This is a genomic window from Enterocloster alcoholdehydrogenati (assembly GCF_013282095.1).
Classification (GTDB): Bacteria; Bacillota; Clostridia; order Lachnospirales; family Lachnospiraceae; genus Enterocloster; species Enterocloster alcoholdehydrogenati.
Window position 1 is genome coordinate 115,344 of sequence record NZ_BLTJ01000009.1, and the last position, 57,671, is coordinate 173,014.

Here is a 57,671-nt window from a genome sequence, read left to right on the forward strand (position 1 = left end):
CAGCTGAATGACCCTTACTGTATCTCCTTCCGGCTCCAGCTTTAGATCCTGCGTACGGACAGGAGCCATGCGGAACGAATGGAACACGCTCTGAAAGGACTCTCCCCCCAAACCGTCCGCCCCCTTTTTGCAGACAGCCGACGGGATACCCTTGTGGAGTACCCGGCCATTTTCCGCAGCCAGGCGACCATTTTTATAGACCCGTTCTACCCTCATCTCCTCCAGATCCGTAAGCACAGCCAGATCAGCCCTGTACCCCGGAGCCACGGCTCCATTTTCCCGAAGCCCGAAATACCGGGCCGGGTACAGCGTAGCCATCAATACTGCCGTTACCGGATCAGCTCCCAGCAAAACTGCCCTGCGGATGATCCAGTCCATGTGGCCCAGACGCCTTAAATCCCCTGGATGCTTATCGTCTGTGACGAACATACACCGGCTGGCCCATGGGTCTTTGCAGAGGGAGATCAGCGCCTCCAGATTCCTGGCTGCCGTCCCTTCCCTTATCATAATCCACTGGCCGCGCCGCAGCTTTTGGAGCGCCTCCTCCTTTTTACAGCACTCGTGATCGGAAGCCACGCCTGCAGTGCAGTAGGCATTGAGCGCCTTTCCGGAAAGTCCCGGAGCATGGCCGTCCACTCTCTTTTTCATCCTGGCAGCGTCTTCCAGCTTTGAAAGTACCCCATCCTCTGCCGCGATGGTTCCCGGAGCATTCATCAGCTCTGCCAGCCCCAGAACCCGGTCATTGTCATAAAAACGCCGAAGCTCCTCTGCCTGCAGAACTGCCCCCGACTCCTCCATAGCCGCAGCAGGAACGCAGGAAGGAAGCATAACATACACATCCAGCAAAAGTCCTTCCGTTTCCCGGAGCATATACTCGATCCCCTCCGTTCCAGCCACATTGGCAATCTCGTGGGGATCCGTGACCACTGCTGTCGTTCCATGGGGCAGCACTGCCCTCTCAAACTCCTCCGGCCGTACCATGGAGCTTTCCAGATGGATATGGCCGTCAATAAAGCCCGGACAGATAATCCGTCCTGTCAGGTCATGCTCCTCTTCTCCCCTGTAAGCGCCGATTCCCACAATGAAACCGTCCTGCACTGCCACATCTGCCTCTTCAAGCTCTCTGGTGAACACGTTCAGCACCTTTGCGCCTTTCAGTACAAGTCCAGCCCGCTTCACCCCCGAAGCGGCCAGGATCCGCTCTCTCAACGCCTCCTTATACGATGTGTTAAATGTCTTTCTCATGGAGCTTTCATCCCCCTTTCTGATACAGCCCGCACATCATTTCCATTTATTTACACGCTTTGTGCATAAAAAAACACCGCCGTTCCTCTGCTTTCACATACGCTCCCGCTGTGAAACACAATAGACAACTATTTGCGGTAGTTAATAGAGACGCTCAGCCAATGGTAAACCCCTGTGAGTTTCATGTAAAATCAACTTTTTCGTTCAGAATTGTTTTATAATTTAAATCATATCATACAACTTGTGTGTTGTCAATCAAGCAACCAGGCAACTATCAGAATATCCTTTACATTCCACGCAGCATCTCCTTTCGGCGCACAGCAAAAAGCAGAACACCATCGCAAAGATAGTGTCCTGCTGTTATTTTCATCCCATAACGCACGTTTGCTGCAGGATTACCTACAGATAATGCTGATGAAACCTGGCCTTTCCGTCTTCTCCTATTTCCATAATCATATAAGACGGCCGCCTTCCTTCCTGCCGTGGATAAGACAAGCTGCCAGGATTTAAAAGAATCAGTTCCTTCTCACCTTCCTGCCGGTCGATCTCAAAAAACGGCCGGTGCGTATGGCCGAACATAGCGATATCAAAGCCTCTTTCTCTGGCCTCTCTCCTGAGGTACTCCGTACTCAGAGAAACATTATAATAATGGCCATGGGTCAGAAGCGCCCTGTATGTTCCGATCATAAGGTCACGTTCCCGTTCCAGATGGGAAAAAAAGTCGTTATTGCCCAGAACCATTTCCAGTTCGCAGCCAGGTCCTGCCCACCTGGCAATCTCATATTCGCTTCCCTCCGCATCTCCCAGATGGATCAGCATATCAAACGGCTTTGTCTGCTCCATGACCCACTGCAGATTTCCGTCTTTTCTATGGGTATCGCTGACGATCAGTATCTTCATACCCTGTTTCCTTCCTCCATATTATGACTTCCCCCCGCACGGATACCTGTTCCCATATCAGCCAAGCTCCTTCTTCAGCGCCTTTTTCATGGCCTCCAGCGCTTTTCCCCTGTGGCTGATCCGATTCTTCTCCTCCATTGTCAGCTCTGCGGATGTCTTCCCAAACTCAGGCAGATATAAAATAGGATCGTAGCCAAAGCCTCCCTTTCCTGCCGGCTCCTCTGCAATCAGCCCTTCCATATACTCCTCTGTCTGAATAACGCGGCCGTCAGGCAGCACAGCCGTAATATTGCAGGCAAAACGGGCGCTTCGCTCCTTTCCGCTGACCCCCGCAAGACGCTCAATAATACTGCGGTTTTTGATTTCATAGGAGGTATTCTCTCCCATATATCGGGCGGAGTAGACTCCCGGCTCGCCTCCGATATAGTCTACCACCAGTCCGGAATCGTCTGCCAGGACAATGCCGCCGGTGCGCTCCCATACAGCCATTGCCTTGATACGGGCATTTTCCCCGAAGGTGGTTCCATCCTCTGTGATATCCAGCGTAACTCCGGCCTCCTTCATGGACAGAACCGGTATCCCCAGATCCTGTAAAATAGCGCGGATCTCCCGCATCTTGCCTTCATTACCTGTTGCAAAAATGATCGTTTGTTCCATCTCTTTTATCCTTTAATGTTGTGTTTCTCATCCCCCACAGACAAGGACGCCTGCAAAAGCCCTCCTCAGCCTCGGATGGTATATGCCTTCAGACAGAGATTACACTTCTGCGTCTCCTCCACGTGCTCCCAGAGGCTGCCGTCATGGCTTAAATATCCCTCCCCGTCTGTCAGATCCACATCGGCAATCCCGTCCCCCGCATCATACTCGATAGCTGCGGGATGTACCGTTCCCGGTGTTTTTATTTTTACTATTATAGCAAACTTTTCCCCTGTATCCAATAGTATTTTTTCATCAAAAGGAACCGTATAGTAGCCGGAATACATAAGCTTTCCTCTGGCAAGCAGCCTCCTGCTGTTTAAAGCCTGATCCATTCGGCCCCTCTGGCTTTCTTTTCCCGCCCCTGAGATCCCGCTTTCCACCTCCGGCAGATTTCTTGCCAGATATACCTCATATTCCGTATCCGGCCCGGTGGCATAAAATCCCGCTGCAGCCAGTTCTTCCTGCCCTTCCGCCCGATAGGCGTTGGCGGACCAGACCGTGTCCTGCCCATAGCCGATCTGTCCGATCCAGCCGCAGAGATCACTCTGATAAACTGCATCATAATTATCGGCTGGCTCAACCCCTGTATACACTACGTTGTGAACCCCTATGTTGGAGTCGTAATAGGATACATAAAAATACCCCTGATCGCCAAAATCCTCTCCCCAGCTGTTTGTGCAGATAAAGGCTCCGTCTCCCTCCAGATCCATATTGAAGTTTTCCTTCGGGTAGTCATCATCCCACCCGATGATGACAGAATCATGGTTGGGTTCTGCGGTCCCCACATAGCAGTAGGAGTTTGTGTCCCGGTTATAATATACAGATTCGCTGTCGTAATCCTGCATGGAGGTGTAAAGGGAACTCTGAACACCGCCCTTTAGGTACACGGCTCTCTTGATCGCCTCATAATCCTTAGACGGCAGAATCTGGATCTCCTGGACATGAACTCTCGGCTTTAAGCCACTGGGGGAAATACCGTCTCCATAAGGATCCTCCGACTCCCACACCGGCCCCTGCCAGCCCAGAAGATAGGCCATGGACATGGTATACTCTCCTCCTTCATCCTGTCCCAGAGAAAAGTGATTGTGCATGGACATATGATCCACGGAAAATGCAACTCTCTCTTCTGGAAGGAGGGAGGACTCTAATGCGGTCAGGGAAGCAAAGGCCCAGCAGGTGCCAAGAGACCCCTGATTGCCGATCTGGGGCGCACGGCCCACTTTTCTGTAGTCATAGGAGCGGGGAAGGGAGACTTCCTCCTGTATCCCCCGGTTCCAGATACGGGGAAAATGGGATTTTTTCTCCGCATTTAACCGGCTGTGGGACTCACTCTCTGTCCTCGGCTCCAGGCTCTTATCTTCCGCTGCGTCCTCACGGTTTCCGTCTGATGAAACAGCCGAAAAGAAAGAGGAACCATAACCGGCCCTGCCGCCGCATCCCTCTAAAAAAAGGGCCGAAGCCCCAAGGATGAGAGCAACCGCAAAAAACGCCCTCCTCCATTTATTCCTGCTTCTATCCCTGTTTCTCAATTCGATTCTCCTGACTGCGTCTTGGAGGCTTTGGGCCCATGAACTGATAGAAATAGGTTTTCAGCATACCATTATAAATCTTCCGGTTTTTATCCGCCTTCCGCCCAATACATTTTTCCGTATCTTCATAGGAAGTGATCAGATACATGGACCAGGCATCCAGCGCTGCATATCGCTCTCCAATTTCCCTATAAAGAGCAGGAAGGTTCTTTTTCTCCTCGATCCGTTCCCCATATGGCGGATTAGAAATGATAAATCCGTACTTTTTCGGATGGCTCAATGCGCTTACAGGGCGCTGTTGGAAATGGATCATGTGATCCACACCGGCGGACTGGGCGTTTGCCCTGGCGGCCTTTACGATATCTCCGTCAATGTCATATCCCTGGATATCTGCCTGGACATGGTCATCCAAAAGATCATTGGCTTCATCCATAGCCTCATACCAGCACTTGCGCCTGATTATATTTTTCCAGTCCTCTGCCAGAAATGACCGGTTCATGCCGGGAGCCATATTGGCCGCGATCATAGCCGCCTCAATGGGGAATGTACCGCTTCCGCAAAATGGATCTACCAGAATCCTATCCCTGTTCCACGGCGTTAAAAGAATCAGCGCTGCTGCCAGTGTCTCCGTGATCGGCGCCTTGCTTGTCAGGGTTCTATACCCCCTCTTGTGAAGAGAATCCCCGCTGGTATCGATTCCAATGATCACGATATCCTTATACAGGAATACCCGCAATGGAAAGCTGGCTCCGTTTTCAGGGAACCAGGTCACCTTATAGTGGCTTTTCATCCGCTCTACCATGGCTTTTTTCATAATAGACTGTATATCTGACGGACTGAACAGCCTGCTCTTGATAGAAGAGGCTTTGGCTACCCAGAATTTTCCATCTTCAGGAATCAATTCCTCCCAGGCAATCCCGCGGGTGCCCTGAAACAGTTCCTCAAAAGTCTCTGCCTTAAAGCTTCCTGCCTTCAGCAAAATACGCTCCGCCGTCCGCAAAAACACATTTGCCCTGCAGATGGCCTCATCATCTCCAATAAAGGTCACTCTTCCGTCCTCCACGGAAGTAATCTCATATCCCAGATCCAGGATCTCTTTTTTCAATACCGCCTCCAGGCCGAAATGACAGGGGGCGATCAGTTCATAGGTCTGTTTCAAGTGGTGCTCCTCTCTATTCTTACAGTTTCATTTCTCTGACAATCTCACCGTCCAGGGTTTTAATCGTGAATATACCGTTTTCCAAAATGGCATATGTATTGGGGTTTCCTCCCTTGGGTATGGACACGGAACCAGGATTTAAGATGGCAACGGTTCCAAAGTCTGTCTCCATTTTCTCTGCCTTTAACAGGTGGGTATGGCCATGTATCAGGATATCTCCGTCCTGCATGGGCGGAAGGCTGTCCTGATTGAAAACGTGACCATGGGTGGCGTAAAGGGTCTTTCCCTCGATCGAGAGAAGGGCGTAATCTGCCAGGATGGGAAACTGAAGAACCATCTGGTCCACTTCCGTATCACAGTTGCCCCGCACTGCGTAGATCTGGTCTTTTAAGGGATTCAGCATGGAGATCACTTCCCTGGGAGCGTACTCCCTTGGAAGGTCATTGCGGGGGCCGTGATAAAGGATGTCCCCCAGCAGCACCAGACGGGCAGCGCCGGATTTTCTATAAATATCTAACAGCTGTCTGCAAAAGAAGGCAGAGCCGTGGATGTCGGATGCAAATAACATTTTCATATGAAATAATTCCTTTCTTAAAACATTTAAAAGGCATGGACGGCGGTTTTCCTGACCGGCGTTCTGCGGGCTGTATTCCCAGCCGTCCGGAATGGTTATCATTTATTGTAAATCCCACAGCCGCCTTCTGTCAACGTATTTCCCCCGGTAATTCAACATTCCTCCCGCCAGATCCGCCACCTCATATCCCATTCTCCAGAGATCTCTGCACACTGCCAGGCTCTTTGCCCCCCGGTCACAGTAAAACACAGTCATTCCTTCTCTGGGAATCCGGTCTATATTCTGCTCTATTTCCTCATATGGTATATTGACGCTTCCCAGGATGCGGTCATTTTCATACATCCAGGGTTCTCTTACGTCCACCAGGAATCGGATTCGTCCGTCCTCCAGCCACCGGTCAAACTCCCGGTATGAGATCATGGGAAATTCTTTCATTGCTCCACCCCGCCTTTCTCTTTCCCTGAATGGTCTGCGGCGTGTCCTACTATACTATATGCATTTTTGATGGACAGGTGACCCCGGCAGGCTTTTTTGCGGACTTATTCTCCTATGGAGGACTGTTTTCCATTCACAACAGCAAAAATGGCACCTGCGGGCTTTTCCTTCCCACAGATGCCATTCCTGTGCAGCCTGTTGTTTTTCCCGCGCAGCGGGCCGGACAGGCATACCTGAATATTCAGCTCACCATTTCCCAGGCAGCATACAAAACGTGCACTGGGAATTTGGGCTCATTTTCTCAGGCTTTAGTCATTTGAATCGTTCTTTGCGCTGCTTCTCTGGCTGTCCTCGTAGCTATTAGAGGAATTCTTCATGTTATTTTTAGAGCTGTTCTTTGCTCTGCCATTGGATCCGTAATTGGACGCATTATTTGAAGAATCGTTGGACATCTTGTTCTGGCTGTTGTTTCTGCTGCTGTTCTGGCTGTTGCTGTAGCTGTTCATATTGTCGTTTCTGCTTGGCATATCAAATTACCTCCTGATATGATGCTCCGCAGGCATTAAGAATCCATCCCGCCGCCCCGGAACGTTGTCTGATACACCTTCTATTATGACGAAAAATCTCTCTTTTATACAATTTCCGGAAACGGGTTGCTTTTTTGAAGGTTTTGTATTATAAATGAAAGTGAGGTATTGCAGTTTCCCTTAAACTGCAGCCTCATCCTTATTAATTATTTATACTCCCCTTCGAGAAAGGCCAGGATAGCTCCCCTATCCTGGCCCTTCTCTCTATATCCTTTTTTTACCATCCGAAAACAGAGCGCCTGTCTCTGCCTGCAAATGGCATCCTTATCCTTAGACGCAGGATCCCTCCTGCGCCTGGGTTGCCCCCGTCTTTCATCTGCAGGGTCTGCCGAACGGGCAGATCCCTTATCCCATGATGCTCATGATCTTCACCGGATTTCTGTAATTCCAGTTGGAAATAGTAATTCCCGTACGCTCCGTAGAAGCATGAACAATCTTACCATCTCCAATATACATGGCTACATGGTTAATGTTGCTTTTGCTTCCATAGAAAAGAAGATCTCCCGGCTGCATCTGGTCTGCGCTCACCTGCTTTCCCTGAAAGGACTGGCCGGTGGATGAGCGGTTCAGAGAAATACCTGCTCCATTCTGGTACACATATCGGGTGAAGCCGGAGCAGTCCACGCCGGTGCGCGGATCGCTTCCGCCGTATTTATACGGTCCGCCTACAAACTGTAAGGCATAATTTACAAGCTGCTGTCTTTTATATGTATTGGAGGATTCCAGAGCTTCCTTCTGAAGTTTGGCGATCTCGCCCTCCTCAGCCTCTTCAACCACCGCATTTTCAGAAACCGGAAGATAACCTTCTGTATCGTTGACCCGAACCTTCATCCAGCCGTCTCCGCAATCCTCCAGGACCTCGTATGTACTGCCGGCCTTAGCCGTGAGCAGCACTTCTTCGCTGTCCCGGCTCTTGTTGATATTCACACTCTCTGCTGTAACGGTTGCCACATAGGTCCCTGCTGCAAAGCCAGGCCCGATGGCTGCCATGGATGTGAGAGGCGCTGCAAATACCAGCATACCGCATACCATTCCTGTTCCGATCAGTTTCTTCAATAAATAATGCATCTTCTTTGTCATCCTCATTTATTACAAATCACAAGCTAATTATTACATAATTGTTACGTAAATTACAGATTTATTATATCACAGATGCAGTTTTCGTCAACCTTTTTATTTTTATTTAATATTTTTTTATTTATTTGACAGATTTCACAGTTTGTTCACAAATAAAACCGCCCTCAGGACTATATATACAGTCCAAAGGGCGGTCCCCTGAGCAGTTTATTTAATTTCCCTAATGTTTACATGGTAATTTATGCCTGATTACCGGAGTACGCTTACTACCTTCGCAGGCTCCCTGTAATTATATGGTGACAGCTTAATTCCGGTCTCCTCTGTAGAGGCATGGACAACCTGGCTGCCGCCGATATACATGGCCACATGATCGATCCCCTCATTCTCACTGCTGTAGAAAATCAGATCTCCCGGCTGCATATCCTCTACGGAAACCTCAGCGCCGCAGGCAGCCTGTCCCTTTGCGGAATGGGGAATATCAATCGAAGCTGCGTGTTTCATAATATAGCGGGTAAAACCAGAGCAGTCCACCCCTGTGTTCGGGTCAGCGCCGCCATAGACATAGGCTCCCCCCAGAAACTGAAGAGCAAACTCCACCACCTGACGCCGTTCCCTTGCACCGCTGTCCACGGTTCGGCGGTTCTTCTCCACCAGGGTTGCATTCCCCGGCGTAATGATGTAGCCTTCCCTGTTTCCCATACGGATCCGTACCCAGCCATCCTGCCCCTTTGCCAGTACCTCATAGGTCTGGCCCCGGCGCACCTGTCCCAGCTTTCCTGAACTTTTGCTTTTATATGTATACACATCCACCGACGGCGCCTCAATGGTAACCATATACGAGGAACGGGTCTGCACCTCGGTTCTGGCCGCCGCCATACTGTCCTGAGGATGAGTGATGATCAGACCGGTGAAAATAAAAAACACTGCCGCGGCCTTTGCCGTGCATCCGCGAAAAATACCCAGATTCAAAATCAAAGATCTCCTGACATTAGAATTTTCTGATCCAACTGTGATTATTACAGAATTGTTACAAACACTGTAATAAAGTATATTCGTTTTAGCAGGTTTTGTCAACGGAAAATCAATCATTGCCAAAAGATCAAGGGCATCCCATGGAATTTCAGGAGGCTGTTATTCACATTGGCGGATACGTGTCACAAGCTCTGTATAGTCGCTGGCATAAGTGTTATAAACAGGCTGAACGGCTTCGCGGAAACGCGCCAGCTCTGCATTGCTGAGTTCTGTAATCGTGCACTTGCCTGTAAGACGTTTGCGGGCCGCCGTTTCAGCCCTGTTCCACAGCAGCCTTTCATAGACAGCGCTTTCCTGCGCACAGCGACGAATAATTTCCTGATCCTTCTGATCCAGGCAGTCCCAGGTACTCTGGGAGCAAAGCTGTACTTCAGGAATCTTATTATGGGCGTCCAATGTGATATAAGGCGAAACCTCCCAGTGACGTTTTGATTCATATGAAGGCCAGTTATTCTCAGCCCCGTCAATCACTCCCGTCTCAAATGCAGAATACACCCCCTCATACGTCACTGTAACTGGAATAGCGCCAAGCGAGCGGATCGTATCCGCCATGAATCTGCTTTCTGCCACGCGGATCCTCAGACCTTTCAGATCCTCCAGCCGGCTTATAGGACGTACTCTGTTATAGAAATGGCGGGCGCCTGCATCATACCATGACAGTCCCACAACTCCATTTCCATCCAAAGCTGCCAGAAACTCGCTGCCGATTTCCCCGTCAAGAACCTTCCACATATGTTCCTGGCTGCTGTACAGATACGGCAGCTGCAATATATTCAAAATATTCACCTCATCTGCCACTGCCATAACAGATACACGGGCAAAATCAATTCCGCCGTATCGGAGCTGTTCCCAAACTGCAGGTTCGTTTCCCAGTTCAGCATCCGTGTAAACGTTGATCTTGATCCTCCCGTCCGTCTGTTCGTAGACAAGATCCGCAAAATACTGCGCTCCCATTGCGGTAGGATACCCGGATGACTGGTTTTCAGCATATGTAAACACATATTCAGGAACCGGCCGGGCGGAAAGACCGCTCTGCCGGTTATATAATGACCAGATCAATATCCCTGCTGTTATTATGATCGCCGTTGCCAGAAGCCTGCGGCTCTTTATGCGCGATTCGCTCATGGACTTCTCCTGTCACTTTGTTATCACAGGCGTACCTCTGAAAATCATCTTATTTTCCTGGATTGATGATTTCCTGTACTTCAGGTTCATCTACATTTTCACCATCTACCACAATAACGCCTGTATCTACGGTCTTTTCTGAAACCGAGCCTCCGTTTGCAAGTTCCAGAGCTGTCTTAACGCCATCGTATCCCATGTAATACTGACGCTGTACCACAGATGCCACATCGTATTCACCAGAGCGGATCATCGTCTCGATCTCAGAAGAGAAGTCGAATCCGACCATGGTTATATCGGAACGCTTTGCTTCCGTCAAACCGGTTACAAAACCGACCGTGGAACCATTATTCGGGCCAAACATACCCTTGATATCAGGATAAGTAGTCAGAAAATCCTGGCAGAAACCTACTGCCTTGCTGATATCGCCGTCATTTACCTTAATATCATCAGACAGGATAGTCCATGCCTCTGGAGCATTTTTTGCCCAGTATTCCTTAAAGCCATTTACACGGTCCGTAATCGTCTGGGATCCGGTGGAACCGATCTGGATCGCAATCTGAGCCGTCTCGTTTTCTCCAAGCCCGCTTGCACGCAGACGATTGAGCATTTCTTCCGCTGCGGATGCGCCTGCAGATACATTATTTGTCATCAGTGCGGCACTGTAATTGTCGCTCTTGATCAAGGTATCAACCAGAACTACGGGAGTGCCGGAATTGTACGCTTCCGTGATCGGAGCATCAAGGGAAACACTGTCCAGCGGAGCAATTACAATACCATCCGCCTGTGCGGAAACCGCATTCTGCAATAAAGTCAGCTGGCCTTCAATGTCAGACTCCAGTGCAGTTCCAACTACAACAACATTGCAGCCAAGGTCTTTTCCAGCCTGTTCAGCGCCAGCCTGAAGTACGCTCCAGTACTGGTTGCCAAGTACCTTGACAATAACATAAATCGTCTTTTCACCTGCATTCTCAGCAGACGAACCTTCGGCCGCAGAATCCTTTGCGGTTGTAACGGAGGTGCTGGCGCTTGTGCATCCTGTGAGAAGTGACATACCCATGATCCCTGCAAGACCCAGTGCTAATATTTTCTTTAATTTCATCGCATTATTCCCCTTTTCTTATACTTAGTTTTTTTTCTTATTCAAACCCAGAACACGCTTTATGCCATCCAGATTACCGCCTTTATTTGCAGTCTGAGACGCAACCGCAATCAAAAGGATAAATCCAACTACTACCTGCTGCCAGAAAGAATTGACTCCATTAAGATTTAAACCGTTGCGGATCACGCCCATCATCAGAGCGCCGATGATCGTATTAAGAATCGTTCCTTCACCGCCCAGAATCGAAATACCTCCTAAAACAGATGCTGCTATAGCCTCCATCTCGTAGCCGTTTCCGGCTGTCGGCTGTGCACTGGAAAGTCTGGAAGCAACGAGAATACCGCAGATCGCTGCCGACAAACCAGAAATGCAGTACGCAAACATACGCGTTTTTACCGCATTAATACCGGAAAGCTTTGCTGCCTCAAGATTCGATCCGCAGGCATAAATCTGACGTCCGATTCTGGTTTTTGCCAATACTACTCCCAGAATTGCAGCATAGATCAGAGTAATGATAACGCTGTAGGGCAATCCATCCCCGCCGATCCGTCCGCCTCCCAAAATATAAAACTGTTTCTGAACAGCTTCGGACGGAATATTGGTGGTATACACCGGCGCACCGTTTACAAGAACATTTGCCATTCCACGGTATACCCACTGAGTAGCCAAAGTTGCTACAAAGGGAACCACACCCAGGATCTCAATAAAAAATCCGTTCATGATACCTGTCAAAACACCCATGGTAAGGCACAATATAACACAAAGCCAAAGCGGCAGTCCCATGATCAGCAGGTTTACCATGATGATCCCTGACAATGCCATCGAAGCGCCCGCACTCAGATCGTTTCCTCCGCAAACCAGACAGAATGTCAGTCCGCAGCCGATAATCGTATAGGTCACAATCTGCTGCAGGAGATTCTGGAGATTCGTCGGGGCAAGAAACTTTGCCGGTGATATGACGGAAAACGCCGCAAACAGTAAGACCAGGATCCCCATAGAAAAGAGCGCACGTCTGGTCGCCGCATTCAGATTGCTGAATGAACCGCTCTTCCCTCCATTTTTTTGATTGGTTGCCATTTATATATCCCTCCGTTTTTATGATATCTTCTTCTTTAGCCCCTGAGGCTTCGGCAGTGACGGAGCAGGTTTTCCCTCAAGTTTATTGTAACCGGCTGCCAAATACAGGATCTGTTCCTGAGTAGCTTTCTTTGCTTCAAGTTCGCCATTGACCGATCCTTCGTGGATAACCAGAATGCGGTCGCTCATACCCAGGATTTCCGGCAATTCAGAAGATATCATAATGATCGCAACCCCCTGATCACTCAATCGGTTAAACAGCTCGTATACCTCATACTTTGCTCCGACATCAATGCCTCTGGTAGGCTCATCTACGATCAGAACCTTAATATCGTTGCAGAGCCATTTTGCCAGAACCACTTTCTGCTGATTTCCCCCAGAAAGATTTCCGCAGAGCTGATGAATACTGGGCGTCTTCGTCCGCAGCAGGTCTACATATTTCTGTGCATTTTCCGCCCCTTTTTTATCATTCAGGAATCCCCAGCGAGACAGCTGCTGCAGATGCGCCATATTCGTGTTATACTGAATATCCAGTCCCAACGCCAGACCATCTCTTTTTCTGTCCTCTGTCGCATAGCCAATCCCGTGGTTAATGGCCTGGATCACGGAATTAACCTGAACAGGCTTTCCATCCATGTAAAGTTCCATACTGTCCGGACGGTCCGCTCCAAACACACACCGCATCAGTTCCGTCCGTCCCGCTCCTACCAGGCCGGATATACCGAGAATCTCTCCCTTTCTTACATAGAACCCATCTACGTTTACCTTTGACCCTCTATGGATATTGTATCCTTCAAGGGCAATGTCCCCAATAGTGCGGATATGCTTTGGATATTTATCATCCAAAGGACGGCCTACGATCATATTTACCAGTTCATCCATCGTTACCTCCTTAAGACTTACGGTACCGATATACTGGCCGTCACGGATAATAGACGCACGCTCACAGATACGTTCCAATTCTGCCATGCGGTGTGAAATATAAACCATCCCGACGCCTTTATCCTGGAGACGCCTGATAATTTCAAAAAGCTGATCAATCTCACGCTCGGTTAAAGTAGCGGTTGGTTCGTCCAAAACCAGAATTTTAGAATGAAAGCTGATGGCTTTTGCAATTTCAACCATCTGCTGCTTTGCAACACTTAAATCCCCCACTCTTGTGTGCGTATCAAGATCAATTCCCAGATCATCAAGAATTTTCTGTGCCTCCTGATGCATCTTCGCGTCATCGATGAAGATTCCCTTTTTATGGGCGCGCCCTATAAAAATATTGTCTGCAACGCTCAGATGGCCGCACATATTCAATTCCTGCATAATAATTGATATTCCAAGTTCATGCGCTTTTGCAACCGAGTCAATCTTTACCCTCTGACCTTCTATGAATATCTCACCCTCATCAGCATGGTAAACGCCTGACAGTATCTTCATCAGAGTGGATTTGCCTGCACCGTTTTCTCCTACAAGCCCAAGAACTTCTCCCTTATTTACGTCAAGATGCACATGATCCAGCGCCTTTACACCCGGAAAGCTTTTACTGATTCCCTCCATGCGGAACAATTCTTCCGCCATACTCAGTCCTCCTCCCATATTCTTTTTTGTGAACAGTCCGAAAATGCCTTAACATCTTTGTTTTTCACAAGTCTATTATAGAATCTGGGAATAAAAGACGGTATCGTAATTTTTTAGGAAAGCAGGTATAATCTTCGCTTTATTGTGCAGTTAATATTAAAAATGCCTGTTCCGCTGCTGTGGAAGAGGCATTTTTGACAGTATATTTATGTTTCAGGAAGATTCATTCGATATTCTGACGGACTTTTTCCTGTAAAACGCCGGAATACCTTCGCAAAGTAATTTGCATCCGAGTAGCCCACCCTGAGTCCCACATCCTTAATATTTACCATTGGCTGCGCCAGAAGCTCCCTGGCCCGTTCCATGCGGTAGGCAGTGAGATAGGAGGTAAAATTCTGTCCAAACTGCTGCTTGAACAATTTGCAGAAATACTGCTCAGAATAGTTTAACGCACAGGCTGCATCCTGCATCGAAACCTCCTGCTGATAATGCGTCCGCACATAATCTTCCATCTGCCGGGTGATCACGCTGATTTTATCCATACATTTCTCTTCATCACCCGCTTTATCCGTCTGAGCCGAACGGTAATAAACGGGACGGTGGATGGCGTTCTCCACTGATGCCAGAAGTTCATTGTCACTGTACGGTTTCAGTAAATAATCAAGAGCGCGCACATGAATGGCCTGTTTTGCGTATTCAAAGCTGTCATACGCTGTTAAAAATAGAATTCCGCAGTGCGGCGCCTCTCTGCTGATGATTTGTGCCACGTCTATTCCATTCATGACCGGCATCTCAATATCCAATATTGCTACTCCAATAGGATACTGGCGAAATAACTCCACCGCCCGGCGTCCGTTTTCTGCTCCGTGAACCTCATAGCCTTCCCCCAGCGCGTCTCTCAGATTCTTAATAAGAACTGTCCGCTCTATATATTCATCTTCTGCAATCAAGATATGATACATCCCCGTTCCCCCTCCTGTTTTTGCAGCTCCTGTTTCTGCATTCCCAATCTGACTATGATTACAGTTCCCCGTCCAGCCCTGCTGTACGCCCTGACAGAGCTGTATTCATAATACCCCTTAATCCTGCGCCCCAGACTGCATAGTCCGATCCCGCCGCTTCTGTCGCCTTTGGCTATGGCGTTCCGTACCTTAAAGAGCTGCTCTGCACTCATCCCGCATCCGCTGTCCCCCACTGCAATTTTCAGATGCTCCTTTCCCCTTCTGGCACAGATCCAGATTGCTCCCCCGTTTTCTTCCATGGATAAGCCATGTTTGATTGCATTCTCCACCAGCGGCTGAAGAAGAAATACAGGAACAGAGACAGAAACATCGATGGGACAGTCCAGCTCATATGCAATCCGTTCGCCAAACCGCATCTTTTGAATATACAGATAATCCCGAACCACTTTCAGTTCCTGGCTCAGAGGCACAAGCGGATCGTTGGTCCGCAGATTATAGCGAAGCAGATTACTGACTGCCACCGTCATTTGTTCACTGACCGGAGCATCCTCTATCTTGGCCATCCGCGCAACCGTATTCAGGGCATTAAAAAGAAAATGAGGATTTAATTGATTTTTAAGAACCTGAAACTGGGCTGCCGCGAACCGTTTTTCCAGATCCATCCGCTCTATGGCCTCCTGATGCAGCTGTTTCTGCATGGCCAGATTCTCTCCCACCGCGTGTTTCATCCTGTTAAAGGCACAGACAAGTTCCCCCATCTCATCATTACTGTCCCATCTCAGATCAGGCTCTGTAAATATATTTTTCTGGATACTCTGAGAAGCTGACGCCATTTGCCCCAGACATCCAAATATTTTTTCCAAAAAAGACAGCTGACACAGCAAAAGAACGATTTCAAGAAATATTACAAGAGCAAGCCAGTAAGGCGTGCGAAGAAAGCTTCTGATCTCCTGTGTATAAACAGCTGCCCCATTCTGCAGTACGCGGGCTGTCAGTTCGCCGCAGTACTGTTCCAGATATTCCTGCATTGAATACACCTGATACAGAGCTTTTATGTAATCATCCCCCTCTGCAGCCATATCCAATACGCGGTCCCGCTGCCGGCAGTAATTGCCATAGCTGTTAAGGATCGTCCAGGTGATCTCATAACGCCGCTCTCCCATCTCCTCATAGCGAAACGGAAGAGCTTCAATACACCTTTCAACCTCCTGCGCTGCCTGTGCATACAGTTTCTGCGTTTCATCATCCCTGCTGCGCATAAATGTCCGAAACGCCTTTTTTTCTTCAAAGAACATCTGCTGCAGATGATAAACGTCCTGGTTATCCGCCAGAATATCACTCATACTGGTGGTGCTGCGGATCACAAGAAGAATACTGAATCCTCCTAAAAGGAACATGGAAATAATAATGCCGCCGGCCATTGCGTTAAATTTTTCCCGCAATGAAACATTTCGTCCTGCCCTTTTCCACTGTGCTGCTCTCTCATGCATACGGTTCTCCCCCTAAACCCCATTTCTCACAAAGAAACTGTCACAACTGATGGATGATAGAACATCAGGCGTATTGTTTCCTGCCTCATCTACCTCCTTGGCCCCCTAAACATCCATATAATCATGAGAATCACCAAGACCGGCCAGATATGAGCAAGCACAAAGCCTGCCAGGCCCACGATCCCAAAGAAAATGCTCATGAGCAGAAAGATCACAAAGAAAACCACAAGGCCCGCACCCAGGCGCACATACCATTTGTTAAAGTCCAGATAATGGATATGACGGCGATCCTCAAAGGTATCATTCCTCTCTGTCCGTGATCCTCCTGTAAATGCACTGCCAGAAGAGCCGTTTGCCTTTTTGCTGTTCTCCTCTGCGGAACCGTATCCGTCGTAACCATCCGGTCTGTCCTCTGTGTCATAGGCCGCATCCACAATGGTTCTCGCTATGATCTTGGGGCCTCCCAGTGTTTCGATCACCGCCTCCTCTGCGTCCCCCTTTGCAGTTTCCTGCGTAATATATTCATCATAGTATCGTATATTTTCCTGGATAACCGAGTGAGGCACACGGCCTTCCAGCTCAGCATTTAAGCCCTGTAAAAATTCATTTTTGGTCATTTATTGTGCCCTTTCTTTTATTAAGCCTTCCCGGTAAGCAGCCACCAGCTCCTTTAGATCTGAAATTTGCTCCATCAGCTCACGGCCCTTGTCCGTATCCGCCACCATGATTCGGCGCGGCATCTTCTCCACCACAGAAACTCTGGGCGTACTGTCCTTCTTCGGGTCAAACGGCATATGTTCCGCCAAAGCCAGATGATGTGAGTTGTAGATCAGCGTATAGCCCGCAATACCGGTCGTGCTCTGGTATGCCTTTGACAGTCCGCCGTCGATGACAAAAAGCTTTCCGCCTGCCTTTACCGGCTTTTCTCCATCCTTTAGCTTTACCGGAACGTGGCCGTTAATAATATGGGAACCGTCTACCGGAAGTCCAAACTCCTTAAGGATCTGACAGCAGACCTCTTCCTTTTCACTGAGTTTATAGTAGGGATTCATAGTCTCCCTGTGTGCTGTCTTATCTTCTATAAAATAATGTTCAAATGTAGTCATTTTATCTTTGCCGAATACAGGTGATTTGGCACCGCACCAGAGATACCACATCAAATCCACCGCCTCCTGCTTATGCTGCTGGCCATCCGGCATAAAATAGGCATTGTGCACCTGCCGGTTTAAATAGTCCATCAGTTCCTTTCCCTTATATTCCCTTCCTCCAAAAAGCAGCGCCTCAAAGGAACCGTCCTTTTTCATAGGGATACAGCCGTGGTAAAGCAGGTTGGAATTGCAGCACTTGTAAATTTCCCCATGGGAATACAGAAAACGGACATGACGCTGAAGCACCTCGCTGTGCCGGAAGGAGGCGGACAGCACCCTGAGAAGTTCCTTTTCTCCTCTGGTCAGCTCCAGGGGATTTCTGGGATCAATGGTAGGAAAATTCATATCCAGCATGGGATATGTCTTTTCACCAATGGAAACGGTTCCCTTTTCATAGTTCACAGCCGGAAGCAGCAGCCGTTCCTCCATCCCGTATTCGGGATGGCGCATGATCATGGCCCCTTCTACCTTAAACTGTATGATCGCAATGGCCTTGTGCATCCTGGCTGCCAGACCGGGATCCACAGCATCATAGACATTTTCATCCAGTATTTTAGGCATAAAACGTTCACAGGGGTCATCCTGGTACACTCTGGCCGCAAACATGGACAGCGGGCGCAGGTTTATGCCATAGCCGTCCTCCAGCACATCAAAGCTGTTGTAGCTGATGGCAATCCGCAGAACGTTGCAGATACAGGCCAGATTGCCGGCAGCCGCTCCCATCCATGAAATATCATGATTGCCCCACTGGATGTCCACATCGTGAAAGCTCATCAGCTCCTGCATGATGATATCAGCTCTTGGCCCCCTATCGAAAATGTCCCCGATAATGTGGAGATTGTCAATGGTCAGGTTCTGGATCAGGCGGCACAAGGCTGCGATAAACTTGTCCGCAATGCTGTTGTCGATGATGGAATGGATAATTTCATTGTAATAGAGCTTTTTATTCTCGTCGTTTCCGTCCACATGGAGCAGCTCATCAATGGCGTAGGCATACTCCTTCGGCATCTTTTTGCGGACCTTGGACCGGGTATATTTGGATGATACCTCCCGGCAGATCTGCACCAGCCGGTAAATGGTAATGCGCTGCCAGTCCTCCGTACAGCGGCCCTGATTCATCATCCTGGGAAGATGGCGCTCCGGATAGTAGATCAGATTTGCCAGCTGCAGCTGCTCTTCCTCCGGTATCACATATCCGAAGGTTTCCTTTATCTTCTCCCGTATGATACCGGAAGAGGACCGCAGCAAATGGATAAATGCCTCATACTCACCATGAAGATCGCTGAAGAAATATTCCGTTCCCTTGGGAAGGCTGCAGATCGCCATCAGATTTACGATTTCTCCCGTGGCCTCTTTCACCGATGGAAATTCTCTCGCAAGCAGTTTAAGATATGCCACATCTCTCATAATATATTCCCCCGTCTTTTATTGCATTTTGGCTAGGTTTATAGTACCATACTTATGGATTATTTTAAAGTTTTTCCCAGAAAACAACTTTTAAATTTTTATAAAGAAAGTCTCAGAAAGGAACTTGATATGGAAGAATTATATGTATTTGGAACCGGAAACGCTCAGGCAGTCCGCTGCTACAATACCTGCTTTGCCTTAAAGGACAGAGAGGAATTTTTCATGGTGGATGCCGGAGGAGGAAACGGTATTTTAAAGATACTTGAGGATATGAAGGTAGAGCTTTCCCAGATCCATCATATTTTCGTGACGCATGAGCATACGGATCACATTCTGGGGATCGTCTGGATGGTGCGGATGATCGCAACGGCTATGAAAAAAGGAAATTATGAGGGACAGCTTCGGATTTACTGCCACCATGAACTGACCGATACCATTTCTACCCTCTGCCGTCTGACCCTTCAGGGGAAATTTTATAAAATGATCGGCGAACGCATTTTCCTGGTACCGGTGGAGGATGGGGAGACTGTACGGATCCTGGATCATGATGTAACCTTCTTCGACATTCTGTCTACCAAGGCAAAACAGTTCGGCTTTACGTTCGCTCTGAAAGACGGCAGAAAGCTTACCTGCGCCGGAGATGAGCCGCTAAGCGCAGAGTGCGTACCTTATGTAAAGGGAAGTTCCTGGCTTCTCCATGAGGCATTCTGCCTCTATGAGGACAGGGATCGTTTTAAGCCCTATGAAAAGCATCACAGTACCGTGAAAGAGGCCTGTGAACTGGCTGAACGCCTTGATATACCCCATCTTGTGCTGTGGCACACAGAGGATAAACGGCTGGCCGACCGCAAGGCGCTTTATACGGCCGAGGGGAAAGAATACTATCGCGGAGAGCTCCATGTACCGGACGATGGGGAAATCCTTTCTTTATAGCCCGGCAGCCGGCAAACGGCATTATAGCGAAAACAGCGTATATCGTAAAACGATATACGCTGTTTTCATCTCTATGTCTTTTGCACTTGTCTCTCCACTATATCCCGTATGGTCATCCCTTTTGTTCTATTCTCCCAGAGCCATTTCATAAATACGGATCATGTCTGCCTCATCCAGCTCCTTTACCCCTGTCAGCGTCCGTTTTCCGTGGTCGGAGCATTTTTCTGCCATCTCTTTAAAGGAGGACGGAGAAACTCCCAGTTCCTTCAGGGTAACGGGCATATTCAGTTCGCAAAAGAATTTTTCCGTGGCCCTGATACCGGCCAGCGCCGTTTTCTCTGGATGTTCAAAATCCATATCCAGATTCCACACATTGACCGCATACCGGGCAAAGCGGCTTATGTTATGACGGTATACGTATCTCGCCCAGGAAGCCCACAGAGCCGACAGCCCTGCGCCGTGGGCAATCCGGTCATCCATACCGGAAAGCTCATGTTCCAGCTGGTGCACCTGCATAAATACCGTTCGGCCAGCTCCCGTCAGATCATTGTGAGACAGGCTTCCCGCCCACATCAGAGCAGCCCTTGCCTCATAGTCATCCGGTCTCTGATCCGCCGTCCGTCCCGCCTCGATAACGGTCTTTAAAAGTCCCTCTGCGATGCGGTCTGTCAGCGGCGTGTCCTCCCCCTGGCTGAAATACCGCTCCAGAGTGTGCATCATAATATCCACTGTTCCGCAGCCTGTCTGAAACCGGCTTACCGTATAGGTCAGTTCCGGGTTACAGATAGAAAATAAGGGACGATGTGTTACACTGTTAAATCCGCGCTTTAAGCCGTTTTCCTCATTTGTGATCACACAGGAGGCGCTCATCTCACTTCCGGCCGCGGCCAGCGTGAGTATAACGCCTACAGGAAGGGCTTTCCTGGGCACTGCCTCCTTCATATGGAATTTCCATACATCCATATCAGGATTGCCTGCGCCGTCGGCAATACATTTGGACGAATCAATCACACTTCCCCCACCTACAGCCAGAACGAAATCCACATTTTCTTTCCGGCACAGGGCGATTCCCTCTCTGGCCATGGAAAGCACCGGATTCGCCTGAACTCCGCCAAAGAGCACATACGCAATCCCTTCAGCTTTTAACGAAGTCTGAATCTGATCCAGCAGTCCGCTCTTTTTTACGCTTCCCCCTCCAAAATGTACCAGCACCTTCTTAAATCCGTATTCCCGAATCAGTTTTCCCACCTGCAAATGGGTGCCCTTTCCGAAAATCATACGGGTTGGGGCGTAAAATTCAAAATTTTCCATGGAAATTTCCTCCTCCTTCGGCAATCATTTCTCAAGCTAAACTCCATTTTATCACATCCAGACTATTTTCTCAATTTGATCCTGCCATCATATTTTTCCCTTTCCCCCCATAAAATGGTTTCAGAATCTTAATCTCCAAAGAGGAAATTCATATGAACCCTTTCCGGCGTTTTTTCTTCCATTGTTTTCTCATCTTTCAGAAACATTCCCTAAAGCTGATCTGGGCGGAGGCTCTGGTGCTTGCAGTCCTTCTTTTTCCTCTGCTTTCCTGTTTCCCCAGGCAGGGGATGGCGATTTTTACCGGAGTTTCCACCGCCTCCCCATCCGACGCGGCCCGCCATGCGGAAAAAAGCCAGGTGAAATGGGTGGATTTTCATGTAACCAGCGAGGCCATGAACCAGGCCTTTCGGTACGATGTGGATACGCTTCAAAAGGAGGTTCATTTAAACTGGGTGGATCTGCTGGCTCTGCTGGGGGCAAAATACGGAGGAGATTTTTCAGCCTACAAGGCGGAGGAGATGAGCCAGCTGGCAGAAGCGGTGTTAAGCGGAGAAACGACCATGGATATGCTCAGGAAAGAATGGAAAAATTTTGACTATTACCGCGAGGCTTACGGAGCAGTGTTAGATGGGATGGTAGGTGTATTCCAGGCAGAAATTCCGGCAAGCGAGGCTCCTGCAGAATATCAGACAGAAAGCACGGCCTCCCAGTCCCCCCCAGACACGGTCTGGGTGACGAAATACGGCTTAAAAGCCTTCTCCCCTATTGCCAAAGGCTTCCCCTACAATGATTACGACGATTTTGGCGCAGCCAGAAGCTACGGCTTTAAGCGCCAGCATCTGGGCCACGATATGATGGGGCAGGTAGGAACGCCCATAATCGCGGTGGAATCCGGCTATGTAGAAGCAATCGGCTGGAACCCTTACGGCGGCTGGCGGCTGGGAATACGCAGTCTGGACAAAAAACGCTACTATTACTACGCCCACCTTCGGAAAAACTACCCCTATCAGTCAAATCTCTCACAGGGCAGCTATGTTCAGGCAGGGGATGTGATCGGCTATCTGGGCCGTACCGGCTACAGTTCTACGGAAAATACCAACAATATTGACACGCCCCACCTTCATTTTGGTCTGGAACTGATCTTTGACGAGGCCAGAAGGGAGGCTGGAAAAGAGGTTTGGATTGATTGCTATGAGCTGGTTAAATTCTTAGAGAGAAACCGCTGCGAAACGGTAAAAGCAGAGGGAACCAAGGAGTGGAAACGGATATATGGAATGAAAGAAGGCTCTGCCGGATAGCTGTCCAAGGGGGTTCTTTCACTCCATTGCGTCCAGATTACACAGTTCTATGAAAGTCTGTGAATAAACAGACCGCTTCTCAGCTTTGGCTCAAACCAGGTAGATTTAGGAGGCATCAGCCGTCCTGCATCTGCCACGGCCAAAAGTTCTGCGATAGAGGTGGGGTACATGGAAAATGCCACCTGCATATCCCTTTCCACTCTCCGTTCCAGCTCTTTTAATCCACGGATCCCGCCGATAAAATCGATCCGGCGATCTGTTCTCGGATCTCCTATGCCCAGAACCGGCCCCAGCAGCTGATCCTGTAAAACAGACACATCCAGCCCTGCCACCGGGTCCTTGCTTTGATATTCCGGCCGTATTTTCAGCGAATACCAGGTTTTATCCAGATACATCCCAAAGGTTCCCTTCTCCTCTGGCCCGAATGGCCCGGTTCCCAGTTCTGTCACCTCAAATTTCTCTTCAGCGGCCTTTAAAAATCCCGCTTTATCCAGGCCGTTTAAGTCCCTTACCACACGGTTATAAGGCAGGATCATCAGTTCATCATCGGGAAACAGCACAGCTAAGAAGTAATTAAACGGTTCTTCTCCCGTATAGCCCGGCTGCTCCTGCCGTCTTTTAAGCCCTGCCTTCACTGCCGAAGCCGCTCTGTGGTGGCCGTCTGCAATATATGCCGCCGGAATTTTCTCAAAAGCCGCTTCAATCGCCTTTATCTCCTGTGAGAGGCCTATCTTCCATACCCTGTGACGGATCCCATCCTCGGACACAAAATCATAAAGCGCTTCCTGTTCCTTAGCCTTCTCTACCCTATCTTTTAACTCATCCTGTTTTCTGTAAGCCAGAAAAATGGGGCCTGTATGCGCATTAGTGATATCCACATGACGGATGCGGTCCAGTTCCTTTTCCTCTCTGGTATTCTCGTGTTTTCTGATCACACCGTTTATATAATCATCCACCGCACAGCAGGCCACAATTCCTGTCTGGCTGCGGCCGTCCATGGTAAGCTCATACAGATAGTAGGCCTGCTCCGGTTCCGTCACATAGACGCCGTCTGCAATCTGCTGATCCAGAAGTTCTCTGGCCTTTTCATATACCTTGTCGTCATATGTATCCACATCTGCTGGAAACTGCGTCTCCGCCCGGTCAATATTTAAAAAGGAAAGGGGATTTCCCTTCACTGCCTCACAGGCTTCCTCCCGGCTGTATACATCGTAGGGGAGAGCCGCTGTCTGAGAAGCCATATCCTTTGCCGGTCTGATACAGATAAATGGTTTTACAACTGCCATATGTTTTCTCCTTTATATCAGGAGCCTCCGCAGCCCTCCGGCCATGAAGGCTCCCAAATCTCTTTTTGGATTCTGTTTGTCACTTTACCCTGCGTACCCGGAGAACACCCTCGATTGTCTTTAACCGCTCAATCGTCGCCTCTTCCAGACTGTGCTCCAGATCTACCAGCGTATAAGCGAACCTGTCGCGGCTCTTGTTTGTCATGTCGGTGATATTTGCCCCCTGAGCCGCCAGAATAGCAGTAATCTGCCCGATCATGTTGGGAATGTTCTTATGAAGCACAGCCACGCGGCTCTCTGTCTGGCACACCCCCATATCGCAGGACGGATAATTGACCGAATTACGGATATTGCCATTTTCCAGATAATCTGTCAGTTCCTGTACGGCCATAACTGCACAGTTATCCTCCGACTCCTTTGTGGATGCTCCCAGATGGGGCATCAGGATCACACGGTCCATATTTGCCACTTTGGGATTGGGGAAATCACTGACGTATCTTGCTACCCTGCCTGCCGCGACAGCCTCTGCCATATCGTCATCATTTACCAGTATATCTCTGGCAAAGTTTAAGATCACCACACCGTCCTTCATCATATCCAGCTTTTCTTTATCGATCATACCCTTCGTAGATTCTAAAAGCGGCACATGCACGGTGATATAGTCACATTCCCGAAAAATGGTATCTGCGTTGGTAATGTGCTTTACATTTCTTGAAAGCCTCCAGGCTGCATTGACAGAGAGATACGGGTCATAACCGTACACCTCCATGCCCAGGTGAGTAGCTGCATTGGCCACTTCAGCGCCGATGGCTCCCAGACCGATCACGCCCAGTTTCTTTCCCTTGATTTCACAGCCTGCAAAGGCCTTCTTGCTCTTTTCCGTTGTCTTTGCGATCTGAGGATCCGCGGCATTTTCCTTACACCACGCAAGGCCGCCTGCAATGTCCCTGGATGCCAGAAACAGCCCCGCCAGTACAAGTTCCTTTACGCCGTTTGCATTGGCTCCGGGGGTATTGAAAACCACGATCCCCTGCTGTGCGCACTCGTCGAGAGGGATATTGTTGACACCGGCCCCGGCACGTCCCACGGCTAACAGGTTCTCTGGCAGCTCCATCTCATGCATGGAAGCGCTTCTCACCAGGAGAGCATCCGCCTCCGCCGCCTGATCCGTGAAAACGTAATCCTCTGGAAACAGCTTGGTTCCGCACTCTGCAATGGGATTTAAGCAATGGATCTTTTTCATATTCTACCCCCTCTTCTTCTCAAAATCATCCATAAATGCAACCAGTTTCTCCACGCCTTCCATGGGCATGGCATTGTAAATGCTGGCTCTCATACCGCCTACGGTACGGTGCCCTTTTAGATTTTCCAGTCCCGCGGCCTTTGACTCCTTTACAAAGAGGGCGTCCAGAGCCTCATCTCCTGTGATAAAAGGAACATTCATCAGCGAGCGATCCTTCTTCTCTACGGTTCCCTTAAACAGACGGCTCTGATCCAGGAAATCGTAAAGAAGCTTTGCCTTCTTTTCGTTGCGCTTTTTCATTTCTTCCAGACCGCCCATTTCCTTCAGCCACTTAAATACCTTACCGCAGATGTAAATGCCGTAGGTAGGCGGCGTATTGTACAGAGAACCTGCATCTGCATGGGTCTTATACCGCAGCATGGCAGGCGTTCCCTCTAACACATCCTCGCGGATCAGATCCTCTCTGGCAATCACGATGACCGTACCGGCCGGCCCCACGTTTTTTTGTGCTCCGGCGAAGATCAGACCGTATTTTGCTACATCCACCGGTTCGGATAAGAAACAGGAGGACTGATCCGCTACCAGATCCTTTCCCTTCGTATCAGGCAGCGTCCAGAACTTCGTTCCATAAATGGTATTATTTTCACAGATATAAACATAGTCCGCGTTCTCCGATACGGGAAGGTCGGAGCAGTCCGGGATATAGGAAAATGTCCGATCTTCGCTGGAGGCAATGGCATTTGCCTGGCCATACATCCCTGCTTCCTGATATGCCTTCTTTGCCCACTGGCCTGTAATAATATAATCCGCAGCCCGGTTCTTCATCAGATTCATAGGCACCATCGCAAACTGCTGGGACGCGCCGCCCTGCAGGAAAAGCACCCGGTAATTGTCAGGAATATGTAGAAGATCACGCAGGTCTGATTCCGCAGCTTTGATAATGTCATCATAAGCCTTTGAGCGGTGGCTCATCTCCATCACTGACATTCCGGTGCCTCTGTAATCCAGCATCTCTGCTGCAGCTTCCTTCAGTACAGCCTCCGGCAGCACCGCCGGACCTGCTGAAAAATTATAAACTCTGCTCATCCTGTTTCCTCCTTATTCTGGGCGCTCTTTGAGGCTTTGCCCCGCGCACCTGTTTTAAATGCAGCTTTATATATATATGCAGACAGCACCTTACTATGCAGAAGCAGTCTGCCTATATTTGCTTTATCATTTTATTGCGATAATGTGTTGAAGAATACTATACATGGTTTTTAGAGAATTTTCAAGTACAAATATCAGAACATCTCAGACTTTCATTTTAGCAGACAGCGGCCGGAAAGATCATTTCCATGACTTCCCAACCGCCTCTTACACATACGTTATCCAATTTTCAGATCTGTATCATCAAATGCATCTGCAATGGGAGATCCGGGAGATACCATAGGAAATACTTTGTCATCACAGCTGATCTGGCAGTCGATCACAACAGGGATATTCAGTTCCATGGCTTCTCTTAAAACAGGCTCCAGCTCCTCCTTTTTGGTCACCTTATAAGCCCTGGCCCCCATAGCCTCAGCGATTTTTACAAAGTCCACTGCGTCGTTTAACACGGTCTGGGAATAACGCTTTCCGTAAAACAGCGTCTGCCACTGGCGCACCATCCCCAGCACATGGTTGTTAACTACCACCTGGATCACAGGAATGTTGTAGCGGGTAGCAGTGGCAATCTCGTTCATGTTCATGCGGAAACAGCCGTCGCCGGCGATATTGATCACCGTCTTGTCCCTGCAGCCCATCTTTGCGCCAATGGCCGCTCCCAGCCCATAGCCCATGGTTCCCAGGCCGCCGGAGGTCAGAAGAGTTCTGGGATGACGATACTCGTAATACTGGGCGGCCCACATCTGATGCTGGCCTACCTCTGTAACGATAATGGCATCTCCCTTTGTAAGCTCATCAATGGTCTGGACAATAAACGGGCCTGTCAGCACCGATTTGTCATAGCGGAGAGGATACATATCCTTCATGCGCTCAATATGGGCGATCCACTCGTCATGGTTGATGGGATCCAGCCTTGCGTTGAGCCTGCGCAGGATCACCTTGGCATCTCCGATGATGCTGGCGTCTACGGGAATATTTTTATTGATCTCTGCCCGGTCAATATCGATCTGCAGGATCCTTGCATTTTTGGCAAATTTAGACGCGTTTCCCGTTACTCGATCGCTGAAACGCGCGCCTACCACGATCAGCAGATCCGCCTCCGTAATTCCGAAATTAGAGGTCTTTGTGCCGTGCATCCCCACCATGCCGGTATAGAACTCGTCCGTGCCGTCATAAGCCCCTTTTCCCATCAGACTGTCTGCTACAGGTGCCTGAATCTTCTTTGCAAACGCCCGCAGTTCCTCAGAAGCGTCGGAGATCACCGCTCCGCCTCCAACGAAGATAAAGGGTTTCTGAGCCTTACGGATCATCTCGATGGCACGCTCCATATCCTCCTCTGAAATCGTATCACTCTGGCGGACGATCTGGGCAGGAACCTCCTTTTCATACTCGCAGAGAGCCCCTGTCACATCCTTTGTAATATCTACTAAAACAGGGCCGGGACGGCCGGTCTGGGCGATGGTGAAAGCCCGTCGGATGACCTGGGCCAGCTTATTTACGTCTTTAACAATGAAATTGTATTTGGTAATGGGCATGGTAACGCCGGTGATATCGATCTCCTGAAAACTGTCCTTTCCAAGGAGGCTGTTGCCTACATTACAGGTGATTGCTACCACAGGAACCGAATCCATATAGGCCGTGGCAATGCCTGTTACCAGATTGGTTGCTCCGGGGCCGGAGGTAGCCAGGCATACGCCCACCTTTCCCGTAGCCCTGGCGTATCCGTCCGCCGCATGGGCAGCTCCCTGCTCATGGGAGGTGAGAATATGGGTAATCTCATGCTGATGCTGATACAGTGCGTCATATATATTCAGGATAGCGCCGCCTGGATAGCCGAACACGGTATCCACTCCCTGCTCCTTCAAACACTCAATAACGATTTCTGCCCCCGTCAATTTACTCATAGTCCTGATGCTCCTTTTTACGCGGATTTTTGTTGCAGCGCCATTCTTATGGTTTAACCTGTAAAATAGCGCCCTTGTCGGCAGAGGTAACCAGCGAAGCGTATCTCGCCAGATATCCCGCGGTAACTTTCGGCTCTCTTGGCTGCCATTTTTCCCTTCTTGCCGCCAGCTCCTCGTCTGATACGAGAACATTCAGAGAATGATTGTCAATATCAATGGAAATACGATCCCCCTCTTCCACCAGGGCAATGGGTCCGCCTACGGCCGCCTCCGGGGATGCATGGCCGATGGAGGCGCCTCTGGAAGCACCGGAAAACCGCCCGTCCGTAATCAGGGCTACTGTAGAACCAAGCCCCATACCGGCGATGGCAGAGGTGGGATTGAGCATTTCTCTCATGCCAGGTCCGCCCTTGGGCCCCTCATAGCGGATCACAACCACATCTCCGGCTGTGATCTTTCCACCCTTAATCGCAGCAATGGCATCCTCCTCGCAGTCAAAAACCCTGGCAGGGCCTTCGTGCTTTAACATCTCAGGCGCAACGGCCGAGCGCTTTACCACAGCAGAATCCGGGGCCAGATTTCCCTTTAAAATGGCAATGCCTCCGGTCTGGCTGTATGGGTTTTCCACCGGGCGGATCACCTCGGGGTTTAAATTGCTGCAGTTTTTAATATTTTCCCCTACAGTCTTTCCTGTAACGGTCATGCAGTCCAGATGCAGAAGACCTTTTTTGCTGATCTCGTTCATGACCGCATAGATGCCTCCGGCCTCATTTAAGTCCTCCATATAGGTAGGGCCTGCGGGAGCCAGGTGGCACAGATTAGGGGTTTTTGCGCTGATTTCATTTGCAGTATCCACATTTAAGTCCACTCCCGCCTCATGAGCGACAGCCGGAAGGTGGAGCATACTGTTTGTGGAGCAGCCAAGGGCCATATCCATAGTCATGGCATTCATAAACGCCTCTTTTGTCATAATGTCTCTGGGGCGGATATTCCTGCGGTACAGTTCCATTACCTGCATACCCGCGTGCTTTGCCAGCTTAATGCGCTCAGAGTACACAGCCGGAATCGTGCCGTTTCCCTGCAGGCCCATTCCCAGAACCTCTGTCAGGCAGTTCATGCTGTTGGCTGTATACATACCGGAGCAGGAGCCGCAGGTGGGACAGGTCTTTCTCTCATATTCCTTTACGTCCTCCTCGGTAATGGTTCCTGCCGTGTATGCGCCCACTGCCTCAAACATACTGGAAAGACTGGTCTTGTGTCCCTTGACACGGCCTGCCAGCATGGGGCCGCCGCTGACAAATACAGTGGGGACATTGATCCTTGCAGCTGCCATTAAAAGGCCCGGAACATTTTTATCGCAGTTAGGCACCATTACAAGAGCATCAAACTGGTGAGCCATTGCCATACACTCAGTAGAATCAGCAATTAAATCTCTTGTCACCAGGGAGTATTTCATGCCGATATGTCCCATGGCAATACCGTCACAGACTGCAATCGCGGGAAATACCACCGGCGTCCCTCCGGCCATGGCCACTCCCAGCTTTACAGCTTCCACGATCTTATCCAGATTCATATGGCCCGGCACAATCTCATTATAGGAGCTTACGATGCCAACCATGGGCTTTTTCATCTCTTCTTCCGTCATTCCAAGGGCATTGAACAGGGAGCGGTGAGGCGCCTGCTGCATACCTGTCTTTACTGCATCACTTCTCATATGTCTGATCTCCTTTTATGGGGTAATCCCGGTCTTTTTATGTACAGCGTCTTATCTGCCCGAACGGATGCGTTCTGCGATCCGGTCGCCCATTTGCGCAGTTCCGATCCGGATACAGCCTTCGGACATAATATCTCCCGTCCGGTATCCGTCTTTTAACACCTGACGTACCGCCTCCTCCACCGCGTCGGCCTCCTGATCCAGATCAAAGGAAAATCTGAGCAGCATAGCCGCTGAAAGGATGGTGGCAATCGGATTGGCAATGTCCTGGCCCGCAATATCAGGGGCCGAACCATGGCTCGGCTCGTAAAGGCCGAAACGGCTTTCGTTCAGGCTGGCAGAGGACAGCATACCGATGGAGCCGGTGATCATGCTGGCTTCATCGGACAGAATATCGCCAAACATATTTTCCGTCAGGATCACATCAAACTGTCCTGGATTCATCACCAGCTGCATGGCGCAGTTGTCCACCAGCATATGACTCAGCTCCACCTTGGGATAGTCCTCTGCCACCTCTTCCACTACCTTTCTCCAAAGCCTGGATGAATCCAGCACATTGGCCTTGTCCACACTTGTTACCTTTTTGCGGCGTTTCATAGCAATATCAAAGGCTTTGACGGCAATACGGCGAATCTCGTTTTCATTGTATGTCAGAGTGTCAACAGCTGTCATAACTCCGTCTATTGTTTCTGTGCGGCGGGCCCCGAAGTACAGTCCGCCTGTAAGTTCTCTCACGATCACCATATCAAAGCCGTTTCCTATGATTTCCTGTTTCAAGGGACAGGCGTCCGCCAGCTGATCGTAAAGAAAGGCGGGACGGATATTGGCAAACAGGCCCAGTCCCCTGCGGATAGCAAGAAGCCCTGCCTCCGGCCGCTTATCCGGCGCTGCATCATACCAGCGGGAATTTCCTACATTTCCTCCTACAGCTCCCAAAAGAACGGCGTCGCTCTCCCTGGCTGTCTCTAATGCCTCCTGGGTCAGAGGAACTCCATAAGCGTCAATGGAACACCCGCCCATCAGGATTTCTTTATAATGAAAGGTATGGCCGTATATCTGCCCCACCCGATCCATGACTTTTCTCGCTTCTCTTACGATCTCCGGTCCGATCCCATCGCCGGGGATCAATGTTATATTATAATCCATAGCAGCGATCTCCCTTACATTCTATTCTTTTAAGTTATACCTGTCCTTGCAATTATAGTTTCTTTTTATCATATCTCATAAAAGTGTGTATTTCAACTGTTCTGTCTGAACTTTCCTCTTATAAAATATACATTTTTGGAATTGACAGTATAAGTAAAAGTTATGATGTTATCTGTATTCCCGGATCATGCAATACTGTTTTAAGTCAAAATTTTTCTGCACAATGCCAAAGAGTTTAAAGCCGAAATGCTCATACATGGGGACATTGTGGGGATTATGGGTCTCTAAGGAAACCATCAGGTGATGGCTCTGGGCATACGCAATGACCTCTTCCATCAGAAGGGCCGCCAGCCCATGATGCTGCATGGAAGGACGGACAGCCAGATAGATCACATGAAGACGTTCCTCCTGATGGAGCTGGTCTGTCCAGCGGGAATTTAAGTAATCCCTTCCCTTCACGAAATTCCACAGCGTCTTTAAGCTGGGATCCTCTTTGATCAGATACTCGTCCGTGCGCAGGCTGGCCCAGGCCTCCGTGAGATAAAAGATCAGGGGATTATAGGGCTCCGACTCGTCGGATACCACTAAAAGAGCGTTCATGCTGGGGCTTTCCGCGTATATCTCGCAGGTTTCAAAAAACTCTGTAAGATCGCATTGAAACAGTTCCGGCAGCAGCCGTTTTCGCGTTTCCTGATCAGGAATCAGGCTGCAGTATAAGGGGTCGCTGGAAAAACATTCCACCAAAAGATTCTCCAGCCTGGGAAGATCCTCTTTTTTTACTCTGTATAATTTGCTGCTTTCCATAACTAAGTATTTTACACCTCTGTTTGATAACTTGATCTGTTTGGCTGCCTTTTACCATTTTATATCCGGTATGGTCTTTAAACAGTCCTCCATCAGAGCCGTCAGTTTTCCCACGGAGTTCTCCATATACTGAATGTCCTCCCGATAGCACTGTTCCTGGTTCTCTGCAACCTTAAGAAGCGCTCTGCGCTCTCTTTCCAGATCTGCAGTCTGACCGCCGGCCTTTTGGTGTTTTTCCTTCAGGCTGGCCACCAGTTCAAAAAGATTCTCATGGTGAACAATACGGCCTGCTCCCCACTTTAAACGGTCGGCGGGCTGATTTAAGACATACTCGGTAAAATAGCTGAATACCTCCTTATCGAAAAGGAAGGCGTAGCGGTTGTTGTCAATCTCATAGACGGCATTTAATCCGCCTTCCGCATCTCCCTGGCGCAGACACTCCAGCGCCTTGTAAATAGCCTGCAGATTGCTTCCTACTGCCTCCTGCGGAAAAAGCACCTCATCATGCCAGTTAAGCCGCACAAAATAATCCTGCTCCTTGCGGAATAAACCAAGCAGACGGCGGTTCAGTTCCCGGCAGGCAGCCTCCAGTTCCCGGCATCCCCCGCCTGCTGCAGACAGACCTTCTTCATCTGCACTGACACAGCCTGACATACCGGCGCAGGTTCCATTTCTCTGCTCCAGAAGCTCCTCATATCTCTGGTTGATCGTTTGTACCGCTTTATAAAGCGTTTTTGCCAGTTCCCCTGCTTTTTCCAGTCCCTGGAGCAGCCCCTCTTCCTGTGCTCCGGTTTTTCTGCACATCTTTCGGTCTACGCTGTCAGCCACAGCCCCAAAGAGCCGGCCAAAATCCAGAGGCACAGCCGCCGACCGGTCAATGGCAAGCACAAGTTTCCCATAAAATTCGTGGTGAAAGCGGAATACCTCTTCCTGATAAAATTCTTCATTGTCAAACTGTGAATGGTAATGGGTCTCCATAAACTCTCCTGCGCTGAACTCATTTACCATAGAAGGGATTCCTGCAATGGCCATGGAAAAATCGTCGGACCAGGTCTGGATGGGATACAGCACCTCTATTCCCTCCGGATAGGCGGCAGGAATATTCCTGATCCGTTTTACAAAGTCTTCCATAAATGACGCATACTCATAGGTACACCGCACTCCATCCCTTTTCCCGTGAGCATGAGCTGGAAGTTCAAAGTTCAGATCCGCAAATACTTTTCCCTGCCACTCCGGCCGCGCCGTAAAAACCTGCTCATAAGCTCCGGCCGACCAGTCGTATTTTGAATCCACTACCCCCCATTCCTCAGCCGCCAGTGCACAGAACACCAGCGTCTTATTGGGTTGATACCCTGTCTTTAGAATAGCCCTGGCTATGCCGAGCATCATGGCTACGGCGGCATTATCATCCTGAAAGCCGCTGAAATAGGAATCATAGTGAGCCGACAGCAGAATCAGTGAGTCCTTCTCCCGTCCAGGAATGGTTCCCACAATGTTATAGGATTCCTGATCCTTAAGCACGGTAGACGAGGCATCAAACAATACCCTGGTTTCGCCGTATTCCCCCTGGTTTTCTCCCGCCCTCCTTGCCATATCTGCCTTCAGGACCGCCGCATCTGCCTGGGAAATGGAAAAAGCCGCCGCCTCCATGGGGCCTGCAATATCCTGCGCGTTCAGCGCCGTCTCATGAATTTCTCCGTAGCCATTATCCTGAACCGCGATCAAAGCCGCCGCTCCCTTTAAATGCGCCTGATACACTGGAAAATTGATCCACCATTCCTCTCTCTGGTTGATATCAATGAGCACCAGCTTTCCCTTTACATCCACATTCTCATACTGGCACGCCGTACCGCGGCCCAGATACACCATGGAGAACTCCTTAAATCCCTCTGTATGAAAATCTGTCTGATAGGCCCCCAGCTGAAATTCATGTTCCTTTCCCTGATGATCCCTAAAGCGCAGCACTGCATGATGAAAATCCCAGCTGTCTACCCTGATTTTATCCTTATGAACCTCTTTAAGACCCAGCTGCTTCATTTCCCTGTATAATAACTCTCCGGTTTCAAACTCTGCCTGTGAGCCGGCCGTCCGGTATCCAAGCACCGGATTGGTTCTGGGCTCCTCCATCCGTTTTGCCAGCCCATAGGAATAATCTGTATCGACTGCCTCAGTCAGCGCCTGCTCCCATTTTTTCCACTGTTCCATTTTCTCTTACCTCACATGATATTTTGTATGCATGAAAATTCCTTTTCAAGGAAAAAGGCGCGGCCGGAGTATCCTCCTGCTGCACCTGATCCGTTCATCCCCGATATCTCCCCGCCCATGGAAGTTATAAGACTTCAGAAGCTTCCATGGATATTCTGCTCCTTACTGAGCGATCCTGGCTCCGTCTTCTCCTACCAGATAATTATCCGGCGTCATGCAGCTGGTCAGCATATCGCCGTTTTCTGAGCAGTAATAATCCTTTTCATTCCAGTGGATCCACCCTGTTTTCATATATCCTTCCGCGTCAAAGAAATACCATTTATTTCCTATTTCCATCCATCCGTCTGCCGGATAGCTGCCATTTCCCTGGTCGAACCACCATCTTCCATCTGCAGTCTGTTTCCATTCACCGGCTGCCCCGGATCCGCCCTCCACACCAGCCGCATCCAGATTGTCCCTAAACGCCGCAGCCTGATCTCCATTTATGTAAATGGTATTGGAGGAAGCCCACTCGCCCTTGATGGTGGTGTCGAACTTATTGACCGCCCGAACCTTCACCATATAGGACTCGTTGGGCTTTACCATACGCTCTCTGCAGTTGACGCTGTTCGTATCGGTGGTGAGAGCCGCTCCCACAATCTTATCTCCCCGGTACACGCGCACCTCATAACTTCCTGCTGTGCTGACTGCCGGCCAGGAAGCGATCCCCTCCTGTGAAAGGGTCACGCCTTCCATGTCTTTTAATGAGTTCTGCATGGATGGAAGGGTTACATCCAAAAGCAGCGTAGCCCCGGAATCCTGCCGGGTTGCTTTCTTAAACTCGGCTCCGCCCTTTAACGCGATCTTATCCTTTCCAAGCATAGTAAAATAATAATCGTCATTGGCCGTCAGGGTGATTCGGATCTCTGGCACCGTATCCTCCGTCCAGCCAAAGCCCTCATTCATCACCTCGTAGCCGTCTACATTGTAGCGATTGCTGCTGCTCTCAATTTCAATGGATTCTTCACCGTAATCTGTATCCGGCTGAATATCCGCCTTAATGGACAGTGAAATGGATGTGATCTTTTTGCGGCTTGCCGCATATGCAGGCATAACCATACTGGCCGCCAAAAGCCCTGCCGCCAGGCAAAGCGCCAGCTTTTTTCCAAAATGCGCCATAAGCAGTCTCCTTCTCATTTTAAATGTCTTTTATATCCTAAGGATATAAATTTTCATCATAAGTGTCAATGAATTTTTCCTTACGATTCCCCGCTTTCTTCCGCTGTGCCGGCTTTTACAGGGCCGGACCGGACGCCGGATATGCCTTAAACCAGAGCCATTCCACAAAAAAAGCTCCGCCAGCTGTACTCTGACGAAGCTTTTTTCTATTTCGCGTAATCGGTCACCCTGGACTCACGGATCACATTTACTTTGATCTGTCCCGGATACTCAAGCTCGCTTTCTATTCTCTTGGATATTTCCCTTGCCAGCAATACCATATCGTCATCGCTGATCTGCTCAGGAACCACCATAATGCGAACCTCACGGCCTGCCTGAATAGCAAAAGATTTGTCTACTCCCTTAAAGGAGTCTGTGATATCTTCCAACTGCTTCAATCTGTTTGTATATGTCTCCAGCGTCTCACGTCTTGCGCCCGGTCTTGCCGCAGATATGGTATCTGCCGCCTGAACGATGCAGGAAATAAGGCTGGTAGGCTCAACATCGCCATGATGGGACTCTACTGCATTGAGCACAGTTGCAGATTCCTTGTACTTTCTGCACAGGTCTGCCCCCAGCTGTACATGAGTGCCCTCCATATCATGGTCAACGGATTTACCAATGTCATGTAACAAACCAGCACGTTTTGCCAAACGTACATCCACCCCAAGTTCCGATGCTAAAAGCCCCGATAACTGCGCTACTTCGATGGAATGTTTTAAAGCATTCTGTCCGTAGCTTGTCCTGAACTTCATCCTTCCAAGTAACTTAACCAGTTCCGGATGAATACCGTGGATACCAACTTCAAGACAGGCGGCCTCGCCCTCTTCCCTCATATTGTTTTCCACTTCTCTCCGTGCTTTTTCTACCATTTCCTCGATCCTGGCCGGATGAATACGTCCGTCCACGATCAAACGCTCCAATGCGATCCTTGCTACTTCCCTGCGGATGGGATCAAACCCGGATAAAACAACCGCCTCAGGAGTATCATCGATGATCAGTTCCACACCTGTCAGTGTTTCAAGGGTACGGATATTGCGACCCTCACGGCCGATAATGCGGCCTTTCATCTCATCATTGGGAAGCTGTACCACAGAAACTGTAGTCTCAGCCACATGGTCTGCCGCGCAGCGCTGAATGGCCGTCACTACCAGATCTCTGGCCTTCTTGTCAGCTTCTTCTCTTGCCTTGTTTTCAAGTTCCTTGATCAGCTTAGCTGTGTCATGTTTTACGTCTTCTTCAACAGATTTTAAAAGATATTCTTTTGCCTGTTCGGAGGTTAGACCGGATATCCGCTCCAGTTCCTGTATTCCCTGCTCATACTGGGCTTCTACTTCAGCGCTTCTCTTGCTGAGTATATTCTCCCTTCTGACCAGATCTGCCTCCTTCTTTTCCAGGGCGTCTGCTTTTTTCTCAACGTTTTCCTCTTTGCTTAATACGCGTTTTTCGTAACGTTGAAGTTCTGCTCTTCTTTCCTTGGTTTCCTTTTCCAACTCATTTTTTGTCTTTAAAGATTCTTCCTTGGCTTCCAGGAGAGCTTCTCGCTTCTTTGTCTCTGCGGTCTTTAAGGCTTCATCAATGATTTCACGGGATTTTTCTTCCGCGCTTCCCACCTTTAATTCGTACTGCTTGCGCTCATAGGAACGGCCGGCAGGATGAGCGATCATCCAAGTAACAATAGCCGCGATCACCGCACCGATAATCAAAGGGACTATTATCTGTAACACAGGAGCACCTCCTTATTTAGTTTTCATTGTACGAAATACAACATACTAATTTTATACTTTTTTCATAAAGGTGTCAAGTGGATTCCCGGTTAGTTTCTACAATTCGTATCAGCCTTTTCTTTCAGACCGCCTATCCTGTCATAAATCTTATAGACAGTTATTTAAACAAAACCACAGGAAGCCTGTTTAACAGACCATATTTACTCCTCCCAATCATTTTCCTGAGCCATCTCCATTGCCTTGCGGATCACATCATAGGAAAAACCGCGCCGGCCCAGATAGGCGGCAGTACGCTGGCGCTCCCTGGGATCTTTCAGGGAGCTGGAACGCAGACGCTTTCTCAGAAGATTAGCGGCAGCAGCCAGATCATCCTGGGGATTTTCCTCCAGAATACGGGCAATCTCTTCCCGGTCTACCCCTTTTTGCTGCAGCTCATAGACCATCTGACGGCGGCTTTTTCTGGCTTTGTTGGCATGGATAAAATTCTCCGTATAGGCCGCATCATCTACAAAGCGGTACTCTCCCAGAAAATCCATCACCCGCCGGATCACCTCTGGAGGATATCCGTCTTTTGTAAGCTTTCTCTCCATCTGGGCCTTCGTTCTTCCCTGAGCCTGGAGAAGATAGAGCGCGCGTTCCCTGGCTCTGGGCATCAGCACTTCTTCTACAATCTGACGGTAAACGGCCTTCGGCAGTTCCTTCCCATCCTCAATATGAAACTTCTCCTGTTCTCCCCTGTATAAAACAAAGGCAAAGCCCTCCTCTTCCAGAAGGACTTTGCACTTTCTTTTGTCAACAGAGGTCACTTCTGTGACCATCATACCTCATTATCCTCGACAGGTTCTGCAACCGGTCCTTCTTTTTCCTCTCCTGCGATCGGAGCGGTGCCTTTGGTCTTTGCCTCGGCCTCAGCCGCCTTCTTGGCCTCCGCTTCAGCTGCCTCCGCTCCCGGAAGCTGGTATTTTACACGTACCAGGGCCTCAATCTCTGCACAGATAGCCGGATGCTCTGCCAGATACTGCTTCGCATTCTCACGCCCCTGACCGATCTTGGAACTGCCGTACGCAAACCATGCGCCGCTTTTCTCCACGATATTTTCCTTTACCGCCAGATCCAGAATATCCCCTGTCTTGGAAATGCCCTTACCGAACATAATGTCAAACTCAGCCTCCTTAAAAGGCGGAGCGATCTTGTTCTTTACTACCTTTACACGGACTCTGTTGCCTACTACGTCTCCCCCCTGCTTCAACGTCTCAATTCGGCGCACATCCATGCGGACTGAAGCGTAAAACTTTAACGCGCGGCCTCCGGTAGTCACCTCCGGGCTTCCAAACATAACGCCAACCTTCTCACGGAGCTGATTGATAAAGATCACCACGCAGTTTGACTTACTGATGATCGCAGTCAGCTTACGCAGGGCCTGAGACATAAGGCGGGCCTGAAGGCCTACGTGGGAGTCGCCCATCTCACCGTCGATCTCAGCCTTGGGAACCAGAGCAGCAACTGAGTCCACGATTACAATATCCACGGCGCCGGAACGCACCATCGTCTCTGTGATCTCCAGCGCCTGTTCTCCGTTATCCGGCTGGGAAATATAAAGATTGTCGATATCAACGCCGATGCTGCGGGCGTACACAGGATCCAGTGCGTGTTCCGCATCAATAAAGCCTGCGATGCCGCCTCTTTTCTGAACCTCTGATACCATATGAAGAGCTACTGTCGTCTTACCGGATGACTCGGGGCCGTATACCTCAATGATCCTTCCCTTTGGCACGCCGCCCAGTCCCAGGGCGATATCGAGACTGATGGAGCCAGTGGGAACAGTCTCTATATTCATATTCACGCCGGATTCCCCCAGCTTCATCACAGATCCCTTGCCATACGCCTTCTCAATCTGAGTCAGCGCCGCATCCAGGGCCTTCATCTTCTCTTCCTTGTTCATATCTCTGTTGACGGTCATCTTTTCTTCTTTGCCCATATTCTCCTCCTAATGGAATCTGTCTGTCCGCCTGATACCGGTATATACCGGAGGCGATTTTTTCTCCGAACAAACGTTCTATTAAATATAATCATAGTATAGATCCGCCCAAATGTCAACTGTATTTTTCAAAATCTCGGCAAAGCCTGGGAAGCCTCTTACATAAACGCCGGCAGACAGATTCATAGAAGATCCCTGGGAGAATATGGATCATGAAGCGGTATATCTGCCGGTAACAGCCTATCAATACGGTAACTCCGGGACGAATGCCCTGTCACAGATGTTTCCATCCAAAGACCGGGCTTTCCCCGGATCTGACAAACTTGCAGGACGAATACCTGCGGGAACAGTTTCAGAATAGCACAGATCCAGACATTTAGCAAGAACCGCCGTGGAACTTATCTTCCTCTTCCACCGGACAGCAAACCATAGATCCCCGGCATAAAGCGTTTCATAAAATTCCCCAGCCCCCAGGTGACCGCCAGCACAAGAACCGGCATCGCCACAAACATAGCCAGGGCGCTGCCGGCCCCCTCAGGCAGGAGAAGGGCCCCCAGCTTGTTAAACAGACGCACCCACGGAAAATGAATGGCGTACATAAAAAAGCTGTTCTTTACCAGATCATCAGCCGCTGGAAACGGAATGAAGCGAATTGCCCACACGGCGATACAGACGCCCCAGAAACGGATCAGAACTGTATGGAACGGCAGCTGATAAAACACTGCACCCGGACGTCCGCTGAACCACAAAAATGCACCGTAAACCGCCAGCAGGACCGGCGCAAAAAACACCCCCTCCACAGACCCTTCCTGCGCATTCCATCCTGACGGCCGCCTTTCCAGAACATTTCCCCACCGTTCACGGCCAATGGCCAAAAAAGCGGCCGCAGAATAGTAAAAAAGCGCGTCCAGATTCAGATATGGCAGACTCCAGCCCTTCCACAGCCCCAAAAGCAAAAGAGCCAGAAACAGCGTCCCAATAAGAGTCCTGCGAAGCACTGCATATAAAACCGGCGCAAGAGCGATCAGAAGGATCAGCTGGAAAAGATACCAGAACACTGGATTATAACGGTAGCGCACCACTGCTGCCAGGAGCTCCTCTCCGTTAAAAGGCACCGGCTCCCTTCCGATGATCCGCTCTGCCGCCTGGATACGGGTGACGATCACATAGGCCATGTAATAAAGGAAATTCCAGACCACATAGGGGATCAGGATGCTCTTAATCCGGGAGTTCCATTTTCCCGCCAGACTTTTTATATGGAAATTTCTATAAAATAAATACGCCGAGATCATAAAAAATCCCGGTACGGCGATCTGTCCCAGCTGATCCGCTCCCATGTGCTCCAGGCGCTGCGCTGCCTCCATTCCTTCTGTACCTTTGGCAAACAGATCCACATTCGGGGAGTGAACCCACACCACCAGAAGGCTGAAGAAGAAACTGAGCCAGGACACCCGGTTTCTAAACCATGCCTCATCTGCCCCAGCCGCGGAACCCTTTTCCGGTCTTTCCTCCATTTTCTTCCACTCCTGTTCTCCGATTTTCTGAAAATACCTGAGCTGTCCAAAACCGACAAAAGGCCGCTTCCTGCCGGAAACAGCCCTTTGCATACGCTTATATTAAACCCATCAGCTTCTGTACTGCGCCAAAAGACGGTTAATACGGCTGGTAGGCGTCAGAAGCTCGCTTAAGGAAGCGTCATGGTTCAGATTATCGATGATAAGGGCAATATACTTGCTCATATCCACATTGATGTAGTAAGGACGCTGCAGCAGATCCGGAGTCTGGTATACCAGATTGGTTGTCAGGATCCGGTCAATAAATCCGTTCTCATAATATTCGTCAAATTTTGCAAGGCCATTGGTAAAAAGACCGAAGGTAGAGCAGATAAATACCTTTCTCGCCTTTCTTCTCTTTAACTCCTTTGCCACATCCTGCATACTCTCACCGGATGAAATCATATCGTCAATAATCAGCACATCCTTGCCCTCTACGCTGGAGCCGAGGAACTCGTGGGCCACGATTGGGTTTCTTCCATTTTCGATCCTGGTGTAATCACGGCGCTTATAGAACATACCCATATCCAGTCCCAGCATATTTGCAAAGTAGATCGCGCGGCCGGTACCACCCTCGTCCGGGCTTATAACCATCATATGATCGCTGTCGATTTTTAAATCAGGTTCATTTTTCAGCAGGTGCTTTAAAAACTGATAAATCGGCTGAACCGTCTCAAAGCCCTTTAAGTGGATGGCGTTCTGCACTCTGGGGTCATGGGCATCAAAAGTGATGATATTCTCCACACCCATATTTACCAGTTCCTTTAAGCCCAGGGCGCAGTCCAGGGACTCCCGGCGGGAACGCTTATGCTGACGGCTCTCATAGAGAAACGGCATGATCACATTGATCCTGCGGGCCTTTCCTGCCGCTGCAGCGATAATACGCTTTAAATCCTGAAAATGATCGTCGGGAGACATATGGTTGGTCATACCAAACAGAGAGTAGGTCAGACTGTAATTGCACACATCCACCATAATATAAAGATCGTCCCCGCGGACAGACTCTTCCACAATGCCTTTTCCCTCGCCGGAACCAAATCTTGGTGTGGCGGCATTGATAATATAAGAATCTCTCTGATAGCCTGTAAAGGCAATGGTAGACTTGTGCTCACTCTCCCGCTCCCGTCTCCAGTCCACCAGATACCTGTCCACTTTATTTCCAAGGTCGGTGCAGCTCTTTAAGGGGATCAGCCCAAGAGGGCCGACCGGAATGGTCTCAATGACTTTCTCTTCGTATAACATGATCTCTTCATCCTCCTGTTTGCGTTTCCGCTCATTATATATTTTTATACCATTATTATGCGCCTTTCGTCAAGCCAGCCGGCACATCCTCTGAAAAACCGCCGCGGCCGTCTCATTCTCTTTTTAAAAGCCGAATATCTCTTCCATACAAAGGAATGATCCTGTAGCGCATGATCCGTGATGTTACCCGATCCGTATAAGAGTCGCGCAGCCTGGCAATAGACAGGTTTGTGGAAATGATGGTGGAACGGCTCATATTCATCCGCTCATTGATGCAGTAAAAAAGCTGAGAGGAAGTAAAGCTGTTGTTTAACTCCGTTCCCAGATCATCAATAATCAGAAGATCACAGTCTAAAATATAACGGTAGGTATCCCGCATATCCTCCGGAGTATCGTAGTCAAACTTATTTCTGGAAAACACCTCAAACAAATCTCCGGCTGAAAGATAGATGACCGAATGGCCCGAATCCATCAGCGCCCTGGCGATGCAATTGGTGAGAAATGTCTTTCCCACGCCGGTGCTGCCGGTAAAGAGCAGGTTCTCCTTCTTCCGGTCAAAATCCGCCGCAAAATCCATACAGCCTCGAACCACCCGGCGCATATAGTCTGCATTAGTCAGTCCGATTTCCGGCAGGATCTCCTGATCATCATAATAGGCATATGACAGATTTCCAAAATTTTCCTGATCCAACACCTGATCCAGATTAGACTGGGCGTAGAGAAGCTTCATCTGAGCTTTTAAAAAGCAGTGGCACTTGCGTCCGTCCCTCCAGCCCGTATCCTTACAGTCAGGACAGCGGTAGTGAAGCTCCAGATAATCGTCCGGGTATCCCTTGGCACGGATCAGAAGCGCCTTCTGCTCCCGCAGGTCCGCCAGTTCTTCCTTGAGCTGGCTTAAAACTCCGATATCCCCTCCCAGAAGCCTTTTTGCTCCGGCCACAGAACGGCCGGCAATCTCCGCTTCCAGCTCCCTGATGGCCGGAATCTCCTGGTAAATCTCATTTTTTCTTGCTTCCAGCCGGTGCTGGTTTTCCATCTGCTGTCTGCCGTATTCCCTCATAATGGCGTCGTACTGTGAATTGCTCAATGCCATGTTTTTATCTCCTTCCGGTCAGCAGACGTATTTCCCATCTACGGTCCGTATGTGCCGTCTGCGCTTATGTACGGGTTCTTTCACCGCCTACCCATTCCTTTACCTGTTTTAAGACCAGGGCATCATAATCTGTGTCCCTCTGTTTAAAATTATGGAACTGATTGGGCGTGCCCTTCCTGCCTCCACCTTCCTTTGCCGCACTGTTGTAGCGTTTCAGACGCGTTTCCTTGTCGCCTCCGTTCTCCTGTATCAGCGCCTGACGTCTGGTATCCATGGCCTTAATATCCTCAAAGCTTTTTACCCCGGCCTTCTTCCATTCTGTCAGGATCCGATCCGCGTACTGAAAGCTGGGACTGTGGATAGCAGTAATGGTGCGGCTGCAGGCTTCCAGTACGATCTCTCTGGTAAAGCCGTAATCCTTAAACCACTTGTCGATCAGCGCCTGCTCCGGCAAAGCTGCCTTGCGGCTGTTTATGCCAAAGGCGCGCATCACCGCAAAGGAGTCCTTTGTATAGGCGGCGCCAAGCTCCCTGGCCTCGTCCGAGGTCTTAATCCCTCTGCCGTGCCAGCTGATAGCCACCGTCTCCAGATACCGCATGGAGGTATGGCCGTTTTGAGCACAGTATTCCACAAGGTATTCCAAAAGCTCACTGCTCATGCCCAGTCCCTCATACAGATAAGCAAACACCTGACAGTCTCTGGGGGTAAATACCTTATTCATATATTTCTGTGCAATATACAGCAGCTGGGAAAAATCCTCATCCCCGCAGAGCCGGTTTACCTGGGCGGCGGAGTATACAGGAACCTCCCCCTCTCCGGCCGTCTCTTCCCTCCGCTCTCCCGTCAGGGATGGAGACGGCGCCACAGCCGCAGCTGATTCTATGGCATTTTCTGAGGCAGCAGGCCTGGGGGGACACGCTTTCTGTTCCTGAAGACCCGCCCGTTCTGGCTGCCTTCCCTCTGCCGCGCCGGTCTCTTTAGGAGAATCGCCCGAAAGGATTCCCAGTTTTTCCCAGTAACTCACAGCCCTGCGCACATCGGATTCCGTATGATCCAGCGCATCCGCAATGGCTTCGATGGTAATCTCCTCTCCCTGGTGGCGAAGGATATACAGATATACCTTTACATATTCCCCATTGGCCCCGGCCATATACCGGTCAATAAATTCATCTGCCACAGCTGTAGCCGGAACGCTCCAGCGGTCCTTCCAGGTCATCCCCATGTTTTCCACTCCTTACTGCTGTCATTCCCCGTTTTTTGGCCTGTACGGGCCATTTCAGAGCATTCGGGGCGTATTGTGGCCAGTATATCATATCCGTTTGGAAAAGAAAATAGGTCTCTGTTTCCACCATCCATTCTGTGGATATTGTTGATATTGTGGAAAAGTTATTTTTCCATCCCGCCTCTTTTCCCCGACATCGCCATTTTTCCGCATAAAACCTCATGTTCTGAGTTCCTGCAGCACTCTGACTCCTCCCGTGGATCATCCACAATTTTTTTGCGCATATAGTGTTGAAAACTATGTGGATATTGTGGATAACTACAGTCCCAGGAGCTTTTCTCCCACTTTTACAATATCTCCGGCCCCCATAGTTATCAACAGGTCACCGTTTATACAATGTTCCAAAATAAATGTTTCGATCTCGTCAAAAGACGGAATGTAATGAACACTGACCCCCATATTTTCCAGACGGCTGGCAATATCAGCCGAGCTCACCCCTAACGTATTCGTCTCTCTGGCGGCATAGATATCTGCCAGTATCACCTCATCCGCTCCGGAAAGGGCATCGGCAAATTCGTCCAGAAATGCTTTGGTCCGGGTATAGGTGTGAGGCTGGAATACGCACCAGAGACGCTTATGAGGATAATTTTTGGCCGCAGCCAGAGTAGCCCGGATCTCCTGGGGATGGTGGGCGTAATCGTCAATGATGGTGACACCGCCGATCTCACCCTTTTTCTCAAATCTCCGGTCTGTCCCTGTAAACGTTTTAAGCCCCGCCATAACAGCATCAAATCCCATTCCCAGCTCCATGGAAACGGCAATCGCCGCCAGAGAATTGTATACATTATGCTCGCCGGCAACGCCCAGAGTAATACGGTTTACGATCTCCCCCTGCACCACCAGATCGTAAGAAGGTCTGGCAAAGGCATCATATGTGATATTCTGAGCCGTATAATCGCTGGAGGCCTCCTTTCCAAAAGTGACTACCCGGCATTTTAAGCCATTTGTAAGCTCCTCCATCCGGTCAATATCGCGGTTCACCACCAGAAGCCCTCCTGCTGGAAGCTTCTCTGCGAAGAGACGGAACGAACGGCGGATATCCTCAATATCCTTAAAGAAATCCAGATGATCCTCCTCGATATTCAAAATAACCTCTACCGTGGGGCTAAAGGATAAAAAGCTGTTGGTATACTCGCAGGCCTCTGTAACAAAAAGCTCCGGCCCGCCTACCCGGATGTTTCCTCCGATATCCCGGAGGATGCCTCCTACGGAGATCGTAGGATCTGCCTGGCCTGCCAGAAGGATGTCTGTAATCATGGAGGTAGTGGTAGTTTTTCCATGGGTGCCGGAAACCGCCACGGACTGTTTATAGTTGCGCATCATCTCCCCAAGAAGCTGCGCCCGTGTAAGCTCGGGTATGGACTTTGCCCGGACGGCCAAAAGCTCCGGATTATCATCGTGGATCGCCGCTGTGTATACTGCCACACTGATTCCCGGCTCCGCCTCGATGTTAGCGGCCCGCTGTCCGTAACAGATCCTTGCCCCCTTCTCCTCCAGGCGCTTTGTCAGCTCTGTCTCATGGGCGTCAGAACCGGACACGGTAAATCCCTCTTCCAAAAGGATCTCAGCCAGGCCGCTCATACTGATGCCTCCGATCCCGATAAAATGAATATGCTCTGGTTTATTAAAATCTATCTGATACATATATTGCTTCCTTTCCCTGTTAAACAGTACCATCCGTAAGCAATACACAGACAGATGGTATGTATGATATGATACTTTCCTTATAATTATATCAAAAAACAGGTGAAATGCTATATGAAATTTTACGGCGGTATGCTCCGGCCCTTTATTTACCATATATTACCAAATTTCTCTTAAATCCTGGTGATTGAAAGAATACACAGTCCGTAGTTGGAAAAATGCAGCACAGACACTGTTTCAGATCATATTAACCGTTTTCCCGAAACTGGTTTTCAGGGAAATCCAGAAACTGGAGGGGAATTTTTAGGGATTGCATAAATGCGGCGTCAATGCTATACTAATGTCTGCTGAACGGGAATATTAAGACCGTTCCAGTGTTCATAAGGTCATAAAAAATCTTGATATACAAGGCTTTTTATCAAAAACGACCGGTGTGTTCGAGACCTTCCACACCTAAAACAAAACTAAAGGAGAAAACACAATATGAATTCAAAGGAAACAGGATTTCTGGTACAGGGCGCTTTAATCGCCGCGCTGTATGTGGCGCTGACTATGATGTTCGCCCCCATCAGCTTCGGCCCGGTGCAGTTTCGCATCTCAGAGGCGCTGTGCATCCTTCCATTTTTTACACCGGCCGCTATTCCGGGGCTGTTTCTTGGATGCCTGATCTCCAATCTCTTAGGTACAGCAGTGATCATGGATGTGATCTGCGGCAGCCTCGCCACCCTCATCGGTGCAGTAGGTTCCTACTGGCTGCGGCAGCATAAATATCTGGTGTGCCTGCCTCCCATTCTGGCAAATACCCTGATCATTCCATGGGTACTGCGGTACGCCTATGGCTCAACGGATCTGGTTCCGTTCATGATGCTGACTGTTGGCATCGGCGAGGTACTGGCTATCGGTGTCCTTGGAAATGGACTTCTGGCCTTGCTGGAACGGTATAAGTATGTAATCTTCCGGCAGAGCAGAGTGTAGACACAGAAAAACTCCGGCAGCAAAACCGGCACAAACTTCTGTCTTAAAACGGGAAGTTTGTGCCGGTCTTATTATTTTCTGTTATGCCGGATTCACCAGAGTCTTTCTGTTCCTATCTTCTGTCCATTTTTCCCTCCAGCGTCTGATGGATGATGCTGTCCATCATATCAGCTGACAGCATACCTGATACATAGCCAAAAACATTTCCCTCTCTGTCGATCATAAACGTGGTCGGAAAGGACATGATTCCATAGGAAGTAAACAGTTTTGTCTCTGTATCCATAAGCACTGGATATGTATAACCATTTTCTTCCAAAAATGCGGTGATTTCCTCCTCTGAGCCTTCCTGCCCCATATTCGGCGCGGCTACTCCCAGGACGATTACTGCGTCATCTCCTTCCGTAGGAGAATTTTCATACAGTTTCTGGATATCCGGCATCTCCGCCTTACATGGCGGACACCAGGTAGCCCAAAAGTTCAGAAAAATGGTCTTTCCTTTATAATCCTCCAGCCTATGCGTATTGCCATACTGATCTTTTAGTTCAAAATCTACCGCCGGAAGCACAGGACGAGATTCGGCATCCGCAGCTTTTGTATCTGTGTCTGTGCTGTCAGTCTCTGTGCCTGCACCTGTTTCAGGATTACTGTCCGGCTCTGTCTCTGAGGCAGCATCGGTTTCCATGTCCGTATTTGTTCCGGCAGTTTCTGTCCCCTTGTGCCCCGCCGTTTTCTCTGCATTTACCGTATTTTCCATCGTTCCGGAGATCCTTGAAAGATAGCCGGTCACATCATTCATCTTGCCTGTAAACATCAGAACACCCATCAGCACCATAAGCACGCCGCCAAGCTTTACCGTATACTGTACTGCGCCCCGGTACTTTTTAAACAGTTCCAGAAGTCTTGTAGTAAACAGTCCTACAAACAAAAACGGAAGCACAAAGCCCAGCGTGTACACCCCGATCAGCCCAAAGCCCTGAGCCTTGGTAGCCGCCGAGGCTGCCATCAGAAGGACACTGGTTAAAGCAGGCCCTACACAGGGCGTCCATGCAAAGCTGAAGGTAAATCCCATAATCAGCGCCGTAAAGGGCGACATGGCCAGACGATCCAGCCGGAAAGGCAGCCGATGTTCTCTTCCAAGCACCGCAGATGTTCCAAATATCCCCAGCTGATACAGGCCAAACAGCATCACCAAAATCCCTCCGGCCCTGGCAAACATAGTCTGATTGCTGTGGAAAAAGCTTCCCACTGCCGATACGCCAAGACCCAGCAGAAAAAATGCAAAGCTTACTCCCACCACAAAGCACGCTGTATGAATCATCACCTTGCTCTGCTTGTAATAAATCCTTCCGTCCTCCCCCTTCACCGCTGTCCCGCCGGACAGATAGCCGATATAAAGAGGCAGCAGCGGCAGTACGCATGGCGAGAAGAAGCTCAAAAGTCCCTGTAAAAATACAGTCACTGCCGATATGCTCACATCCAATGTAAATCCCATAAAAACCTCCTGAAAATAATGTAACGATTCAGCCACGCAAGCGCTATCAAGCACAAACGTACTCCTTTTATACCGTGACAATACGTCTTTTGTCAAGCGGTTCCCCGGTTTTCCTCTTTTCATTTCTCCTTTGCAGACCAAGCTTTCTCAAAACCTTACAAAAATATGACATTTCAGAGAAAAGCGTCAGAAAAAGTTCACTTTTTTCTCACAGGCCTCATGATATACTCTTACTCAGAAATATCATTTTACCCGGAGAATGGAATTTTTCCTCAAGGTGTGGTATAATGCAGCCTCAGGAAAGGAGTTTTAAAACCATGAAGCATATTTCGGCAGCCGCCATATCCATGGCGCTTTCTATTTTCATAGCATCTTCTGCCCCTGCCTCTCCCCTTTTGGAGACGGACAGAACGGATACCGATTTTTCTCTCTTTTTCAGCGGTCCCGGCGTGGAGATCGTATCACAGGGAGACGAATATTCCGAATATCAGTGGGCCCTGCGCAACACAGGAAACCTTCAGCGAACGGAGCGGAAACTGAATATCCGTACTCTCGATCATATCAATGTACACTACGGTGAAAACGGCATCGACGGCATTGCCCTGCCCCCTCTTGGCCCCAGCAACTATGACGCTATCAGGACAAACGCCGTAGCTGGGATCGATATCAACATTGAAGAAGCCTGGCAGCTCTATCAGCAGGCAGAAAACAAGCGCCCCGTTACCGTTGCTGTCATAGATACCGGAATTGACACCTCTCACCCGGATCTGAAAGACGCCATCTGGGTTAATGAGGACGAGATTCCCGGTGATGGCATTGACAATGACGGCAACGGCTATATTGATGATGTGAACGGCTGGAATTTTATTTCCAATAATAATCAGATTTATGTTGGGGACGAGGACAGCCACGGCACCCATGGCGCAGGTACCATTGCTGCCTCAAAGGCCAACGGCGGAATTGCCGGAATCGCAGACAGTGGTTACGTAAAAATCATGGTTTTAAAAGCTCTTGGAGGCGAAGACGGCAAGGGAACACCCGAAAGCGTCATAGAGGCTGTCCGCTACGCCCAGGCAAACGGTGCGCAGATCTGCAATTTAAGCTTTGGCTCCAGCCAGTCTACCCCTGAATTTGAATCTGCCATCCGCGATTCAAATATGCTCTTTGTGGTAGCTGCCGGCAACGGCAATCAGTACGAAATCGGCTACGATATCGACAAATACCCGGTCTATCCGGCCAGCCTGCCATTTGATAATGTGATCACGGTAGGGAACCTGATGTTCAACGGCCGTCTGGATGAAAGCTCTAACTACGGCTGTGCAAGCGTAGATCTGGCCGCTCCCGGCACCTATATCTTAAGCGCCATTCCCGGCAATGCATACGCCTACATGAGCGGTACCTCCATGGCTGCCCCCATGGTTACCGGAGCCGCCGCCCTTCTCTACTCCGGCCGCCCCGATTTAAACCTTACCGATATAAAAACCGCCCTGCTTTCCACTGTTCATAAACTTGCGCCATTGAAAGAGAAAACCGTATCCGGCGGTATGCTGGATGTGTCGGCGGCCATGAAGTGGCAAAAATAATACAATTTATGTAACTGCTCAGGACGCGGGAAAACAGGTATTCAGCTCGCTTATAAGCATGATTTCGCACTTGTTTTCACATAGAAGCATCCCCGTCCTGAATTATTACCAATATTATACAAAAAAACAGCCTCCCGCACCCTAACGCGGAAGGCTGTTTTCTATTCTCACTCTCTCATCCCGTTTCTTACACCGGGTAAGCCTTATTTTCCTTATCAGCCACAGTCACATCAACCTTGCGCTGCTGTGCCTCTCTGTACTGGAAGAATTCCTTGGCTACAGCCGGGAACAGAGCATAGCTTAATACATCCTCATCCTGCTGTTTCCACTGTGCGCATTCCTTCTCGAACTGCGGGAGCTGAGGCTTGATCAGATCTGCCGGACGGCAGGTGATCGGTGTCTCGTCGCCAATGATCTTCTTCTGGACTTCCGGATCAAACGGCTTTACAGTCTGGCCAAATTCTCCCAGCATGATCTTCTTGGACTCCTTGGGAACCATCTTGTAGCGTTCGCCCATAATTACGTTGAGAACGGCCTGCGTACCAACGATCTGAGAAGAAGGCGTTACCAAAGGCGGCTCGCCGAAATCCTTTCTTACTCTTGGAATTTCCTCCAATACCTGCTGGTACTTGTCCTCCTGTCCTGCTTCCTTCAACTGATTTACCAGGTTGGAAAGCATACCGCCGGGTACCTGATACTGGAGAGTCTTGATATTTACCCCCAGAACCTTTGGATTTAAAAGGCCGCTCTTTAATGCTTCCTCGCGGATCGGCTGGAAGTGGTTTGCAATCTCTGCCAGCAGGTTCTGATCATAGCCGGTGTCATATGGTGTGCCTCTGAAAGTCTCAACCATAACCTCGGTTGCCGGCTGGCTGGTGCCAAGCGCCAGAGGCGACATTGCGCAGTCGATGATCTCACATCCTGCCTCTACTGCTTTTAAATAAGTCATAGAAGCAACGCCGGATGTGTAGTGGGTATGCAGGTCGATAGGCAGCTTGGTTCCTTCTTTTAAGGCCTGTACCAGCTCAGCTGCCTTATATGGAGTCAGAAGGCCGGCCATATCCTTAATGCACAGGGAATCTGCGCCCATATCCTCGATCTTTCTTGCGATGTCTCTCCAGTAATCCAGCGTATAAGCATCACCCAGAGTGTAGCACAGGGCGATCTGAGCGTGGCCGTTTTCCTTCTTGGTTGCCTTAACGGCTGTGTCCAGGTTGCGGATATCGTTTAAGCAGTCGAAAATACGGATGATATCAATACCATTTGCAATCGACTTCTGTACGAAATACTCTACTACATCATCTGCATAGTGATTATATCCCAGAATATTCTGTCCACGGAACAGCATCTGCAGCTTTGTATTCTTAAAGCCATCTCTTAATTTTCTTAAGCGCTCCCATGGATCTTCTTTTAAGAAACGCAGGCAGGCGTCAAAGGTAGCGCCTCCCCAGCACTCTACTGCATGGTAGCCAACCTGATCCATCTTCTCAATGATGGGGAGCATCTGCTCCGTTGACATTCTGGTAGCAAGCAAAGACTGATGGGCGTCACGCAGGACGGTCTCCACGATCTTTACCGGCTTCTTCTCTATCTCTGCCATAGTTAATATTCCTCCTTGATAAATATTCCCTTTTATACTCCAAATACTGCCATAAAGGTACCGGCTGCAACGGCCGTACCAATCACGCCTGCCACATTTGGCCCCATTGCGTGCATCAGCAGGAAATTGGTGGGATCGTACTCAGAACCGACCTTCTGGGATACGCGGGCTGCCATAGGTACAGCGGATACGCCTGCGGAGCCGATCAGGGGATTGATCTTTCCTCCTGTCAGCTTACACAGGAGTTTTCCTAAGAGAACGCCGCCTATGGTACCAAAGATAAACGCGATCAGACCAAGAAAAACGATTTTGAGCGTTGTTACATTTAAGAAAGCCTCAGCGCTTGTAGTAGCACCTACGGATGTACCCAGCAGGATAACTACAATGTACATCAGCGCATTGGACGCAGTCTCCGCCAGCTGCTTTACAACGCCGCTCTCACGGAACAGGTTGCCCAGCATCAGCATACCTACCAGAGGCGCGGTAGAAGGCAGGATCAGGCAGACTACGATGGTTACAATGATAGGGAACAGGATCTTCTCCAGCTTGGATACGGAGCGAAGCTGCTCCATCTTGATCCTGCGCTCCTTATCCGTTGTCAAAAGTTTCATAAACGGCGGCTGGATGATCGGTACCAGAGCCATATAGGAATACGCCGCAACGGCAATGGGGCCCATGATCTGTGTCTGTCCCAGCTTGCTGCACAGGAACAGGGAGGTCGGACCGTCTGCTCCGCCAATAATGGAAATTGCTGCAGCCTCCTTTCCTGAGAATCCCAGGAAAATGGCTAAGAAATAGGCTGTATAAATACCCAGCTGAGCAGCAGCGCCCATAAGAAAACTGATGGGGTTAGCGATCAGAGGGCCGAAGTCAGTCATAGCACCTACGCCTAAGAAAATCAGAGAAGGCAGGATACTCCACTCATCCAGAGTGAAAAAGTACCACAGCAGACCGCCTACGCCATTAGAAGATTCTTCCGGTGAATACATGATCTCCGGATAGATGTTTACAAGCAGCATACCAAATGCAATTGGAATCAGCAGCAGCGGTTCGAACCCCCTTCGAATCGCCAGATACAAAAATACCAGTGCCACGCCAATCATCATATAATTTCCAGGGGTCAGATGAAAAAACGCCATCTGACCCAGAAGGTTTGTTGCCAAATTGCCAAAATCCATAACGCTACCTCCATAATGGAACCCCCAGCATTGGGGGTTCATCCTTCCGATCAGTTCAGAGTAGCCAGAACAGCGCCGGACTCAACCGCATCTCCCGTAGATACATTGATGCTTGCAACCGTTCCGTCCTGAGGAGCCACGATATCGTTCTCCATCTTCATGGCTTCAAGCACCAGTACCGTTTCTCCCTTCTTTACAGCCTGACCTACAGCTGCCTTCACACCTACGATTTTGCCTGGCATAGGAGCGGTCACCTTAACGGAGCCTGCTGCGCCTGCCGGGGCTGCTGCAGGTGCTGGCGCAGGCGCTGCCTCAGGTGCGGGTGCTGCTGCAGGCGCAGGTGCCGCTGCGGGTGCTGCCACAGGTGCCGGGGCTGCTGCAGGAACTGCTGCCACGGGGGCTGCTGCGCCTTCTTCAACGGTTACTGCATATGCTTTTCCATTTACTGTAATGGTATATGTTTTCATGATCGATTTCCTCCTTGATTTAAAATGAATCCTTATCTTCTTCTGGAACTGCTCACACGGCGGATCGAGCGTACCACCAGTCCGTTGGGCGATGTCCCTTCATATGCTGCGATGGCTGCGGCCATAACCGCTGCCAGTTCCGCATCGTCTGCCAGTTCAGGTCCGGTCACTGCCGGAGTTCCTGCCTGAACCGGAACCGAGGCTGCTGCAGGTGTAGGCGCAGGCGCTGCCGCATTCTCCTTCTTTCCCTTTTCCCATGTGTGGATAATCTTAAAGCAGGCAATCAGAAGGCTGATGAAAATCAGAACACAGAACACGGTTCCCATACCGACTCCGGTATACACACTGGCTGTTTTTAACAGAGAGCTTATGGAGTTATCCTCCTCTGTACCTGTGGACATATCCGTAAACTGGGCCTCCAGCTGTCCCGTAGCCATATTGAGGTTCATCACATACTTTTTGGTTCCCTGTGTAAACTCTACAGGAAGGATCACCGTGTAGCTTCCGTCCTCCAGAAGAACCACCGAGCCGTCCTCGATATCAATGTGCTTTAAGCTGCCCATCTCCTCCCGGACTTCTAACTGCTCCTCATAAAGCCCCGCACTGGCGGTATCGCCCTGGGCCTCTGCCAGCTGTGCCTGTACAATCAGCTGCTCATCAGAAGCTCCCAGCGTCTGGGCCGCAGAAAGAATGAGGGCATCCGCCATGGAATCCTCCACCGGCGTACCGTCTGTACTGATGGATAATGCCTCTGTGTCTGTTTCCTTCTGAGAGCAGGCAGACAGGCTTACCAGGCAGGCAGATACAAGGGCTGCCGCTGCCATCCGTTTTAATAATCGTCTCATATACATGTCACCCCTCTTTAAACCGTGCCATGCTTCTTTGACGGACGGTCCTCACTTTTTGTATAAAGCATCTCAAAGGCAGCTGCCAGTCTCTGGCGTGTCTCTTCTGCCTTGATAATATCGTCTACATAGCCTCTTCTTGCAGCAGCCATCGCGCCGGACTGAGCCTTTGCGTACTCTGCCGCCTTCTCATTGATGAGAGCCACCGCGTCATCGCTGGCCTCGATCTCCTTTGCATACATAATCTTAACCGCCTCATCCGGCTCCATGGTGCCGATCACGGCATTGGGCCAGGCGTATACCAGATCAGATCCCAGGCTCTTGCTGCCCATGGTAAGGCCGGCGCTTCCCAGTGCTTTTCCTGTCACTACGGTCACCTTGGGAACTGTGGCGTTTGCGTATGCGTAAGTCAGACGGGCTGCTGCCTTTGCAATCGATTTCTCACTGCACAGACTTGCCTTATAGCCGTTTACATTTGCAATCGTCAGTACCGGAATACTGAAAGCATCGCAGAAATTGATGAACTCCGCTGCCTTGCCGCAGCCCTTGCCAGACAGAACAGACTCAAAGTCCTCTGTCTTATTTCCATCCTCATAGAGCTCTGTACGGTTTGCCACGCAGCCTACGGTCACGCCGTTTATACGGATAAGGGCTGTCACCATAGAGGGTTCATAAGCCTTCTTTATTTCCATTACAAAATGATTGTCAGAGATCATGGATAATGCCTGCACAGGGTCTCCTGCCACTCCCTCAATGCCAGTGCACATACGGTTCAGATCATCCTGACAGTCGGCCTCGGAAAAATCCTCCTCGTTGTTTGCGGGCAGAATAGATACCAGTGTGCGGATCTGGGCCAAGATCGAAGCCTCGTCTCCCGTAAAATCAACCGCTCCGGTCTCTTTGCTCTGGAACGCAGCTGCCGCTGTGTCGCATTTTGCCTTGTAATTGCCCTCTAACGCGTTTGGAGCATTTACAAAGAACTGGGCGGACTTCTCCTCCATAAAGGTGAAATCTGCCATACCTGCTGCTACTGCCATACCGCCGCCGCAGGTGCCGAAAACTGCCATAATCTGCGGGATCACACCAGATGCCATGGCCTGGCTTAAGTACAGCTTACCAAAACCATCCAGCGCATCCGTAGCCTCCTGTAAACGCAGTCCGGCACAGTCCACCAGTCCGATCACAGGCGCTCCCATTTTCATAGCCATGGAATAGATGCTGCAGATCTTCTTTGCGTGCATCTCGCCCATAGAGCCGCCCAGTACGGATGCATCCTGGCTGTATACATAAACCAGGCACCCGCCGATGGTACCGTATCCGGTAACCACACCGTCAGCCGGTGTTTCCTGCTCAGTCATGTTAAAGTCCGTGTTTCTAGCGGTGATATACGCGCCGACTTCAACAAAACTGTTCTCATCAAGCAGAGCTGCAATACGGCTGCTTGCTGAAGTTTGTGCTGAATTACTCATTTTCCAGTCCTCCATCATTCTTAAGTCTACAATATTAGACGGAATTGCTTTCAATCCCAGTGCAATCCCGCATAAAGACAAAAATATTGCCATATATGATTATAATAAGATTTTTGTCAAATGGCAAGCCCCCCAGATCAGGAAATTGCCTGTTTTCGATAAATTATTAACAAATTTTAAGAAAAATACAGACGCTGTCCCCATACCTGCTCCCAAACAGCCGATTGTTTTTTATGAGGTATGTGCGGCAGCGCCCACTTTATGCGTGTTTATCTGTATATTTTTACATTTCCCGTTCAATGAACAATCATTAACAGAATCTTACAATTATTTAATGTAACAGTTCAGGCCAGGTAGAAAACATATACGGAGTTTTCTTTCCTTGCGGCAGCGGCTGGTTACATTCCAAAGAAACGGTCATGGATGGCCTGAACCGCCTGATCTGCATCCTTCTTATCTACCAGCACAGATATCTTGATCTCACTGGTGGAAATCATGTTGATATTGATGCCTGCATCGTAGAGCGCCTCAAACAGCGTTGCCGCCACACCGGGATTGTTGATCATGCCTGCTCCCACCACAGAAACCTTAGCCACGTCGCAGTTTGTCTCCAGACGGCTGTAGCGCAGTTCCTCTTTCTGCTCGATCAGAAGCTCCGAAGCCTTCTTAAGATCCTTTTCCGCTACTGTAAAGCAGATATCCTTTCCTTCCTCATGGCCGATGCCCTGAAGGATGATATCCACATTCACCTGATTTCTGGCTAAGAGGGAAAACACTTTAAATGAGGTGCCGATCTCATTCGGTACGCCGATGAGGGCGATCCTTGCAATATCCTTATCCTTTGCCACACTGCTGATATATGAACGTTCCATACGTTTTGCAACTCCCTTCACTTTTGTTCCCGGATGGCCTGTAAAACTTGACAGAACCTCCATTTTTACATTATATTTTCTCGCCAGCTCTACGGAGCGGTTGTGGAGCACCTGTGCGCCTAACGTAGCCAGTTCCAGCATCTCGTTGTAAGTTACCTCATCCAGCTTTCTTGCCCCTGTCACTTTTCTCGGGTCCGCGGTGTAAACACCCTCCACATCCGTATAGATCTGACACAGATCAGCTCCCAGCACTGCGGCCAGCGCTACCGCTGAGGTATCGGAACCTCCTCTTCCCAGGGTCGTTATATCGTGATTTCTGTCCACACCCTGAAACCCTGTGACAATAACGATCTTCTTCTGGTTCAGCTCTGCCTCGATGCGCTCCGTATCCACCTTTTTGATCCTTGCATTTCCTGAAACGGTATTGGTAATCACGCCGGACTGCCAGCCCGTAAGAGAGATCACCGGATACCCCATAGCCTCAATGGCCATGGCGCAGAGAGAGACTGAGATCTGCTCACCGGTAGATAAAAGCATATCCATCTCACGGCTGGAAGCCTCAGGATTGATCTCCCTCGCCTTCTCAATCAGGTCATCCGTGGTATCGCCCTGGGCCGACAGCACTGCCACCACCTGATTCCCTGCCTTATATGCGTCCGTAATGATCCTTGCAACATTGCGAAGCCTCTCTGTGTCTGCCACGGAGGTTCCGCCGAATTTCTGTACGATCAAACTCATATCCGTTTTCCTTCCTTCGCCCGGTCTGCGGGTAAATATACAGGAGCGATGGCCAAACGACCATCGCTCCAACCTATACCATATTTTACTCAAATGATGCTGTTTGTCAACTTGTTTCCCCTTATCCTTTTACTGCGCCCATGGTAATTCCCTGGGTGAAATAATTCTGGAACATCAGGAAAACGGCAACGATGGGAACCGCCGCCAGAGCCGCACCTGCCATGATCACACCATAGTTCGTGGAGAACTCCTGCTGCAGCGTTGCCACACCCAGGGAGATGGTCAGATTGGTTCTGGAATTTAACATTACCAACTGCATGAAATAATCGTTCCAGGTATTGATAAAGGTAAAGATAGCCAGCGCTCCCAGACCAGGCTTTACGATCGGCATAACAATGTTTGTAAAGGTGCGGATCTCTCCGCTTCCGTCAATCTTTGCCGCCTCTAAAAGCTCGGTAGGAACATTTTCGCTGAACTGTTTCATCAGGAAAATACCAAAGGGCCAGCCGCATAAAGGAAGGATCACAGCCCAGGAGGTATCATGGATCCCCATAAAGGAAACCAGTTTCATAAGAGGCACCAGAATTACCTGCTTTGGAAGAGCCATGGCAAACACGAAGATACTAAACAGCAGC

At 49.6% G+C, this 57,671-nt stretch carries 48 protein-coding genes (2 of these 48 cut by a window edge); 4 read left to right on the forward strand and 44 right to left on the reverse strand.

Annotation, left to right across the window (positions count from 1 at the left end; all coding sequences use genetic code 11):
• From ade to HW447_RS11825, 18 genes are all read right to left on the reverse strand, one after another.
• On the reverse strand, positions 1-1,245 hold the 5' portion of the coding sequence (gene ade / locus HW447_RS11740) for an adenine deaminase (RefSeq protein WP_176255453.1). The gene continues 621 nt to the left of window position 1, outside the view; only the first 1,245 of its 1,866 coding nucleotides appear in the window; its start codon is at positions 1,243-1,245; its stop codon lies beyond the left edge, outside the window.
• Between the two features lie 399 nt (positions 1,246-1,644).
• On the reverse strand, positions 1,645-2,145 hold the full coding sequence (locus HW447_RS11745; RefSeq protein WP_176255454.1) for a YfcE family phosphodiesterase: 501 nt from the start codon (positions 2,143-2,145) through the stop codon (positions 1,645-1,647).
• A gap of 57 nt (positions 2,146-2,202) precedes the next feature.
• Entirely contained in the window at positions 2,203-2,802 is a 600-nt protein-coding gene (rdgB, locus tag HW447_RS11750) for an RdgB/HAM1 family non-canonical purine NTP pyrophosphatase (RefSeq protein ID WP_176255455.1), read from the reverse strand.
• Positions 2,803-2,867: 65 nt separating this feature from the next.
• On the reverse strand, positions 2,868-4,373 hold the full coding sequence (locus tag HW447_RS11755; protein ID WP_243176284.1) for a lectin like domain-containing protein: 1,506 nt from the start codon (positions 4,371-4,373) through the stop codon (positions 2,868-2,870).
• On the reverse strand, positions 4,357-5,532 hold the full coding sequence (locus HW447_RS11760; protein ID WP_176255456.1) for a THUMP domain-containing class I SAM-dependent RNA methyltransferase: 1,176 nt from the start codon (positions 5,530-5,532) through the stop codon (positions 4,357-4,359). The genes HW447_RS11755 and HW447_RS11760 overlap by 17 nt, the downstream gene beginning before the upstream one ends.
• A gap of 19 nt (positions 5,533-5,551) precedes the next feature.
• Entirely contained in the window at positions 5,552-6,106 is a 555-nt protein-coding gene (yfcE, locus tag HW447_RS11765; protein WP_176255457.1) for a phosphodiesterase, read from the reverse strand.
• 102 nt (positions 6,107-6,208) lie between these two features.
• Positions 6,209-6,541 carry a rhodanese-like domain-containing protein gene (locus HW447_RS11770; protein ID WP_176255458.1) on the reverse strand — a complete coding sequence of 111 codons (333 nt, stop codon included), beginning with the start codon at positions 6,539-6,541 and terminating at the stop codon, positions 6,209-6,211.
• A 308-nt stretch (positions 6,542-6,849) separates the two neighbouring features.
• Positions 6,850-7,068, reverse strand: a complete 219-nt coding sequence (locus HW447_RS11775; RefSeq protein WP_176255459.1) for a hypothetical protein — start codon at positions 7,066-7,068, stop codon at positions 6,850-6,852.
• Positions 7,069-7,473: 405 nt separating this feature from the next.
• On the reverse strand, positions 7,474-8,196 hold the full coding sequence (locus tag HW447_RS11780; RefSeq protein WP_176255460.1) for a C40 family peptidase: 723 nt from the start codon (positions 8,194-8,196) through the stop codon (positions 7,474-7,476).
• 258 nt (positions 8,197-8,454) lie between these two features.
• Positions 8,455-9,174, reverse strand: a complete 720-nt coding sequence (locus HW447_RS11785) for a C40 family peptidase (RefSeq protein WP_243176285.1) — start codon at positions 9,172-9,174, stop codon at positions 8,455-8,457.
• 162 nt (positions 9,175-9,336) lie between these two features.
• Complete coding sequence (locus HW447_RS11790; RefSeq protein WP_176255461.1) at positions 9,337-10,362, reverse strand: TRAP transporter substrate-binding protein; 1,026 nt, start codon at positions 10,360-10,362, stop codon at positions 9,337-9,339.
• A gap of 49 nt (positions 10,363-10,411) precedes the next feature.
• Positions 10,412-11,461, reverse strand: a complete 1,050-nt coding sequence (locus HW447_RS11795) for an ABC transporter substrate-binding protein (protein WP_176255462.1) — start codon at positions 11,459-11,461, stop codon at positions 10,412-10,414.
• A gap of 24 nt (positions 11,462-11,485) precedes the next feature.
• A complete protein-coding gene (locus HW447_RS11800; RefSeq protein ID WP_176255463.1) occupies positions 11,486-12,538 on the reverse strand; it encodes an ABC transporter permease in 1,053 nt (350 codons plus the stop codon).
• Between the two features lie 18 nt (positions 12,539-12,556).
• Complete coding sequence (locus HW447_RS11805; protein ID WP_176255464.1) at positions 12,557-14,107, reverse strand: sugar ABC transporter ATP-binding protein; 1,551 nt, start codon at positions 14,105-14,107, stop codon at positions 12,557-12,559.
• A gap of 206 nt (positions 14,108-14,313) precedes the next feature.
• On the reverse strand, positions 14,314-15,069 hold the full coding sequence (locus HW447_RS11810) for a response regulator transcription factor (RefSeq protein WP_176255465.1): 756 nt from the start codon (positions 15,067-15,069) through the stop codon (positions 14,314-14,316).
• Positions 15,054-16,559, reverse strand: a complete 1,506-nt coding sequence (locus HW447_RS11815; protein ID WP_176255466.1) for a sensor histidine kinase — start codon at positions 16,557-16,559, stop codon at positions 15,054-15,056. The genes HW447_RS11810 and HW447_RS11815 overlap by 16 nt, the downstream gene beginning before the upstream one ends.
• Before the next feature lie 89 nt (positions 16,560-16,648).
• Positions 16,649-17,176: a DUF1700 domain-containing protein gene (locus HW447_RS11820; protein WP_176255467.1), complete on the reverse strand. Its 528-nt coding sequence runs from the start codon at positions 17,174-17,176 to the stop codon at positions 16,649-16,651.
• Positions 17,177-19,114, reverse strand: coding sequence for a fructose-1,6-bisphosphatase (locus HW447_RS11825; RefSeq protein WP_176255468.1), 1,938 nt, complete (start codon positions 19,112-19,114; stop codon positions 17,177-17,179).
• 129 nt (positions 19,115-19,243) lie between these two features.
• On the opposite strand from HW447_RS11825, the gene HW447_RS11830 reads away from it, so the two are divergent.
• Positions 19,244-20,047, forward strand: coding sequence for an MBL fold metallo-hydrolase (locus tag HW447_RS11830; protein WP_176255469.1), 804 nt, complete (start codon positions 19,244-19,246; stop codon positions 20,045-20,047).
• A gap of 126 nt (positions 20,048-20,173) precedes the next feature.
• On the opposite strand, the gene HW447_RS11835 is transcribed toward HW447_RS11830, so the two are convergent.
• Positions 20,174-21,358, reverse strand: a complete 1,185-nt coding sequence (locus HW447_RS11835) for an iron-containing alcohol dehydrogenase (protein ID WP_176255470.1) — start codon at positions 21,356-21,358, stop codon at positions 20,174-20,176.
• A gap of 152 nt (positions 21,359-21,510) precedes the next feature.
• On the opposite strand from HW447_RS11835, the gene HW447_RS11840 reads away from it, so the two are divergent.
• Positions 21,511-22,656: a M23 family metallopeptidase gene (locus HW447_RS11840; protein ID WP_176255471.1), complete on the forward strand. Its 1,146-nt coding sequence runs from the start codon at positions 21,511-21,513 to the stop codon at positions 22,654-22,656.
• A 47-nt stretch (positions 22,657-22,703) separates the two neighbouring features.
• On the opposite strand, the gene HW447_RS11845 is transcribed toward HW447_RS11840, so the two are convergent.
• The 17 genes from HW447_RS11845 to murC all read right to left on the reverse strand — a co-directional run bounded on the left by HW447_RS11845 (position 22,704) and on the right by murC (position 45,817).
• Positions 22,704-23,942, reverse strand: coding sequence for a DUF1015 domain-containing protein (locus HW447_RS11845; protein ID WP_176255472.1), 1,239 nt, complete (start codon positions 23,940-23,942; stop codon positions 22,704-22,706).
• 79 nt (positions 23,943-24,021) lie between these two features.
• Positions 24,022-25,185 carry a phosphoglycerate dehydrogenase gene (locus HW447_RS11850; protein WP_176255473.1) on the reverse strand — a complete coding sequence of 388 codons (1,164 nt, stop codon included), beginning with the start codon at positions 25,183-25,185 and terminating at the stop codon, positions 24,022-24,024.
• Between the two features lie 3 nt (positions 25,186-25,188).
• Positions 25,189-26,271 carry a 3-phosphoserine/phosphohydroxythreonine transaminase gene (serC, locus tag HW447_RS11855; RefSeq protein WP_176255474.1) on the reverse strand — a complete coding sequence of 361 codons (1,083 nt, stop codon included), beginning with the start codon at positions 26,269-26,271 and terminating at the stop codon, positions 25,189-25,191.
• 278 nt (positions 26,272-26,549) lie between these two features.
• Complete coding sequence (gene ilvB / locus HW447_RS11860; protein ID WP_176255475.1) at positions 26,550-28,232, reverse strand: biosynthetic-type acetolactate synthase large subunit; 1,683 nt, start codon at positions 28,230-28,232, stop codon at positions 26,550-26,552.
• Positions 28,233-28,278: 46 nt separating this feature from the next.
• Positions 28,279-29,946 (reverse strand): dihydroxy-acid dehydratase, encoded by a 1,668-nt coding sequence (ilvD, locus tag HW447_RS11865; protein ID WP_176255476.1) that lies wholly within the window; start codon positions 29,944-29,946, stop codon positions 28,279-28,281.
• 51 nt (positions 29,947-29,997) lie between these two features.
• Positions 29,998-31,092, reverse strand: coding sequence for a 3-isopropylmalate dehydrogenase (gene leuB / locus HW447_RS11870; RefSeq protein WP_176255477.1), 1,095 nt, complete (start codon positions 31,090-31,092; stop codon positions 29,998-30,000).
• Between the two features lie 168 nt (positions 31,093-31,260).
• Positions 31,261-31,896 (reverse strand): GNAT family N-acetyltransferase, encoded by a 636-nt coding sequence (locus tag HW447_RS11875; protein WP_176255478.1) that lies wholly within the window; start codon positions 31,894-31,896, stop codon positions 31,261-31,263.
• A gap of 51 nt (positions 31,897-31,947) precedes the next feature.
• Entirely contained in the window at positions 31,948-34,101 is a 2,154-nt protein-coding gene (locus HW447_RS11880) for a M28 family peptidase (RefSeq protein ID WP_176255479.1), read from the reverse strand.
• Between the two features lie 162 nt (positions 34,102-34,263).
• The gene (locus tag HW447_RS11885; protein ID WP_176255480.1) at positions 34,264-35,259 is read right to left on the reverse strand and encodes a hypothetical protein; all 996 of its coding nucleotides are present in this window, start codon (positions 35,257-35,259) and stop codon (positions 34,264-34,266) included.
• A gap of 206 nt (positions 35,260-35,465) precedes the next feature.
• A complete protein-coding gene (gene rny, locus HW447_RS11890; RefSeq protein ID WP_176255481.1) occupies positions 35,466-37,025 on the reverse strand; it encodes a ribonuclease Y in 1,560 nt (519 codons plus the stop codon).
• A gap of 200 nt (positions 37,026-37,225) precedes the next feature.
• Positions 37,226-37,846 (reverse strand): regulatory protein RecX, encoded by a 621-nt coding sequence (locus HW447_RS11895; RefSeq protein ID WP_243176286.1) that lies wholly within the window; start codon positions 37,844-37,846, stop codon positions 37,226-37,228.
• Positions 37,843-39,003, reverse strand: a complete 1,161-nt coding sequence (gene recA, locus HW447_RS11900) for a recombinase RecA (protein WP_176255482.1) — start codon at positions 39,001-39,003, stop codon at positions 37,843-37,845. The genes HW447_RS11895 and recA overlap by 4 nt, the downstream gene beginning before the upstream one ends.
• 398 nt (positions 39,004-39,401) lie before the next feature.
• Positions 39,402-40,517: an acyltransferase family protein gene (locus tag HW447_RS11905; protein WP_176255483.1), complete on the reverse strand. Its 1,116-nt coding sequence runs from the start codon at positions 40,515-40,517 to the stop codon at positions 39,402-39,404.
• A gap of 111 nt (positions 40,518-40,628) precedes the next feature.
• Positions 40,629-41,798 (reverse strand): ribose-phosphate pyrophosphokinase, encoded by a 1,170-nt coding sequence (locus HW447_RS11910; protein WP_176255484.1) that lies wholly within the window; start codon positions 41,796-41,798, stop codon positions 40,629-40,631.
• A 112-nt stretch (positions 41,799-41,910) separates the two neighbouring features.
• On the reverse strand, positions 41,911-42,891 hold the full coding sequence (locus tag HW447_RS11915; RefSeq protein ID WP_176255485.1) for an ATP-binding protein: 981 nt from the start codon (positions 42,889-42,891) through the stop codon (positions 41,911-41,913).
• A gap of 64 nt (positions 42,892-42,955) precedes the next feature.
• Positions 42,956-44,113, reverse strand: coding sequence for a DnaD domain protein (locus HW447_RS11920; protein WP_176255486.1), 1,158 nt, complete (start codon positions 44,111-44,113; stop codon positions 42,956-42,958).
• A gap of 318 nt (positions 44,114-44,431) precedes the next feature.
• Positions 44,432-45,817, reverse strand: a complete 1,386-nt coding sequence (gene murC, locus HW447_RS11925; protein ID WP_176255487.1) for a UDP-N-acetylmuramate--L-alanine ligase — start codon at positions 45,815-45,817, stop codon at positions 44,432-44,434.
• A 483-nt stretch (positions 45,818-46,300) separates the two neighbouring features.
• Here murC and HW447_RS11930 point away from each other — a divergent pair, with 483 nt between their 5' ends.
• Positions 46,301-46,792 carry a QueT transporter family protein gene (locus tag HW447_RS11930; RefSeq protein ID WP_176255488.1) on the forward strand — a complete coding sequence of 164 codons (492 nt, stop codon included), beginning with the start codon at positions 46,301-46,303 and terminating at the stop codon, positions 46,790-46,792.
• A gap of 112 nt (positions 46,793-46,904) precedes the next feature.
• On the opposite strand, the gene HW447_RS11935 is transcribed toward HW447_RS11930, so the two are convergent.
• The gene (locus HW447_RS11935; RefSeq protein WP_176255489.1) at positions 46,905-48,284 is read right to left on the reverse strand and encodes a redoxin domain-containing protein; all 1,380 of its coding nucleotides are present in this window, start codon (positions 48,282-48,284) and stop codon (positions 46,905-46,907) included.
• Between the two features lie 317 nt (positions 48,285-48,601).
• Here HW447_RS11935 and HW447_RS11940 point away from each other — a divergent pair, with 317 nt between their 5' ends.
• Complete coding sequence (locus tag HW447_RS11940; RefSeq protein WP_243176287.1) at positions 48,602-49,867, forward strand: S8 family peptidase; 1,266 nt, start codon at positions 48,602-48,604, stop codon at positions 49,865-49,867.
• 187 nt (positions 49,868-50,054) lie between these two features.
• On the opposite strand, the gene HW447_RS11945 is transcribed toward HW447_RS11940, so the two are convergent.
• The 7 genes from HW447_RS11945 to HW447_RS11975 all read right to left on the reverse strand — a co-directional run.
• Positions 50,055-51,467 carry an oxaloacetate decarboxylase subunit alpha gene (locus tag HW447_RS11945; RefSeq protein WP_176255490.1) on the reverse strand — a complete coding sequence of 471 codons (1,413 nt, stop codon included), beginning with the start codon at positions 51,465-51,467 and terminating at the stop codon, positions 50,055-50,057.
• A gap of 32 nt (positions 51,468-51,499) precedes the next feature.
• Positions 51,500-52,645, reverse strand: coding sequence for a sodium ion-translocating decarboxylase subunit beta (locus HW447_RS11950; protein ID WP_176255491.1), 1,146 nt, complete (start codon positions 52,643-52,645; stop codon positions 51,500-51,502).
• Positions 52,646-52,695: 50 nt separating this feature from the next.
• A complete protein-coding gene (locus HW447_RS11955) occupies positions 52,696-53,112 on the reverse strand; it encodes a biotin/lipoyl-containing protein (protein ID WP_176255492.1) in 417 nt (138 codons plus the stop codon).
• 32 nt (positions 53,113-53,144) lie between these two features.
• Complete coding sequence (locus HW447_RS11960) at positions 53,145-53,957, reverse strand: OadG family protein (protein ID WP_176255493.1); 813 nt, start codon at positions 53,955-53,957, stop codon at positions 53,145-53,147.
• A gap of 17 nt (positions 53,958-53,974) precedes the next feature.
• The gene (locus tag HW447_RS11965; RefSeq protein ID WP_176255494.1) at positions 53,975-55,426 is read right to left on the reverse strand and encodes an acyl-CoA carboxylase subunit beta; all 1,452 of its coding nucleotides are present in this window, start codon (positions 55,424-55,426) and stop codon (positions 53,975-53,977) included.
• Between the two features lie 398 nt (positions 55,427-55,824).
• Positions 55,825-57,036, reverse strand: coding sequence for an aspartate kinase (locus tag HW447_RS11970; RefSeq protein WP_176255495.1), 1,212 nt, complete (start codon positions 57,034-57,036; stop codon positions 55,825-55,827).
• A gap of 121 nt (positions 57,037-57,157) precedes the next feature.
• Positions 57,158-57,671, reverse strand: partial view of a carbohydrate ABC transporter permease gene (locus HW447_RS11975; protein ID WP_176255496.1) — the 3' portion only. It continues 311 nt past the right edge of the window; the window shows 514 of its 825 coding nt (coding positions 312-825); the start codon falls outside the window, past its right edge — the gene reads right to left on this strand; its stop codon occupies positions 57,158-57,160.

Bases quoted from the DNA above. Each gene is read 5' to 3' on its own strand.
- HW447_RS11745 (WP_176255454.1), bottom strand. From the start codon at position 2,145: ATGAAGATACTGATCGTCAGCGATACCCATAGAAAAGACGGAAATCTG.
- rdgB (WP_176255455.1), bottom strand. From the start codon at position 2,802: ATGGAACAAACGATCATTTTTGCAACAGGTAATGAAGGCAAGATGCGG.
- yfcE (WP_176255457.1), bottom strand. From the start codon at position 6,106: ATGAAAATGTTATTTGCATCCGACATCCACGGCTCTGCCTTCTTTTGC.
- HW447_RS11770 (WP_176255458.1), bottom strand. From the start codon at position 6,541: ATGAAAGAATTTCCCATGATCTCATACCGGGAGTTTGACCGGTGGCTG.
- HW447_RS11775 (WP_176255459.1), bottom strand. From the start codon at position 7,068: ATGCCAAGCAGAAACGACAATATGAACAGCTACAGCAACAGCCAGAAC.
- HW447_RS11780 (WP_176255460.1), bottom strand. From the start codon at position 8,196: ATGCATTATTTATTGAAGAAACTGATCGGAACAGGAATGGTATGCGGT.
- HW447_RS11790 (WP_176255461.1), bottom strand. From the start codon at position 10,362: ATGAGCGAATCGCGCATAAAGAGCCGCAGGCTTCTGGCAACGGCGATC.
- HW447_RS11795 (WP_176255462.1), bottom strand. From the start codon at position 11,461: ATGAAATTAAAGAAAATATTAGCACTGGGTCTTGCAGGGATCATGGGT.
- HW447_RS11800 (WP_176255463.1), bottom strand. From the start codon at position 12,538: ATGGCAACCAATCAAAAAAATGGAGGGAAGAGCGGTTCATTCAGCAAT.
- HW447_RS11805 (WP_176255464.1), bottom strand. From the start codon at position 14,107: ATGGCGGAAGAATTGTTCCGCATGGAGGGAATCAGTAAAAGCTTTCCG.
- HW447_RS11810 (WP_176255465.1), bottom strand. From the start codon at position 15,069: ATGTATCATATCTTGATTGCAGAAGATGAATATATAGAGCGGACAGTT.
- HW447_RS11815 (WP_176255466.1), bottom strand. From the start codon at position 16,559: ATGCATGAGAGAGCAGCACAGTGGAAAAGGGCAGGACGAAATGTTTCA.
- HW447_RS11820 (WP_176255467.1), bottom strand. From the start codon at position 17,176: ATGACCAAAAATGAATTTTTACAGGGCTTAAATGCTGAGCTGGAAGGC.
- HW447_RS11825 (WP_176255468.1), bottom strand. From the start codon at position 19,114: ATGAGAGATGTGGCATATCTTAAACTGCTTGCGAGAGAATTTCCATCG.
- HW447_RS11830 (WP_176255469.1), top strand. From the start codon at position 19,244: ATGGAAGAATTATATGTATTTGGAACCGGAAACGCTCAGGCAGTCCGC.
- HW447_RS11835 (WP_176255470.1), bottom strand. From the start codon at position 21,358: ATGGAAAATTTTGAATTTTACGCCCCAACCCGTATGATTTTCGGAAAG.
- HW447_RS11840 (WP_176255471.1), top strand. From the start codon at position 21,511: ATGAACCCTTTCCGGCGTTTTTTCTTCCATTGTTTTCTCATCTTTCAG.
- HW447_RS11845 (WP_176255472.1), bottom strand. From the start codon at position 23,942: ATGGCAGTTGTAAAACCATTTATCTGTATCAGACCGGCAAAGGATATG.
- HW447_RS11850 (WP_176255473.1), bottom strand. From the start codon at position 25,185: ATGAAAAAGATCCATTGCTTAAATCCCATTGCAGAGTGCGGAACCAAG.
- serC (WP_176255474.1), bottom strand. From the start codon at position 26,271: ATGAGCAGAGTTTATAATTTTTCAGCAGGTCCGGCGGTGCTGCCGGAG.
- ilvB (WP_176255475.1), bottom strand. From the start codon at position 28,232: ATGAGTAAATTGACGGGGGCAGAAATCGTTATTGAGTGTTTGAAGGAG.
- ilvD (WP_176255476.1), bottom strand. From the start codon at position 29,946: ATGAGAAGTGATGCAGTAAAGACAGGTATGCAGCAGGCGCCTCACCGC.
- leuB (WP_176255477.1), bottom strand. From the start codon at position 31,092: ATGGATTATAATATAACATTGATCCCCGGCGATGGGATCGGACCGGAG.
- HW447_RS11875 (WP_176255478.1), bottom strand. From the start codon at position 31,896: ATGGAAAGCAGCAAATTATACAGAGTAAAAAAAGAGGATCTTCCCAGG.
- HW447_RS11880 (WP_176255479.1), bottom strand. From the start codon at position 34,101: ATGGAACAGTGGAAAAAATGGGAGCAGGCGCTGACTGAGGCAGTCGAT.
- HW447_RS11885 (WP_176255480.1), bottom strand. From the start codon at position 35,259: ATGGCGCATTTTGGAAAAAAGCTGGCGCTTTGCCTGGCGGCAGGGCTT.
- HW447_RS11895 (WP_243176286.1), bottom strand. From the start codon at position 37,846: ATGATGGTCACAGAAGTGACCTCTGTTGACAAAAGAAAGTGCAAAGTC.
- recA (WP_176255482.1), bottom strand. From the start codon at position 39,003: ATGGGCAAAGAAGAAAAGATGACCGTCAACAGAGATATGAACAAGGAA.
- HW447_RS11905 (WP_176255483.1), bottom strand. From the start codon at position 40,517: ATGGAGGAAAGACCGGAAAAGGGTTCCGCGGCTGGGGCAGATGAGGCA.
- HW447_RS11910 (WP_176255484.1), bottom strand. From the start codon at position 41,798: ATGTTATACGAAGAGAAAGTCATTGAGACCATTCCGGTCGGCCCTCTT.
- HW447_RS11915 (WP_176255485.1), bottom strand. From the start codon at position 42,891: ATGGCATTGAGCAATTCACAGTACGACGCCATTATGAGGGAATACGGC.
- HW447_RS11920 (WP_176255486.1), bottom strand. From the start codon at position 44,113: ATGGGGATGACCTGGAAGGACCGCTGGAGCGTTCCGGCTACAGCTGTG.
- murC (WP_176255487.1), bottom strand. From the start codon at position 45,817: ATGTATCAGATAGATTTTAATAAACCAGAGCATATTCATTTTATCGGG.
- HW447_RS11930 (WP_176255488.1), top strand. From the start codon at position 46,301: ATGAATTCAAAGGAAACAGGATTTCTGGTACAGGGCGCTTTAATCGCC.
- HW447_RS11935 (WP_176255489.1), bottom strand. From the start codon at position 48,284: ATGGGATTTACATTGGATGTGAGCATATCGGCAGTGACTGTATTTTTA.
- HW447_RS11940 (WP_243176287.1), top strand. From the start codon at position 48,602: ATGAAGCATATTTCGGCAGCCGCCATATCCATGGCGCTTTCTATTTTC.
- HW447_RS11945 (WP_176255490.1), bottom strand. From the start codon at position 51,467: ATGGCAGAGATAGAGAAGAAGCCGGTAAAGATCGTGGAGACCGTCCTG.
- HW447_RS11950 (WP_176255491.1), bottom strand. From the start codon at position 52,645: ATGGATTTTGGCAATTTGGCAACAAACCTTCTGGGTCAGATGGCGTTT.
- HW447_RS11955 (WP_176255492.1), bottom strand. From the start codon at position 53,112: ATGAAAACATATACCATTACAGTAAATGGAAAAGCATATGCAGTAACC.
- HW447_RS11960 (WP_176255493.1), bottom strand. From the start codon at position 53,957: ATGAGACGATTATTAAAACGGATGGCAGCGGCAGCCCTTGTATCTGCC.
- HW447_RS11965 (WP_176255494.1), bottom strand. From the start codon at position 55,426: ATGAGTAATTCAGCACAAACTTCAGCAAGCAGCCGTATTGCAGCTCTG.
- HW447_RS11970 (WP_176255495.1), bottom strand. From the start codon at position 57,036: ATGAGTTTGATCGTACAGAAATTCGGCGGAACCTCCGTGGCAGACACA.